The sequence below is a fragment of the Cupriavidus pampae genome, assembly GCF_914271485.1.
GTDB lineage: Bacteria > Pseudomonadota > Gammaproteobacteria > Burkholderiales > Burkholderiaceae > Cupriavidus > Cupriavidus pampae.
This window is the reverse complement of record NZ_CAJZAG010000001.1, coordinates 513262-570932: the sequence shown is the minus strand read 5'-3', so window position 1 is coordinate 570932 and position 57671 is coordinate 513262. Positions and strand designations below refer to the sequence as shown.

At 64.8% G+C, this 57671-nt stretch carries 49 protein-coding genes and 2 tRNA genes (2 of these 51 only partly in view); 14 read left to right on the top strand and 37 right to left on the bottom strand.

Annotated features, from left to right (window positions below; all coding sequences use genetic code 11):
• Positions 1 to 494, bottom strand: the 5' portion of a protein-coding gene (locus LDO41_RS02500; RefSeq protein ID WP_223981414.1) for a lysophospholipid acyltransferase family protein. Its footprint begins 442 nt before the window's first position; 494 of the gene's 936 nt are visible here — the first part of the coding sequence; its start codon is at positions 492 to 494; its stop codon lies off the left edge, out of view.
• A gap of 168 nt (positions 495 to 662) precedes the next feature.
• Positions 663 to 818, bottom strand: a complete 156-nt coding sequence (locus LDO41_RS02495; RefSeq protein WP_223981412.1) for a hypothetical protein — start codon at positions 816 to 818, stop codon at positions 663 to 665.
• A gap of 383 nt (positions 819 to 1201) precedes the next feature.
• Here LDO41_RS02495 and folD point away from each other — a divergent pair, with 383 nt between their 5' ends.
• The 5 genes from folD to LDO41_RS02470 all read left to right on the top strand — a co-directional run bounded on the left by folD (position 1202) and on the right by LDO41_RS02470 (position 7432).
• Positions 1202 to 2059, top strand: a complete 858-nt coding sequence (gene folD / locus LDO41_RS02490; protein ID WP_223981410.1) for a bifunctional methylenetetrahydrofolate dehydrogenase/methenyltetrahydrofolate cyclohydrolase FolD — start codon at positions 1202 to 1204, stop codon at positions 2057 to 2059.
• A 131-nt stretch (positions 2060 to 2190) separates the two neighbouring features.
• On the top strand, positions 2191 to 4293 hold the full coding sequence (locus tag LDO41_RS02485) for a M3 family metallopeptidase (RefSeq protein WP_223981408.1): 2103 nt from the start codon (positions 2191 to 2193) through the stop codon (positions 4291 to 4293).
• Positions 4294 to 4311: 18 nt separating this feature from the next.
• Entirely contained in the window at positions 4312 to 4740 is a 429-nt protein-coding gene (locus LDO41_RS02480; RefSeq protein WP_223981406.1) for a hypothetical protein, read from the top strand.
• 74 nt (positions 4741 to 4814) lie between these two features.
• Positions 4815 to 5612 (top strand): exodeoxyribonuclease III, encoded by a 798-nt coding sequence (xth, locus tag LDO41_RS02475; RefSeq protein ID WP_223981404.1) that lies wholly within the window; start codon positions 4815 to 4817, stop codon positions 5610 to 5612.
• Positions 5609 to 7432, top strand: a complete 1824-nt coding sequence (locus LDO41_RS02470) for a SulP family inorganic anion transporter (RefSeq protein ID WP_223981402.1) — start codon at positions 5609 to 5611, stop codon at positions 7430 to 7432. Before xth ends, LDO41_RS02470 begins: the two co-directional genes overlap by 4 nt.
• 134 nt (positions 7433 to 7566) lie before the next feature.
• Here the strand turns inward: LDO41_RS02470 and LDO41_RS02465 are convergent, their stop codons facing one another.
• Positions 7567 to 7830 carry a DUF1488 family protein gene (locus tag LDO41_RS02465; protein WP_223982328.1) on the bottom strand — a complete coding sequence of 88 codons (264 nt, stop codon included), beginning with the start codon at positions 7828 to 7830 and terminating at the stop codon, positions 7567 to 7569.
• 225 nt (positions 7831 to 8055) lie between these two features.
• On the opposite strand from LDO41_RS02465, the gene LDO41_RS02460 reads away from it, so the two are divergent.
• A tRNA-Lys gene (locus LDO41_RS02460) sits at positions 8056 to 8131 on the top strand.
• A 67-nt stretch (positions 8132 to 8198) separates the two neighbouring features.
• Here the strand turns inward: LDO41_RS02460 and LDO41_RS02455 are convergent.
• Positions 8199 to 9584: an 8-oxoguanine deaminase gene (locus LDO41_RS02455; RefSeq protein ID WP_223981400.1), complete on the bottom strand. Its 1386-nt coding sequence runs from the start codon at positions 9582 to 9584 to the stop codon at positions 8199 to 8201.
• Positions 9585 to 9695: 111 nt separating this feature from the next.
• The gene (locus tag LDO41_RS02450) at positions 9696 to 10595 is read right to left on the bottom strand and encodes a LysR family transcriptional regulator (RefSeq protein ID WP_223981398.1); all 900 of its coding nucleotides are present in this window, start codon (positions 10593 to 10595) and stop codon (positions 9696 to 9698) included.
• 94 nt (positions 10596 to 10689) lie between these two features.
• Between LDO41_RS02450 and LDO41_RS02445 the strand changes: the two genes are divergently transcribed.
• Positions 10690 to 10765 (top strand) — tRNA-Lys (locus LDO41_RS02445).
• Positions 10766 to 10937: 172 nt separating this feature from the next.
• Here LDO41_RS02445 and typA read toward each other — a convergent pair.
• Complete coding sequence (gene typA / locus LDO41_RS02440) at positions 10938 to 12758, bottom strand: translational GTPase TypA (protein ID WP_223981396.1); 1821 nt, start codon at positions 12756 to 12758, stop codon at positions 10938 to 10940.
• Between the two features lie 217 nt (positions 12759 to 12975).
• Between typA and LDO41_RS02435 the strand changes: the two genes are divergently transcribed.
• From LDO41_RS02435 to LDO41_RS02420, 4 genes are read left to right on the top strand one after another with little or no spacing between them, the layout of a single operon-like run.
• Positions 12976 to 13464, top strand: a complete 489-nt coding sequence (locus LDO41_RS02435; RefSeq protein WP_223981394.1) for a MarR family winged helix-turn-helix transcriptional regulator — start codon at positions 12976 to 12978, stop codon at positions 13462 to 13464.
• Positions 13461 to 14933, top strand: coding sequence for an efflux transporter outer membrane subunit (locus tag LDO41_RS02430; RefSeq protein ID WP_223981392.1), 1473 nt, complete (start codon positions 13461 to 13463; stop codon positions 14931 to 14933). Before LDO41_RS02435 ends, LDO41_RS02430 begins: the two co-directional genes overlap by 4 nt.
• Positions 14934 to 14978: 45 nt before the next feature.
• Positions 14979 to 16280, top strand: a complete 1302-nt coding sequence (locus LDO41_RS02425) for an HlyD family secretion protein (RefSeq protein ID WP_223981390.1) — start codon at positions 14979 to 14981, stop codon at positions 16278 to 16280.
• A gap of 9 nt (positions 16281 to 16289) precedes the next feature.
• Positions 16290 to 17909 carry a DHA2 family efflux MFS transporter permease subunit gene (locus LDO41_RS02420; RefSeq protein WP_223981388.1) on the top strand — a complete coding sequence of 540 codons (1620 nt, stop codon included), beginning with the start codon at positions 16290 to 16292 and terminating at the stop codon, positions 17907 to 17909.
• A gap of 64 nt (positions 17910 to 17973) precedes the next feature.
• On the opposite strand, the gene truB is transcribed toward LDO41_RS02420, so the two are convergent.
• The 8 genes from truB to LDO41_RS02380 all read right to left on the bottom strand — a co-directional run bounded on the left by truB (position 17974) and on the right by LDO41_RS02380 (position 29101).
• Positions 17974 to 18927: a tRNA pseudouridine(55) synthase TruB gene (truB, locus tag LDO41_RS02415; RefSeq protein ID WP_223981386.1), complete on the bottom strand. Its 954-nt coding sequence runs from the start codon at positions 18925 to 18927 to the stop codon at positions 17974 to 17976.
• 66 nt (positions 18928 to 18993) lie between these two features.
• A complete protein-coding gene (gene rbfA, locus LDO41_RS02410) occupies positions 18994 to 19365 on the bottom strand; it encodes a 30S ribosome-binding factor RbfA (protein WP_223981384.1) in 372 nt (123 codons plus the stop codon).
• Positions 19366 to 19442: 77 nt separating this feature from the next.
• Positions 19443 to 22334, bottom strand: a complete 2892-nt coding sequence (gene infB / locus LDO41_RS02405) for a translation initiation factor IF-2 (protein WP_223981383.1) — start codon at positions 22332 to 22334, stop codon at positions 19443 to 19445.
• A gap of 84 nt (positions 22335 to 22418) precedes the next feature.
• On the bottom strand, positions 22419 to 23894 hold the full coding sequence (nusA, locus tag LDO41_RS02400) for a transcription termination factor NusA (protein ID WP_223981380.1): 1476 nt from the start codon (positions 23892 to 23894) through the stop codon (positions 22419 to 22421).
• A complete protein-coding gene (gene rimP, locus LDO41_RS02395) occupies positions 23891 to 24376 on the bottom strand; it encodes a ribosome maturation factor RimP (RefSeq protein WP_223981377.1) in 486 nt (161 codons plus the stop codon). The genes nusA and rimP overlap by 4 nt, the downstream gene beginning before the upstream one ends.
• Before the next feature lie 328 nt (positions 24377 to 24704).
• Positions 24705 to 26825: a 23S rRNA pseudouridine(2605) synthase RluB gene (gene rluB, locus LDO41_RS02390; RefSeq protein WP_223981372.1), complete on the bottom strand. Its 2121-nt coding sequence runs from the start codon at positions 26823 to 26825 to the stop codon at positions 24705 to 24707.
• 30 nt (positions 26826 to 26855) lie between these two features.
• On the bottom strand, positions 26856 to 27818 hold the full coding sequence (gene scpB, locus LDO41_RS02385; RefSeq protein ID WP_223981370.1) for an SMC-Scp complex subunit ScpB: 963 nt from the start codon (positions 27816 to 27818) through the stop codon (positions 26856 to 26858).
• Between the two features lie 482 nt (positions 27819 to 28300).
• Positions 28301 to 29101 carry a sulfite exporter TauE/SafE family protein gene (locus LDO41_RS02380; protein WP_223981367.1) on the bottom strand — a complete coding sequence of 267 codons (801 nt, stop codon included), beginning with the start codon at positions 29099 to 29101 and terminating at the stop codon, positions 28301 to 28303.
• Positions 29102 to 29183: 82 nt separating this feature from the next.
• Here LDO41_RS02380 and fnr point away from each other — a divergent pair, with 82 nt between their 5' ends.
• Positions 29184 to 29909 carry a fumarate/nitrate reduction transcriptional regulator Fnr gene (gene fnr, locus LDO41_RS02375; protein WP_223981364.1) on the top strand — a complete coding sequence of 242 codons (726 nt, stop codon included), beginning with the start codon at positions 29184 to 29186 and terminating at the stop codon, positions 29907 to 29909.
• 33 nt (positions 29910 to 29942) lie between these two features.
• On the opposite strand, the gene LDO41_RS02370 is transcribed toward fnr, so the two are convergent.
• The 18 genes from LDO41_RS02370 to ugpB all read right to left on the bottom strand — a co-directional run bounded on the left by LDO41_RS02370 (position 29943) and on the right by ugpB (position 50325).
• Positions 29943 to 30188, bottom strand: a complete 246-nt coding sequence (locus LDO41_RS02370; RefSeq protein WP_223981361.1) for a hypothetical protein — start codon at positions 30186 to 30188, stop codon at positions 29943 to 29945.
• Positions 30185 to 30403 carry a hypothetical protein gene (locus LDO41_RS02365; protein WP_223981358.1) on the bottom strand — a complete coding sequence of 73 codons (219 nt, stop codon included), beginning with the start codon at positions 30401 to 30403 and terminating at the stop codon, positions 30185 to 30187. The genes LDO41_RS02370 and LDO41_RS02365 overlap by 4 nt, the downstream gene beginning before the upstream one ends.
• Positions 30404 to 30412: 9 nt before the next feature.
• Complete coding sequence (ccoG, locus tag LDO41_RS02360) at positions 30413 to 31858, bottom strand: cytochrome c oxidase accessory protein CcoG (RefSeq protein WP_223981355.1); 1446 nt, start codon at positions 31856 to 31858, stop codon at positions 30413 to 30415.
• A complete protein-coding gene (gene ccoP, locus LDO41_RS02355; protein ID WP_223981352.1) occupies positions 31855 to 32778 on the bottom strand; it encodes a cytochrome-c oxidase, cbb3-type subunit III in 924 nt (307 codons plus the stop codon). The genes ccoG and ccoP overlap by 4 nt, the downstream gene beginning before the upstream one ends.
• Entirely contained in the window at positions 32775 to 32945 is a 171-nt protein-coding gene (locus LDO41_RS02350) for a cbb3-type cytochrome oxidase subunit 3 (protein ID WP_223981349.1), read from the bottom strand. Before LDO41_RS02350 ends, ccoP begins: the two co-directional genes overlap by 4 nt.
• Before the next feature lie 4 nt (positions 32946 to 32949).
• Entirely contained in the window at positions 32950 to 33621 is a 672-nt protein-coding gene (gene ccoO, locus LDO41_RS02345; RefSeq protein ID WP_223981346.1) for a cytochrome-c oxidase, cbb3-type subunit II, read from the bottom strand.
• 18 nt (positions 33622 to 33639) lie between these two features.
• Positions 33640 to 35130 (bottom strand): cytochrome-c oxidase, cbb3-type subunit I, encoded by a 1491-nt coding sequence (ccoN, locus tag LDO41_RS02340; RefSeq protein ID WP_223981343.1) that lies wholly within the window; start codon positions 35128 to 35130, stop codon positions 33640 to 33642.
• Positions 35131 to 35215: 85 nt separating this feature from the next.
• Positions 35216 to 35434: a cbb3-type cytochrome oxidase assembly protein CcoS gene (gene ccoS, locus LDO41_RS02335; protein WP_223981339.1), complete on the bottom strand. Its 219-nt coding sequence runs from the start codon at positions 35432 to 35434 to the stop codon at positions 35216 to 35218.
• Between the two features lie 2 nt (positions 35435 to 35436).
• Positions 35437 to 37986 (bottom strand): heavy metal translocating P-type ATPase, encoded by a 2550-nt coding sequence (locus LDO41_RS02330; protein WP_223981336.1) that lies wholly within the window; start codon positions 37984 to 37986, stop codon positions 35437 to 35439.
• Positions 37987 to 38070: 84 nt separating this feature from the next.
• Positions 38071 to 39168, bottom strand: a complete 1098-nt coding sequence (gene zapE / locus LDO41_RS02325; protein ID WP_223981333.1) for a cell division protein ZapE — start codon at positions 39166 to 39168, stop codon at positions 38071 to 38073.
• 115 nt (positions 39169 to 39283) lie between these two features.
• Positions 39284 to 40708, bottom strand: a complete 1425-nt coding sequence (gene lpdA / locus LDO41_RS02320; protein ID WP_223981331.1) for a dihydrolipoyl dehydrogenase — start codon at positions 40706 to 40708, stop codon at positions 39284 to 39286.
• Between the two features lie 94 nt (positions 40709 to 40802).
• On the bottom strand, positions 40803 to 42062 hold the full coding sequence (odhB, locus tag LDO41_RS02315) for a 2-oxoglutarate dehydrogenase complex dihydrolipoyllysine-residue succinyltransferase (RefSeq protein WP_223981329.1): 1260 nt from the start codon (positions 42060 to 42062) through the stop codon (positions 40803 to 40805).
• Positions 42063 to 42153: 91 nt separating this feature from the next.
• Positions 42154 to 45006 (bottom strand): 2-oxoglutarate dehydrogenase E1 component, encoded by a 2853-nt coding sequence (locus LDO41_RS02310; protein ID WP_223981327.1) that lies wholly within the window; start codon positions 45004 to 45006, stop codon positions 42154 to 42156.
• Between the two features lie 228 nt (positions 45007 to 45234).
• Complete coding sequence (gene ugpQ / locus LDO41_RS02305; protein WP_223981325.1) at positions 45235 to 46005, bottom strand: glycerophosphodiester phosphodiesterase; 771 nt, start codon at positions 46003 to 46005, stop codon at positions 45235 to 45237.
• A complete protein-coding gene (locus LDO41_RS02300; protein ID WP_223981323.1) occupies positions 46002 to 47123 on the bottom strand; it encodes a sn-glycerol-3-phosphate import ATP-binding protein UgpC in 1122 nt (373 codons plus the stop codon). The genes ugpQ and LDO41_RS02300 overlap by 4 nt, the downstream gene beginning before the upstream one ends.
• A 22-nt stretch (positions 47124 to 47145) precedes the next feature.
• Positions 47146 to 47994, bottom strand: a complete 849-nt coding sequence (ugpE, locus tag LDO41_RS02295; RefSeq protein ID WP_223981321.1) for a sn-glycerol-3-phosphate ABC transporter permease UgpE — start codon at positions 47992 to 47994, stop codon at positions 47146 to 47148.
• A 7-nt stretch (positions 47995 to 48001) separates the two neighbouring features.
• A complete protein-coding gene (gene ugpA / locus LDO41_RS02290; RefSeq protein ID WP_223981319.1) occupies positions 48002 to 48883 on the bottom strand; it encodes a sn-glycerol-3-phosphate ABC transporter permease UgpA in 882 nt (293 codons plus the stop codon).
• Positions 48884 to 49014: 131 nt separating this feature from the next.
• Entirely contained in the window at positions 49015 to 50325 is a 1311-nt protein-coding gene (ugpB, locus tag LDO41_RS02285) for a sn-glycerol-3-phosphate ABC transporter substrate-binding protein UgpB (protein ID WP_223981315.1), read from the bottom strand.
• A gap of 227 nt (positions 50326 to 50552) precedes the next feature.
• Here ugpB and LDO41_RS02280 point away from each other — a divergent pair, with 227 nt between their 5' ends.
• Positions 50553 to 51350, top strand: coding sequence for an HAD-IIB family hydrolase (locus tag LDO41_RS02280; protein WP_223981313.1), 798 nt, complete (start codon positions 50553 to 50555; stop codon positions 51348 to 51350).
• Between the two features lie 202 nt (positions 51351 to 51552).
• Here LDO41_RS02280 and ntrC read toward each other — a convergent pair whose 3' ends face one another.
• The 4 genes from ntrC to LDO41_RS02260 all read right to left on the bottom strand — a co-directional run bounded on the left by ntrC (position 51553) and on the right by LDO41_RS02260 (position 56545).
• Positions 51553 to 53115, bottom strand: coding sequence for a nitrogen regulation protein NR(I) (gene ntrC / locus LDO41_RS02275; protein WP_223982326.1), 1563 nt, complete (start codon positions 53113 to 53115; stop codon positions 51553 to 51555).
• A gap of 90 nt (positions 53116 to 53205) precedes the next feature.
• On the bottom strand, positions 53206 to 54384 hold the full coding sequence (glnL, locus tag LDO41_RS02270) for a nitrogen regulation protein NR(II) (RefSeq protein WP_223981311.1): 1179 nt from the start codon (positions 54382 to 54384) through the stop codon (positions 53206 to 53208).
• A 4-nt stretch (positions 54385 to 54388) separates the two neighbouring features.
• Positions 54389 to 54910, bottom strand: coding sequence for a DUF4124 domain-containing protein (locus LDO41_RS02265; protein WP_223982324.1), 522 nt, complete (start codon positions 54908 to 54910; stop codon positions 54389 to 54391).
• A gap of 219 nt (positions 54911 to 55129) precedes the next feature.
• Positions 55130 to 56545, bottom strand: a complete 1416-nt coding sequence (locus LDO41_RS02260) for a 3-hydroxylaminophenol mutase (RefSeq protein ID WP_223981309.1) — start codon at positions 56543 to 56545, stop codon at positions 55130 to 55132.
• Between the two features lie 286 nt (positions 56546 to 56831).
• On the opposite strand from LDO41_RS02260, the gene LDO41_RS02255 reads away from it, so the two are divergent.
• Entirely contained in the window at positions 56832 to 57296 is a 465-nt protein-coding gene (locus LDO41_RS02255; RefSeq protein ID WP_223981307.1) for a rhodanese-like domain-containing protein, read from the top strand.
• A gap of 52 nt (positions 57297 to 57348) precedes the next feature.
• Here the strand turns inward: LDO41_RS02255 and LDO41_RS02250 are convergent, their stop codons facing one another.
• Positions 57349 to 57671 carry the 3' portion of a competence/damage-inducible protein A gene (locus tag LDO41_RS02250; protein ID WP_223981305.1) on the bottom strand. 481 nt of this gene lie beyond the right edge of the window, so 323 of the gene's 804 nt are visible here — the last part of the coding sequence; its start codon lies beyond the right edge, outside the window — the gene reads right to left on this strand; the stop codon is at positions 57349 to 57351.

Sequence of the window (57671 nt, the reverse complement as noted above, 5' to 3'; positions counted from 1 at the left end):
CCGATCCGCTCCTGCCCGTAGATCGAGAACACGTGCGTGCGCCGCGGCGTGGTCAGCGCGGCCACGACCGTGGCGGTGATATCGGAACACACGTGGAGCGGCGCGAGGACCGGCGGGACGCCACGCCGGGACGCGCGCAACATGGCCTCGTCGAGCTGCGCGGCACACGCCTCGAGCATCGGCATGACGCTGGGCGCGGCGCTGCAGACCGCCGCATCAAGCATCGTGCGGCGCCGCATCGCTACCGGATAGCCGATACCGTCCGGCATGTCCACCAGTTCCCGACGCAGGCGCTCGCACGTGACCCCACGCAAGCGGTCGCGCAAGGCCCGTACGCCGGGTGTTACGGGCAGGCGGCAAAGCCGCATCATGAGGCCGATGTCGGCACACTGCCAGAAACGCGCCTGCGCCCACGCGGCGCCGCGTCGAAACCGGTTCCGCACCGCCTCCCCGGTCACCCCCATGCCAAGCGATATCGCTAGAGCTATCTGCATCACTTTCCAATGGCAATGACAGGGATCCCGCGTAGACGCCGCGATCCCTTCAGGACCGCCATCCCCCTCGCCACGCGGGAGGGATGGCCCGGCCAGGCCATCGCGGCAGACAAGCACTAGCATGTCCGTGGCTGCCACGGCTGGCCCGGCGTCAAGACGCGTGGCGCATCAACCCCACTTGCCGCGGCGAACGTAGACGTTCACGATCGTCGTGTTGCGCGCAGTGGCGCGGTTGGCAGCAGCCGGCGCCGAAGCCGGAGCGCCGCCCACCACACGGTGCGCCTGCTCGAGGCTCATCTTGCGAATCTGATTGACGTTATTCATCATTAATCCTCAGTAGTTTCAGAGTGAAACTGAATGGCAACATAAGAAGGAATGCAAACCGCCGTTCCCTCCGTTCCTACGCGCCTGCCACGGTTGGCGCGTCGAGGCCATTGTCCATTCAATCCCGCCGTCCTCGGGATTCTTCACAGAAATTTGCAGGCGCATATCGGAAATATTTTTAAGAAAATCACATTCAAATATTTCCAATTGTTTTCAACCAACCCCGCGCCGGCGAGGGTCGGCCGCCGCCATGGCCACGGACCGCCGGGCGAACCCTTATAATTCGCCTATCTCGCCGGTCGTGCCCATCCCGGCCCGCGCCGGCCCGCGCCTCGTCGCTATCGACGACGCCCCGACTTACCATTTGCAGCCTAGCCCACCCTATGTCCGCTCAACTGATCGACGGCAACGCCCTTGCCAAGCACATCCGTACCGAAGCCGCCCAGCGCGCCGCCCGCCTGACCGAACGCGGTCATCAGCCCGGCCTGGCCGTGGTGCTGGTGGGCGAGGACTCCGCCAGCCAGGTCTACGTGCGCAACAAGGTCAAGGCCTGCGAGGACAACGGTTTCTATTCGTCGCTGGACCGCTATCCGGCCGACCTGACGGAAGCCGATCTGCTGGCGCGCATCGACGCCCTGAACAGCGATCCGAAAATCCACGGCATCCTCGTTCAATTGCCGTTGCCGAAGCACATCGACAGCCACAAGGTGCTGGAGGCGATCGCGCCCGAAAAGGACGTCGATGGTTTCCACGTCGCCAACGCGGGCGCGCTGATGACCGGCGCGCCGATTTTCCGGCCGTGCACGCCGTACGGCTGCATGAAGATGCTCGAGTCGATCCAATATCCGCTGCGCGGCGCGCGCGCGGTCGTGATCGGCGCTTCGAATATCGTCGGCAAGCCGATGGCGATGCTGCTGCTGCAGGCCGGCGCCACCGTTACCATCTGCAATAGCAAGACGCGTGACCTGAGCGTGCACACGCGCGACGCCGACGTGATCGTCGCCGCCGTGGGCCGCCGCAACATCCTGACTGCCGATATGGTCAAGCCGGGCGCGGTGGTGATCGACGTGGGCATGAACCGCGACGACGCCGGCAAGCTGTGCGGCGACGTCGATTTCGCGGGTGTGCGCGAGGTGGCCGGCCATATCACGCCGGTGCCGGGCGGCGTGGGCCCGATGACCATCACGATGCTGCTCGTCAATACGCTGGAAGCCGCCGAGCGCGCCGCCGCCGGCGCCTGACCGGCCGACTAACGGCGCGATTGAAAACACATACTGGAAATTTCGCCGCGCAGGCCTCATCTTGCACATATGCGCTGCGCCCGAGGGCGCGGCCAAGGTCCTGACCCTCATCGATCATCGCGAGAACCGCCATGGAAAAAGCCGTCACCTCCCTGCAAGACAATCCCCTGGCCGACTTTACCGACCTGCCGCGTTTCGCCGAGATCCGGCCCGAGCACATCGGGCCCGCGCTGGACGTGCTGCTGAGCCAGGCCCAGGCCGCGGTCGATCGCGCCGAAGATCCCGCCACCCCGTCCACCTGGCGTGACGCCGTGGAAGCGTTGGAAGCCGCGACCGAGCCGCTCGGCCGCGCCTGGGGCGTGGTCGGCCACCTGAGCGCCGTGGCGGATACGCCGGAACTGCGCAAGGCCCATACCGAGAACCTGCCGCGCATGACCGAGTTCTGGTCGTCGCTGGGCCAGAGCCTCGCGCTGTACGACAAGTACAAGGCCGTGGCCGCCGGCCCCGAATTCGCGGGCCTGAGCCCCGCGCGCAAGCAACTGCTCGAGAACGAGCTGCGCGGTTTCCGTCTGGGCGGTGCCGAACTGGCCGAAGACCGCAAGCCGCGCTTCGCGCAGATTCAGGAAGAACAGGCGCAGCTGTCGAAGGCATTCTCCGACCACGTGCTCGACGCGACCAACCTGTACGCCCTGTTCATCGAGGACGAATCGCGCCTCGCCGGCGTTCCCGAGGATGCCAAGGAAGCGGCCGCACTGGCCGCGCAGAAGGACGGCAAATCCGGCTGGAAATTCACGCTGCATTTCCCGTCGTACTTCCCGGTGCTCCAGTACGCGGACGACCGCACGCTGCGCCAGACCATGTATGAAGCGAGCGTGACGCGTGCGTCCGAACTCGGCACAAAGTTCGGTGGCGGCCAGGCCGACTGGGACAACACCACGAACATGCGCGACCAGCTCGCGCTGCGCCGTGAAGAAGCGCTGATGCTGGGGTACAACAACTACGGCGAAGTCTCGCTGGTACCCAAGATGGCCGACAAGCCGGCCGACGTGCTGCGCTTCCTCGACGAGCTCGGGGTCAAGGCGCGCCCGTACGCGGAAAAGGACTGGGCCGAACTGCGCGCGTTTGCCGCCAGCGAACTCGGTCTGAACACGCTGGATCCGTGGGACGTGGCCTATGCATCCGAGAAGCTGCGCCAGCAGCGCTATGCGTTCTCGGAACACGAGGTCAAGCAGTACTTCCCGGAGGGCAAGGTGCTCGAGGGCCTGTTCGGCGTGATCGAGAAGCTGTTCACGGTACGTATCGAACCGGATCAGGCGCAGACGTGGCACAAGGACGTGCGCTTCTTCCGCGTGGTCAATCCGCAGGGCGCGCTGCTCGCGCAGTTCTACATCGATCTGTATGCGCGCGAAGGCAAGCGTGGCGGTGCCTGGATGGACGACGCCCGCGGCCGCAAGGAGCGCGACAACGGTACCGTGCAGACGCCGGTGGCATATCTGACCTGCAACTTCTCGGCGCCCGTCGGCGACAAGCCCGCGGTGTTCACGCACGATGAAGTCATCACGCTGTTCCACGAGTTCGGCCATGGCCTGCACCACATGCTCACGCAGGTGGGCGACCTCGGCGTATCGGGCATCAATGGCGTGGAATGGGATGCCGTGGAACTGCCGTCGCAGTTCATGGAAAACTTCTGCTGGGAGTACGAGGTGCTGTCCGGCATGACGCAACAGGTCGAGACCGGCGCGCCGCTGCCGCGCGCGCTGTTCGACCGCATGCTCGCGGCCAAGAACTTCCAGAACGGCATGATGACGCTGCGCCAGATCGTGCTGTCGTCGTTCGACATGCATCTGCACACCGACTTCGACCCGCAGGGTGGCAAGTCCGTGCTCGAGCTGTCGCGCGAGATCAACGACCGCGTGCACGTGGTGCCGCAGCATCCGCTGTCGCGCTGGCCGAACACGTTCAGCCATATCTTCGCGGGCGGCTATGCCGCGGGCTACTACAGCTACAAGTGGGCCGAGGTGTTGTCCGCGGACGTCTACGCGGCGTTCGAGGAAGCGGCGCAACTGTCCGGCAGCGTGCTCGATGGTGAGACTGGCCGTCGCTACCACCGCGAGATCCTGTCGGTCGGTGGCAGCCGTCCGGCCATGGAGTCGTTCGTCGCGTTCCGCGGCCGCGCGCCGCAGATCGACGCGTTGCTGCGTCACGGCGGCATGGCTGAAGGCGTGTCGGCATAACGCCTTCATGCCCCGCGCATGAACCTGCCCTTCCCGATCCGCACCGAGTGTCCTCCGGGCGCATGCGTGTGCGATCGGGAGGCGCTGCTCGCGGATCCGAGCGCGGACCTCCGCATCCTGCGGCTCACGCGCGAAGAAGAGAAACGCCTCGTCGACAGGCTCGAGAATCTCTCGAGCCTGGCCGACCTGCGCAAGATGGAAGAGCGCATGCACGCCCAGCTGGGCATTACGGTCACGATCACGCCCAGCGCGCGCGAGGTCCGTACCACGCGCGGCATCCATATCCAGTTAGCGGACCAGCCCGGCCTGTGCCGCAAGACCAAGCAGAATATTCCGGCCGCGATCCGCCGTTGCATGGAACGCCATCCGGAAATCGCCTACGCCATCCTCGACGGCTACGACCTGATGGGCCAGGGCGGCCTCGACCTGTCCGGCGCGGAAGAATAGTCGGATGAATTGTCGCTGGAGGGGCGCGACGGTTCTTATACAATCGCGTCATATCCTCCGCACTCCCCCCACACATGCGAATCGCCAGCTGGAACGTCAACTCCCTCAAGGTCCGCCTGCCTCAGGTACTGCAATGGCTCGCCGCGCAGGATGCGGCCGGCACGCCCATCGACGCGCTGTGCCTGCAGGAACTGAAACTGCCCGACGACAAGTACCCGCTGGCCGAGCTCGAGAACGCCGGCTTCCATAGCGTCTACACCGGCCAGAAGACCTACAACGGCGTGGCGATCGTCGCGCGCGACGGCGCCATGCCCGGGCCCATCGATGTCGTGCGCAACATCCCCGGTTTCGAGGATGCGCAGCAACGGGTGGTGGCCGCGACCTACGGCGACGTGCGGCTGATCAGCGCGTACTTCCCCAACGGCCAGGCCCTCGACTCCGACAAATTCGTCTACAAGCTCGACTGGCTGCGCGCGCTTACGCCGTGGATCCAGGGTGAGCTGGCGCGCTACCCGAAGCTCGCGCTGCTCGGCGATTTCAATATCGCGCCGGAAGACCGCGATGTGCACGACCCCGCCAAATGGGAAGGCCAGAACCTGGTCTCCCCGCCCGAGCGCGACGCGTTCAAGGCGCTGGTGACGCTCGGCCTCGTCGATGCGTTCCGCATGTTCGAGCAGCCCGAGAAAATGTTCTCGTGGTGGGACTACCGCATGATGGGTTTCCGTCGTAACGCGGGCCTGCGCATCGACCATATCCTGCTGTCGCCCGCGCTCGCGCAGCGTTGCACCGAATGCGCCATCGACAAGGAGCCGCGCCGGTGGGAGCAGCCCTCCGACCATACACCGGTGGTAGCCACGCTCGACCTCGCATGATCCCCGCGGCTGGCGAGCACGGATTGCGCCGTCTGTTCCCGTGGACGCGGCGGGTCACGTCCGCGACCTTGCGCGCGGACCTGATCGCCGGCCTGCTCGGCGCGGTGCTCGTGCTACCGCAGGGGGTCGCCTTCGCGACGCTGGCCGGCCTGCCGCCGCAGTACGGCATCTACACCGCTGTGGTGCCCTGCATCGTGGCCGCGTTGTTCGGCTCCAGCTGGCACGTGATGTCCGGCCCGACCAATGCCAACTCGCTCGCGCTGTTCGCGATGCTGAGTCCGGTCGCGTTCGCGGGCAGTCCCAGCTATATCGCCCTGGCGCTCGCCGTCACGATGCTGGTCGGCGTGCTGCAATTGGGCGTCGGCGTGCTGCGGCTGGGCTCGCTGGCCAACTTCATCTCGCCTTCGGTTCTGCTCGGATTTACCTGCGGCGCCGCGACACTTATTGCGCTCTATGCGCTCAAGGACCTGTTCGGCCTGGCCGTGCCTACCGGCACCAGCGCCTTCGGCGTGGTGCGCTTCCTGTTCGAGAACCTCGACACCATCAACTGGAATGCGGTGGCGGTCGGCGCGGTCACGCTCGGTGTGACGCTCGTCGTGCGGCGCGTGGCGCGCCGGCTGCCGTTTATGCTGATTGGCCTGCTCGCGGGCTACGCTACCGCGCTCGTGCTCAACGCGAGCGGATGGGGCGACGCACGCCATGTCAACGTGATTGGTCCGATCCCCTCGGCGTTTCCGCCGTTCCAGGTGCCCGACCTTAGCTGGAGCGCCCTGCCCGATCTGCTCGGCATCGCCGCCGCACTGACGATCGTCGCGCTCGGCCAGTCGATCTCGATCGCCAAGGCCGTGGCATTGCGTTCGGGCCAGCATATCGACGCCAATCGCGAATTTATCGGCCAGGGCCTGGCCAATATCGCGGGCGGCCTGTTCTCGAGCTACATCGCCTGCGGTTCGCTCAATCGCTCGATGCCGAACTACGATGCGGGCGCGCGCACACCGCTCGCGAGCGTGTTCTCGGCGTTGTTGCTCGTGGTGCTCGTGCTGGTCAGCGCGCCCGTGCTCGCGCAGATCCCGCATGCCGCCATCGCCGCGATGCTGTTGCTCGTCGCGTGGGGCCTGCTCGACCTCACGCGGCTGCGCCGTATCGCGCAACTCTCGCGCACCGAGTTTGCGATTGCGATCGGCACCTTCGCCGCCACGCTGGTCATTCGGCTGGAGATGGCGGTACTGCTCGGCACGATCCTGTCGCTGGTCGCGTATCTCTATCGCACCTCGCGTCCCGCCGTGCGCAGCCTTGTGCCGGACGCCGACGATCCGGGCCGGCGCTTTACGCCGCTCGACGAACTGCATCGTCCGCAACCCGAGTGCCCGCAGCTCAAGCTGCTGCGCATGGAAGGCGCGATCTACTTCGGCGCGGTGCAGTACGTGACCGACCGCCTGCACTGGTTGCGCACGGTCAATGCCGATCAGACGCATCTGCTGGCGATGACGAAGAGCATGAACTTCATCGATCTGGCCGGTGCCGAGATGTGGGAATCTGAATTGTCCGAGCGCCGTGCCGCCGGGGGCGATCTCTATTTCCACCGTCCGCGCACGCAGGTGCTGGACACGTGGGCACAGACGGGCTTCACCGACAAGCTCGGACCCGACCATATCTTTCCGACCAAGCGGCAAGCGCTGCACACGATTATCGCGCAGCTATCGCCCGAGATCTGTGCGCAATGCCACGTCCGCATTTTCGAGGAATGCGCGGGCCGTCCCGGCGGGCCAGATTATCGCGCGCAGGAAGATGCCAACGCTTGCAACGCGAAAACGCCGTAAGGAAAACGTAGGGGAAGCGCAGGGGAAGCAGATCTACAAGGTACGCCGGCTGGCCCGATGTGAATACGGAGCCGATGCCGGCGCAGGAGGGTCGCGTCGTTGCCGTAACCGGCAGCGGCGCAAGACTGCGCGTCTTACACCGGCGCCACGTGTGCGCGTTTCACGACGATCGGCTGGGGCACGCCCTGCTCGATCAGCACTACCGCCGCGCGTTCGATGGTCTCGCGACCCGCGCGGAATGCTTCTTCCAATGACAGCACCTGGTCGGCACTGAAGCCTTCCCACAGCGCTTCGCGCGTCACCACGCACGTCACTTGTGCGCCATCGACCAGCGCGTGGAACAGCAGTCCCTCGTTGTTGATGTCGTAGCGCTCTTGCTCCTGGAATTTGATTTCCATCATCACAGCCCTCCATATGCAAGTGGAGAAGCATCCTAACATGGCTCGCCCCAAGTCGTGTGCGATGACCCGCAACTCACGCGGAGAAAGCATGATGCGCGGGCGTGCGATAACGCTACCGCAGGTCAACCATGCACGCGCATGTGTCGATGTCATGGTCATGCGCGCAATTTTTGCGCGAGATTTGACAAGTGCGAAATTGATGATAGAATCTCGTTCTTCGTTGGGGCGTTAGCTCAGTTGGTAGAGCAGCGGACTCTTAATCCGTAGGTCGAGTGTTCGAGTCACTCACGCCCCACCACCGAATTCAAAACGCCGAAATCCCAAGGATTTCGGCGTTTTTGTTTATACCGCCCGCTCATCAATCGTCATGAGACTTGGGCACGCTCGAACAGCGTACGCGCGAGCCGCCGATGATCGGCAAGCACATGCGGCAGATCCACCGTATTCAATCGCCCGTCGCGCACCACCACGCGCCCATTGATCACGCTGGTCGACACGTTGCCCGGCGTGCAGAACACCAGCGCCGCCACCAGGTCGTGCCCCGCGCCCGCATAGCCCACGCCGGACATATCGAAGGCCACCACATCGGCCGACATGCCGGGCGCGAGCGCACCGATATCATCGCGATTCAGCACGCGCGCACCGCCAAGCGTCGCGATCTCCAGCGCCTCGCGCGCGCTCATCGCCGCGGGGCCATACCCCACGCGCTGCAGCAGCATCGCCTGCCGCGCCTCTCCCAGCATATGCGCGCCATCGTTCGACGCGCTGCCATCGACGCCGAGCCCCACCGGCACGCCGGCATCGCGCATCGTACGAATCGGCGCGATGCCTGAAGCCAGCCGCATATTCGAGCACGGGCAATGCGCGACGCCGGTACCGGTGCGCGCGAACAAGGCAATGCCCGCCTCGTCGAGCTTTACGCAGTGCGCGTGCCACACGTCGCGCCCCACCCAGCCGAGATCCTCCGCATATTCAGCCGGCGTCATGCCGAAGCGCTCGCGCGAGTACGCCACGTCGTTGTCGTTCTCGGCCAGATGCGTGTGGAGAGAAACGCCATAGTGCCGCGCCATCGCGGCGGACTCGCGCATCAGGTCGCGCGACACCGAAAACGGCGAGCACGGCGCCAGCACCACGCGCAGCATCGCGTGGCGCGAGGCATCGTGATACTGCTCGACCAGCCGCTGACTGTCGCGCAGGATCGCGGCCTCTGACTCCACCACGACGTCGGGCGGCAAGCCACCCTGACTGCGGCCGACGCTCATCGAGCCGCGCGCCGCATGAAAGCGCATACCCATCTCGCGCGCCGCGCCAATCGCGTCATCGAGCCGCGCGCCGTTCGGATACAGGTACAGGTGGTCGCTCGTGGTGGTGCAGCCCGACAGCATCAACTCGGCCATCGCGGTGCGTGTCGACGCCGCGATCATCTCTGGCGTCAGATGCGACCAGATCATGTAGAGATTCGTCAGCCACGAGAACAGCTCCGCATCCTGCGCGGCCGGTACCGCGCGCGTCAGGCTCTGGTACATGTGGTGATGCGTATTGACGAGGCCCGGCATCACCACGTGGCCCGCCATGTCGATCACCTCGGTGTCGCCCGCGTCGGCACGCTCGCGCCATTCACGCGGCAGTTCGTCGGTCGGGCCAACCCATGCGATAGACGGGCCGTCCGCGACGAGCGCGCCGCGCGGAATCTCGCGGCGCTGCGCATCCATGGTGACAAGCACGTCGGCGTTCTGCAGGATCAGGGGCATGGAGGAACTCACTGGGCAATGATGTCAACAGTCTAGGCCCACGCACGCCAGCGAAGGAAGCGCCGATTTCCGCGCTAGGTGTCCACAAAATGCGCACACCCTGCTCGATGCTTAACGTTCCAACGCGCCCATGGCCGCCGCCATGGCATCGGCCATCAGCTGCGCCGCCGGACTCGCCTCGCCGCGCGTGCGCGTCACCAGCCGCAGCGTCTGTCGCGGCAACCCTGTATCGCGCAGCGGCACGAACGCGACCGCGCCACGCGCACGCGCCTCCATCACGTCGAGCGGATTGAGCAGCGCCACCCCGCCGCCACTGGCGGCCAGCCGCTGCAGCAGCTCGATCGATGTCGACTCCACCACCGGCACCACCTCCAGCGCGGCTGCGGCAAGCGCGCCATCGATCAGCGCGCGAATCGACAGCGACGGCGCGGGCAACAGCAGCGGATAGCCCACGCACTCGGTCAGCGTCGTGACCGTCTGCGCCGCAAGCGGATGCCCCGGCGCCACGACCGCGCCGATCTGCCAGTGACTCCCCGCGACCACGCGCAACGCAGGCAGCGCCGGCAGGTCGTAACCGAGTCCGAGATCGGCATCGCCGTGCTCTACCGCCCGCAGGATGCCCTCGACGGGCAGATCGGCCACGCGCACCGCGATGCCCGGATGACGTTGACGGAAGTCGTGCACCAGCGATGGCATCCACGCGCCCGCGAGACCCGCGGTTGCCGCAACGGTGACCACGCCGCGCCGCGCATGCCGGAAGTCCGCGATGCGCGCGCGCAGCGCCTCGTGTTCGCGCAGCGTCTGGCGCGCGTGCGTCACCACCATTTCGCCAAGCGGAGTCAGCACCAGCCGTCGCTGAATGCGCTCAAACAGCGGCGCACCGAGGTCGGCCTCGAGATCGAGGATCTGCCGGTTGACCGCAGTCGGTGCAACGTGCAGATGCAATGCCGCCTGGCGGATCGATCCGCGGCGAACGACTTCATCGAGATAGCGCAGGACACGTGCGTGCATGCCGCGCATTGTAATGAATGTCCGCGCCTATAAAAATGTTGGCGAGGTGGGCTTGCAACGTTCGCAGGTGCTTGCTAGAATCTCGTTCTTCGTTGGGGCGTTAGCTCAGTTGGTAGAGCAGCGGACTCTTAATCCGTAGGTCGAGTGTTCGAGTCACTCACGCCCCACCACCGAATTTGAAAAGCCGGAATCCGCAAGGATCTCCGGCTTTTTGCTTTGCGCGGCTTCTTGCTTTGCGGCCGGCTTTTGGTTTGGCACGCCCAACAAAAAAAGGCGAGGTGCCGAAGCACCCCGCCCTTTCCATCCCGCCCCAACCGGAGCAGGACGTCAGCGTCCAAACGCTTATGCGCCTTCGCGCGAAGCACGCTTGCGCTCGTGCTCCTTCAGATGGCGCTTGCGCAGACGAATGCTCTTCGGCGTGATCTCGACGAGCTCGTCGTCGGCGATGAATTCCACCGCGTACTCGAGCGACATCTGGATCGGCGGCACCAGACGCACCGCTTCGTCGGTACCCGACGCGCGCACGTTGGTCAGCTGCTTGCCCTTGATCGGGTTGACCACGAGGTCGTTGTCGCGGCTGTGGATACCGATGATCATGCCTTCGTACAGCGCATCGCCCGGCTTCACGAACATGCGGCCGCGATCCTGCAGCTTCCACAGTGCGTAGGCCACGGCATCGCCGTCGTCCTGCGAGATCAGCACGCCGTTGTGGCGATCGCCCAGACCGCCTTCGCGCACCGGCGCGTAGTCGTCGAAGATATGGCTGATCAGGCCGGTACCGCGCGTCAGCGTCAGGAACTCACCCTGGAAGCCGATCAGGCCACGTGCCGGAATCCGGTACTCCAGACGCGTACGACCCTTGCCGTCGGAAGCCATGTCGAGCAGTTCGCCCTTGCGGCGGCCCAGCTCTTCCATCACCGAACCCTGGTGGCCGTCTTCCACGTCCACGGTCAGCAGTTCGTACGGCTCGTTCTTGACGCCGTCGATTTCCTTGAACACCACGCGCGGGCGCGACACGGCCAGCTCGTAGCCTTCGCGGCGCATGTTTTCCAGCAGAATCGTCAGGTGCAGTTCGCCGCGACCCGACACTTCGAAGATCGTGTCGTCGCCGGTTTCGGCAACACGCAGCGCGACGTTCGACTTGAGCTCGCGGTCCAGACGCTCGCGCAGCTGACGGCTCGTCACGAACTTGCCTTCACGGCCGGCCAGCGGCGACGTGTTGACGCAGAAGTTCATGGTCAGCGTGGGCTCGTCCACCTTCAGCATCGGCAGCGCGTCCTGCGCGTCCGGTGCCATCACGGTGCAGCCAATACCGAGCTCTTCAATACCGTTGATCAGCACGATGTCGCCGGCTTCGGCCTCGGCCACGATCTCGCGCTCCAGGCCCACGAACTTCAGCACCTGATTGATACGGCCCTTGATCGGATTGCCTTCGGGACCGAACTTGACCACCACATCCTGCAGCGGGCGCGCACGGCCGCGCGAGATACGACCCACGCCGATCTTGCCGACGTAGCTCGAGTAGTCGAGCGAGATGATCTGCAGTTGCAGCGGACCGTCCGGATCGTCATCACGCACCGGCACCTTGTTCAGCACCGTCTCGAACAGCGGCTTCATGTCGCCATCGCGCACGGCGTCGGTCAGACCGGCATAGCCGTTCAGGCCCGAGGCGTAGATCACCGGGAAGTCGAGCTGCTCGTCGCTGGCGCCCAGCTTGTCGAACAGATCGAAGGTCTGGTTGATCACCCACTCCGGACGCGCGCCCGGACGGTCGATCTTGTTGATCACGACGATCGGCTTGAGGCCGAGCGCGAGCGCCTTGCGCGTGACGAAACGCGTCTGCGGCATCGGGCCTTCGACGGCATCGACCAGCAGCAGCACGCCGTCGACCATCGACAGCACGCGCTCCACTTCACCGCCGAAGTCCGCGTGTCCCGGGGTATCGACGATGTTGATGTGCGTGCCGTTGTATTCCACGGCACAGTTCTTCGCGAGGATCGTGATCCCGCGTTCCTTTTCCAGGTCGTTCGAATCCATCACGCGTTCCGCGATCTGTTGATTCTCGCGGAAGGTGCCTGCCTGGCGCAGGAGTTGGTCGACCAGGGTGGTCTTGCCATGATCGACGTGAGCGATGATGGCGATATTGCGGATAGCGCGGGTCATTGAGGCGTCCCCCGAATTCGGAGCATTCGAAAAATAACCCAACATTCTAGCATGCTGCAGCGCACGAAGCGATCTATCTGCGCATACAGATGCTGTCTGGGAGCGGCCGGGCAAATCCGTGCCTTTTATTGCTAATCGTGCAATGTCGCATTGTGGGCATTGCAGCGCCCAGATCACATGCCTACCCTTGCCCCGGCAACCTTTGCAGTGGCAAGCAATGACTTCTCCGGCACCTCCTTCCTCCTCCAGTGATCTGTTCGATCCCGAGCCCTATGAAATGGGCGGCAGCATCGGCTATGTGCTCGCGCGCGCCAAGAGCCGGCTCGCCTACGGCGTGGAACAGCACGTCAGCGATCTGGGCGTCACGCATGCGCAGGCCAGCTGTCTGATGATGCTCGCGAAAGGCGAGGCACATACGGTGACCGACCTTGGCCGCGAACTCGGCACCGATGTGGGCTCCATTACGCGCCTGCTGAGCCGTCTGGAACGCCGCGGCCTGATCGCGCGCACGCGTCGCGACGACGACCGCCGCGTGGTCGATCTGTCGCTGACCGTCGAGGGCGAGGCGCTCGTCGGCAAGCTGCCGGCGATCTACTGCGACGTGCTCCGGCGCCATTTCGATGGATTCACCACGGCGGAAATCGAGACGCTGCGCGGCCTGCTCCAGCGCGTGATCGACAACCATCAGGACCACTACAAATCATGAATCCAAGCCCTACTTCCGCGCTGAAGTCGCTGCCCGTGCTGGTGCTGTCGGTGCTGACGCTGTCGATACTGGCCGGCTGCGCCGCGTTCGGCGATGCGCAGAGCACGCAGACCCCAACCACGCCGGACACACTGGCACAGGGCAGCGCCCAGGTATTGCCGGCCGGCCACGGCGAATGGCCATCGCAGGACTGGGTCGATCAGTTCCGCGACCCGCAACTGCACGCGCTCGTCGAAGAAGCCACGCAAGACAACCCGAACCTGCAGGCCGCGTTCGCGCGCGTGCAGGCCACACGCGCGATGGCACTGGCCACGCGCGCCGCGCTGTACCCGGGCATCGACTTCGAAGGCAGCGTGGTGCGTCAGCGGTTCTCCTCGACGGACCTGTTCGCGGGCACACCGTTGGCCGGATCATGGCAGAACGCATCGCGCATGCAGTTCGGGCTCGACTACGACTTCGACTTCTGGGGCAAGAATCGCGCGGCGCTGGAAGCCGCGCTATCGGAAGACCACGCCGCCGAGGCCGAGAGCCAGGCATCGCGACTGCTGCTGTCCACCGCCATCGCGCGCAACTACAACCGTCTGGCCGCGCTATACGCGCAGCGCGACGTGGCCGAGCGCGCGATCGCGCAGCGCCGCACCCTGACTGACCTGTCGCAACAGCGCCTTGCCGCTGGGCTCGACACCCAGGTGGAGACCACGCAGGCACGCGGCACCGTCGCCGCGGCGCAGACCGATCTGCAACGCATCGATGAAGACATCGCGCTCGCCCGCAACCAGCTTGCGGCACTGCTTGGCAAGGGGCCCGATCGCGGCCTGCGGATCACCAAGCCGACGCTGCTGGCCCATGCCACGCCGACGCTGCCCGACGACCTCGCCATCGGTCTACTCGGCCGCCGCCCCGATATCGTCGCCGCGCGCTGGCGCGTGGAAGCGGCTGCCGGCGATGTGAGTGTGGCGCGCAAGGAATTTCTGCCGGATATCACGTTCAGCGCCTACGCGGGCGTGGCCTCGCTCGATCCGTCCAACCTGCTGATGGGCATCAGCCGCACGTTCGGCTTCGGCCCCGCGGTGCAGTTGCCGATCTTCGCGGGTGGGCGTCTGCGCGCGAACCTCAAGGGCCGCTACGCGCAATACGACATCGCCGTGGCCAGCTACAACCAGACGCTCGTCGATGCGCTGCGCGAGACCGCCGATACGGTGACCAGCATTCGCAGCGTCGATCAGCAGCTCGTTACGCAGCGCGAAGCACTGGACCTCGCCGAGCACGCCTACTCACTGGCCATCACGCGCTATCGGGCCGGACTTGGCACGCAGCTCACCGTGCTCAATGCCGAGAGCACGGTGCTGCAGCAGCGCCGGCTCTCCACCGACCTGCAGGCGCGCCGGCTCGATCTGCAGATCGGCCTGATGAAGGCGCTCGGCGGCGGCTACACCGCACCGGAGCAGCCACGGCCCACACAGGGCTGAGCCACGCCCTCCCCGCACATACGAACGCCTACGCAAGAGACCAATATGAGCAACGACGCGCAAGCCGCACCCGCCCCGACCGCAGCCGGCAATGACAATGGCAACGGGAACAACCACAAGCGCAAGCGCCTGCTGATCGCGCTGACCGCCGTGGTAGTGGTGGCCGGCATCGGCTACGGCCTGTACTGGGGTCTCTACGCCCGCCACTTCGAGAACACCGACGATGCGTACGTCGCCGGCAACGTCGTGCAGGTGACTCCGCTCGCGGGCGGCACCGTGGTGTCGATCGCCGCCGACGACACGCAGCTCGTCACCGCGGGCCAGGCGCTGATCCAGCTCGATCGCGCCGACTCGCAGGTCTCGCTCGAACAGGCGGAAGCGCAGCTCGCGCAGGCCGTGCGCGAGGTTCGCACGCTGTACGTCAACAATGGCTCGCTCGCGGCCACCGTCGCGATGCGGCAGGCCGATGTGGCCAAGGCGCGTGACGACCTTACGCGCCGCCAGGCCATCGCCAACTCGGGCGCGGTCTCCACCGAGGAGATCGCTCATGCGCGCACCGCGCTGCAGGCCGCCGAGTCCGCGCTGCTCGCCGCGCAAGAGCAACTCGCCTCGAACAAGGTGCTGACCGACCAGACCACCGTGGAGAAGCATCCGAACGTGCAGCGCGCGGCCGCCAATCTGCGCGCAGCCTATCTCGCGTTCGCACGTTCCACGCTGCCCGCCCCCGTCACCGGCTACGTCGCCAAGCGCTCGGTGCAGGTGGGTCAGCGCGTGGCGCCGGGCACGCCGTTGATGGCCGTGGTGCCGCTCGATCAGGTCTGGGTCGACGCCAACTTCAAGGAAGTCCAGATCACGCATATGCGTGTGGGCCAGCCGGTCGAACTCGAGGCCGACGTGTACGGCTCCAAGGTGACCTATCGCGGCAAGGTGGAAGGTTTCTCGGCGGGCACCGGCGCCGCGTTCTCGCTGTTGCCCGCGCAGAACGCGACCGGCAACTGGATCAAGGTGGTGCAGCGTCTGCCCGTGCGGATCGCGCTCGATGCGCGGCAGCTCAAGGACCATCCGCTGCGCGTGGGCCTGTCGATGACCGTCAGCGTCGACGTGCGCAACGAAAATGGCGCGGCGATGGTGTCCGCTATCACGCGTGGACCGATGGAAACCGCGGTCTACGACAAGGTGGCGCAGGATGCCGACACGCTGATCGCGCGCATCGTCGCACTCAACAATGGCGGACGCGTGGCCGCCGCTCCCGCGGGGGCGCCCGTGGTACCGCCGTCTCCGGCAACCGGCCCGGCACGCGGGCCCTCACCGGCTGACGCCTCGCGTCCGTCGGCCAAGCACGCCTGATCGCGCGCCATGGCCGATACCCTCATCGCCAACGCCGACGGCGACCGTAGCGGTGCCCCGCCATCGCCGCCGGCGAGCGCCAATGCAGCGGCCGCGCCGCCGGCTCCCTTGTCCGGCGGCAAGCTCGTCATCGGCACCATCGCGCTGTCGCTGGCCACGTTCATGAACGTGCTGGACTCGTCCATCGCCAACGTATCGATTCCCGCGATCTCTGGCGATCTCGGCGTAGCGCCCAATCAGGGCACCTGGGTCATCACGTCGTTCGCGGTGGCCAACGCCATCTCGGTGCCACTCACGGGCTGGCTGACCACGCGCTTCGGCGCGGTGCGGCTGTTCGTCACGTCGATCCTGTTGTTCGTGTTGTCGTCCTGGCTGTGCGGCGTGGCGCCCAATCTGGAGACGCTGCTCGCCGCGCGCATCCTGCAAGGCGCCGTGGCCGGCCCGATGATTCCGCTGTCGCAGTCACTGCTGCTGGCAAGCTATCCGCCCGCCAAGAGTTCGATGGCGCTCGCGCTATGGGGCATGACCACGCTGGTCGCGCCGATCATGGGGCCGCTGCTCGGCGGCTGGATCTCGGACAACATGACGTGGCCGTGGATCTTCTACATCAATATCCCGGTGGGTCTCGGTGCCGCGTATGCGACGTGGGCGATCTACCGCGAGCGCGAGACGCCCACGCGCATCCTGCCGATCGACCGCATCGGCCTGGCATTGCTTGTGATCTGGGTCGGGTCCATGCAGCTGATGCTTGACAAGGGCAAGGAGCTCGACTGGTTCCACTCGATGTTTATCGTCGCGCTCACGATCACCGCGGTGGTCGGCTTCCTGTTCTTCGTCGTGTGGGAGTGGTATGAGAAGCATCCGATCGTCGATATTCACCTGTTCGGCGGACGCAATTTCGCCGCGGGCGTGGTGGCAATCTCGGTTGCATACGGGCTGTTTTTTGGGAACCTGGTCATCCTGCCGCTGTGGCTGCAGACCATCGTCGGCTACACCGCCACCGACGCCGGCATCGTGATGGCGCCGGTCGGGATCTTCGCGATCATCCTGTCGCCAATCATCGGTCGCGCGCTGCCGAAGGTCGATGCGCGCTGGGTCGCCACCGCGGCGTTTATCACGTTCGGCATCGTCAGCCTGATGCGTTCGGGCTTCACCACTGGTGTCGATACCCGCACGTTGATGATCCCCACGCTGATCCAGGGCGCCGCGATGGCGATGTTCTTTATTCCGCTGACGTCGATCATCCTCTCCGGACAGCCGCCCGCAAGAATCCCGGCCGCGTCGGGGCTGTCGAACTTCGTGCGTATCACGTTCGGCGCAATCGGCGCGTCGATCTCCACGACCATCTGGGAAAACCGCGCCGCGCTGCATCACGCGCAGTTGATCGAACAGGTCAACCCGTACAACCCGACCTACGTGGCGCAACTCGACCAGCTGATGCAGATGGGCATGAGCCGCGCCCAGGCCATGGGCGTGATCGAGCGCAACATCTCGCTACAAGCCTCGATGCTGGGCGCCAACGACATCTTCTGGATCTCGGGCGTACTGTTCTTCGTGCTGATCGTGTTCGTCTGGCTGACGAAACGCGCCAAAGGCGCGGGCAGCGCCGACGCCGCCGGCGCGCATTGAATGGTGTGCTCCCCTCTCCCTCAGGGAGAGGGGCCGGGGGTGAGGGCACACGGCGCATCGACAACTACAGCTTCACCAACCGCTCGGGGCGCAGGGCGCCCTCGCGCATCCGCGCGACGCCCAGCAGGCGCGCAGGCTGCCCGCCATATACGCGCACCAGCGCCTCCTCGACAAGCTCTGCCTCGGCTGGCAAATCGCGGCGCGCGATGCGTTGGCCCTGCAAGAACCGCCCCATCGCCGCCTCGTCGAGCATCACCGGTGCACACCGCTGCAACAACGCGTCCACCGGCGCCAACAGAGCGGGCCGCGCGTCGTCGGCCACCGCATCGATCTGCTCGAGCGTCACAGCGCCATCCAGCGTCAGATCGCCGACGGCCGTCCGCCGCAATGCCGTCAAATGCGCGCCACACCCCAGCGCCTCGCCGATATCCTCGGCCAGCGTGCGGATATACGTCCCCTTGCTGCACGTCACGCGCATCGTAAATGCCGGCGCCGCAGCGTCATCCAACGCCACTGCCAGCACCCCCAACGCATGAATCGTCACGGTACGCGCCGCGCGCTCGACGGTCTCGCCAGCCCGCGCGTACTCATACAACGGCTTGCCATCCCGCTTGAGCGCCGAATACATCGGCGGCACCTGCTCGATCACGCCCGTGAAACGCGCAACCGCCGCATCGAGCGCGGCGCGGTCGACACGCACCTCGCGCTCGATCACCACCTCGCCCTCGGCATCGCCAGTGGTCGTGGTCCGCCCCAGACGCACCACCGCCTCGTAGGTCTTGTCCGCCTCGAGCAAATCCTGCGAGAACTTGGTCGCTTCGCCAAAGCACAGCGGCAGCAACCCGGTCGCAAGCGGATCGAGCGTGCCGGTATGCCCGGCCTTGTTCGCACGCAGCAAACGCTTCGCGCGCACGAGCGCATCGTTCGACGACAGCCCTAACGGCTTGTCGAGCAACAGCACGCCATGCACGTCGCGGCGCGGCAGCCTGGGCGGACGGGTGGCTTGGGAATCGGTCATCGGAGGTGGGGCGTACCGCACGGCACACGCCGGATGCGACAGTAAAGCAAGGCGCCAGTGGCAGCCTTACTCGTCGTCCTTCGCGCGCGTGGCGTTGGCTTCGTTGATCAGCTTCGACATCTCGATCGCATGTTCGACCGACGTGTCGTGATGGAAATGGAGCGTGGGAACGGTATGAATGTGCAAACGCTTGAACAACAGCGAATGCAGATAGCCAGCCTTCTCTCTGAGAATGGCGCTGGCAACTTCGGGCTCGGCGCCCAATACCGTGAAGTAAACCTTGGCGTGCGCGTAATCGGGCGTCAGCGCCACCGACTGGAGCGTTACCAGCCCCAGGCGCGGATCGCGAAGCTCGCGCTGGATCATCGCGGCCAGTTCCTTCTGGATCTGGTCGGAGAGCCGGATATTGCGGGAAGAAATCGTGCCTTTCTTGGCCATCGAAACCTGTTAGTTCTACTTGTATCGCTACTACAAAAACACAGTGGCGGGACATGCCCGCCACTGCCTTGCCGCTGTTACAGCGTACGTGCCACTTCCGTGATCTCGTACACCTCGAGCTGGTCGCCTTCCTGAACGTCGTTGAAGTTCTTGATCGACAGACCGCACTCGAAGCCCTGCTTCACTTCGCGGACATCGTCCTTGAAGCGCTTCAGCGAATCGAGCTCGCCGCTGTGGATCACAACGTTGTTGCGCAGCACGCGCACCAGCGAGTTCCGCTTGACCAGACCGTCGGTGACCATACAACCGGCCACTGCACCGATCTTCGGCACGCGGAAGACTTGACGCACTTCCACCTGACCGATCGTGGTCTCGCGCTTTTCCGGTGCCAGCATGCCCGACATCGCTGCCTTGATCTCGTCCACCGCATCGTAAATGATGTTGTAGTAACGGAGATCGATGCCGTTGTGCTCGGCCAGCTTGCGCGCGCCGGCATCAGCCCGCACGTTGAAGCCGATGATGACCGCCTTCGATGCCACCGCCAGGTTGACGTCGGACTCGGAGATGCCACCCACGCCACCGTGCACGATCTGCACGCGGACTTCATCCGTGGACAGCTTCTGCAGCGATTGCACCAGTGCTTCCTGCGAACCCTGCACGTCGGCCTTCACGATCAGCGGCAGCGACTGAACTTCGCCTTCGCTCATCTGCTCCAGCATCGTCTCCAGCTTGGCCGCCTGCTGCTTGGCCAGCTTCACGTCGCGGAACTTGCCCTGACGGAACAGCGCGATTTCGCGCGCCTTGCGCTCGTCCGGCAGCACCAGCACTTCCTCACCGGCGGCAGGCACTTCCGACAGACCCTGGATTTCCACCGGGATCGACGGACCTGCTTCCTTGGTCGGCTTGCTGTTTTCGTCCAGCATGGCGCGCACACGGCCATAAGCACTGCCCGCCAGCACGACATCGCCGCGCTTGAGCGTGCCGCTCGTCACCAGAATCGTCGCGATCGGACCCTTGCCCTTGTCGAGCTGGGCTTCCACCACGAGACCCTTGGCCGGTGCATTGACCGGTGCCTTCAGTTCCAGCACTTCGGCCTGCAGCAGCACCTGCTCCAGCAGTTCGTCGATACCGGTACCGGCCTTGGCGGACACGGGCACGAACGGCGAATCGCCACCGTACTCTTCCGGCAACACCTGCTCCGCCACCAGCTCCTGCTTCACGCGGTCCGGGTTCGCCTCGGGCTTGTCGATCTTGTTGATCGCCACCACGATGGGCACGCCGGCCGCCTTCGCGTGAGCGATGGCTTCCTTGGTCTGCGGCATCACGCCGTCATCGGCGGCCACCACCAGAATCACGATATCCGTTGCCTTGGCACCGCGTGCACGCATGGCCGTGAAGGCCTCGTGACCCGGGGTGTCCAGGAACGTGATCACGCCACGCTCGGTTTCCACATGGTAGGCACCGATATGCTGCGTAATCCCGCCCGCTTCGCCCGCAGCCACCTTGGTACGGCGGATGTAATCGAGCAGCGACGTCTTGCCGTGGTCAACGTGACCCATCACGGTCACCACCGGCGGACGCGGCAGCAGTTCGGCTGTGACCTGTTCCTCTCCACCGATGTCGAGCAGCGCTTCCGGATCGTCCAGCTTGGCGGCGAACGCCTTGTGGCCCATTTCTTCCACCACGATCATGGCGGTTTCCTGGTCCAGCACCTGGTTGATCGTCACCATCTGGCCGAGCTTCATCATCTGCTTGATGACCTCGGACGCCTTCACCGCCATCTTGTGGGCGAGGTCGGCAACCGAAACCGTCTCGGGCACGTGCACCTCACGCACCACCGGTTCGGTCGGCGCCTGGAAGTTGCTGCGGTCGTCAGCATGATGCTTGCCACCACGGCCGCGCGGACCACCGCGCCAGCCGCCCACGCCACCCGACGAATCGCCGCGCGTCTTCAGGCCGGTGCCCTTCTTGCGCTGATCGTCCTGCCACGTCGACGAAGTGCCGGCCTTGACGACCTTGCCCTTCTTGTCAGCGGTAGTGGTGGTGGTCGTGGTGGCGCCCGCCGTGGCCGGCGCCTTCTTGTCGTCCTTCTTGACTTCCGTGCCCGGCGCCTTCACAGGCTTGTGCAGCGTGCCGGTCTGCTCGGCCTTCTTTTCCTCGGCCTTGCGTTCCGACGGTGCCTTCAGCACGCGCGGCGGCGCATTGAGCATCTGCTGGATCGCGCGCGCTTCCGCTTCCGCGGCTTCGCGGCGGCGACGTGCGGCGTCCTGTTGCTCGATACGCGCGGTGTCCGCGGCGGCCTTCGCATTGTCGACAGCCTTCTGCGCTTCCACGCGTTCGGCGGCCAGACGAGTCTTGTCCTCTTCGGCCTTCGTGCGAGCGGCTTCCTCGGCGGCGTCCGCCACGGCACGCGCGGCTTCGGCTTCTTCCTCGGCCTTGCGGGCCAGCAGTTCGGCCTGGCGGCGTTGTTCGGCCTCCAGCGCTTCCTGCTTGGCGCGGCGTTCAACTTCGTCGCGTTCGGCTTCCTCGCGGCGTGCCTTGAGTTCGGCTTCCTGACGCGCCATCTGCTCTTCCTGCTGACGGCGATCCTCTTCCTCGAGGCGCGCCTGTTCGGCAGTGAGCTCATGTGCATCGGCACCATCCCCATGCGAATCGCCGCCAGCCTCGTCACGCTTGATCAGGACGCGCTTCTTGCGCACCTCGACCTGCACGGTACGAGTCTTGCCGGTGGAGTCGGCTTGGCGGATCTCGGAAGTTTCACGCTTCGTCAGCGTGATTTTTTTCCGAGCGCTGTCATCAGCCTGACCATGCGAGCGCTTGAGGTAATCGAGCAGCCGGGTCTTGTCCGATTCAGTGATGATGTCTTCAGGCGTCGCCTTGCCCACCCCAGCTGCCTGCAATTGTTCCAGCAGGGCAGCTGCGCTGCGGCTCAGTTCTGCGGCCAGTTGGGCAACTGTTGTGCTTGCCATTCAAACCCTTTCAATACTTGGTTTCTACGTCGGGACAGTTTGTTGCGGAAAGCGCGCGACCGGAAAACTCTCCGGCCGTGTCCCTCAGTTGAACCAATGTTCCCGTGCCTTCATGATCAGTGCGCGGGCGTCATCCTCGCTAACACCAATCATCTCGACCAGCTCGTCGACGGCCAGTTCGGCCAGATCGTCGCGCGTGTGGATACTGCCTTCGGCCAGCTTGCCGATCAGCTCGGGAGTCAGGCCTTCGAGGGAACGCAGATCCTGCGACACCTCTTCCACCTTTTCTTCCCGGGCCAGTTCCATCGTCAGCAGCGCATCGCGTGCGCGGTTGCGCAGCTCGTTGACGGTGTCCTCATCGAATGCATCGATCTCCATCATTTCATTGATGGGGACGTAAGCGACTTCCTCTAGTGTCGAGAAGCCTTCTTCGATCAGGATGTCCGCCACTTCCTCGTCCACGTCCAGCTTGGCCATGAACAGCTTGCGTACGACTTCGCTTTCCTCAGCCTGCTTAAGCGCCGATTCTTCCTGCGTCATGATGTTGATCTGCCAGCCAGTCAGCTCCGACGCCAGGCGTACGTTCTGACCACTGCGACCGATGGAGACGGCGAGGTTTTCCTCGTCGACCACCACATCCATGCTGTGTTTTTCCTCATCGACCACGATCGACTGGACCTGTGCCGGCGCCAGCGCGCCGATCACGAACTGCGCCGGATCTTCCGACCACAGCACGATGTCCACCGCCTCGCCACCGATCTCGTTCCGAACGGCCGTCACACGCGTGCCACGCACGCCCACGCAGGTACCGATCGGATCGATGCGCTTGTCGTGCGCCACCACCGCGATCTTCGCGCGAACACCAGGATCACGCGCAGCCGCCTTGATCTCGAGCAGGCCCTGTTCCATCTCGGGCACTTCGTTCTCGAACAGCTTGATCAGGAACTCGGGCGCGGTGCGCGAGAGTTCGATCTGCGGGCCGCGCGCGGCGCGGTCCACATTCAGGATATACGCGCGGACGCGGTCGCCGGTGCGCAGATTTTCCTTCGGAATGATCTGATCCCGTGCCAGCAGCGCCTCGACGCGTCCGGACTCCACGATCAAACCCTTCTTGTCGGCGCGCTTGACCGTACCGGTCATCACCTTCTCGCCACGATCAAGATAGTCGTTCAGGATCTGCTCACGCTCGGCATCGCGAATGCGTTGCAGAATGACCTGCTTGGCAGCCTGCGCGCCGATCCGGCCAAATTCCACCGACTCGATCTGCTCTTCGACGAAATCCTCGAGCTGGGCATCCGCATTCTGCTCAAGTGCTTCGAACAGCAGAATCTGCTTGTCCGGCTCCTGCAGGCCCTGCTCATCGGGAACCACCAGCCAGCGGCGGAACGTCTCGTGCTCGCCCGATTCACGGTCGATCGCCACGCGGATATCGACATCTTCCTCGAACCGCTTCTTGGTCGCGGAAGCGAGTGCCGCCTCCAGCGCGCCAAATACCACATCCTTGTCGACGTTCTTTTCACGCGCGAGCGCATCGACGAGCAACAGAACTTCGCGGCTCATTGCTTGTTCCCTTTTCTTTGATTTCCTTTGAAGTCGATGACGGGCACGAGCCGTGCGCGGTCGACGTCGGATATGGCGAATTCCAGCAATGCCGGGCCGTCCTTGCCTTCGAATTCCAGGCCGATCTTCTCGGCCCCGTCCTCACCTGTGGGCTGCTGCAGGATGCCGACGAAATTCTTCTGGCCATTGACCGGAAGGCGCAGCGTGACGCGAACTTCGGTACCGGCGAAGCGGACGTAGTCAGCCAGCTTCTTCAGCGGCCGGTCGAGACCAGGCGACGATACTTCCAGTCGGTCGTAGTCGACGTTCTCGACGGTAAGCACGTGCGTCAGCTGACGGCTGACCTTCTCGCAATCCTCGATGACGATTCCATCAGGCTGATCGATAAAAACACGCAACAGGCCCTGCGGGGCACGCTCAAGCTCAACCAACTCGTAGCCCATGCCGTTAAGGGTGGTTTCGATCAAATCTGCCAGATGCACTGTAATCCCGAGTAAGAACCTTCAAATTCGTAGCCAGCTGCAAGTTCGTACCAGCTGCAAATTCGTACCAGCTGGATGCCGGCGGACCGGCGACATTGCTGCCCAACGGTGTCTGCATCCCCCGTGTAGCGCGACGGACAACTAAAAACGGGCGACCAAAAAAAAATGGGCGCAATGCCCATCATTCGCCCATCCCCGTCTGGAGGATGACACTTTGAATAGACTTTGATTATACGCGGATTATGTCCAAAAGGCAAAAGCCTGCTGGACGCCGCGTGCAGTGCGGCGGACCGCGACGCCCTGACGGGCGCCGCGTGCGGCAGGCTGCTCAGCGATTACCGCCATGGCCGCCACCGCCGCCGTGACCGCCCCGGCCACGCTGCCGGCGGGCACCGCCAGCACCGCCACCACCGGCGCCGCCACCACTACCACCGCCGCCCTTGGCGGCTTTAGGCATCACATTGCCGTTGACGTCGCCACCGCCGCTACCACGACGGGGCGATTGCGAACGACCGCCGCGACCACCACCGAGGCCGCCCGCGCCACCCATGCCGCCGCCCATACCACCCATACCGCCCATGCCACCGCTTCGCATAGGACCCTGGCCGCCACGCATGCCGCCCTGGCCACCGCGCATGCCACCCTGGCCGCCGCCAAGCTTCGTCGTATGCGACGTCAGCGGTGCCGGACCGGTCGGGATGTAACCCATCGAGGTCTGCATCGGATCCGGCTGACCGCGGCCAGCGCCGCTGCCGCCACCACGCGGACCGCTCTTCTCGAAGCGCGGCAGCCCGTCCATGCCCGTGACCATCGGCATGCCCGCGATGGCGGCTTCGGTACGCGCCTTGCGGCCGCCCACCTTGGTGGCGCCGCCCTTCGGTGCCTGCTCACCCTTGCCCGGCGCCTTCAGACCGATACCGGCCATCAGCGTGCGCACGTCAGCGGCTTCGAGCTCTTGCCAGCGGCCGCGCTTGAGGCCGCGCGGCAGTAGGAATTGACCGTAGCGCGTACGAATCAGGCGCGACACCGTCAGGCCCACCGCCTCGAACATGCGGCGCACTTCACGGTTGCGGCCTTCGGTCAGCGCCACGTGATACCACTGGTTCACGCCCTCGCCACCGCCATCCGCGATACGCAGGAAATTGGCCTCGCCGTCATCGAGCTCGATGCCGTGCAGCAGACGCTGACGATCGATCTCGGCGAGTTCGCCCAGCGTGCGCACCGCGTACTCGCGTTCCACGCCATAGCGCGGATGCATAAAGCGGTTGGCGATATCGCCGGACGTCGTGAAGATCAACAGACCTTCGGTGTTGAAGTCGAGACGACCCACCGCGACCCACTTGCCGGTCTTGATGCGCGGCAGGCTGTCGAACACGGTCGGACGGCCTTCCGGATCGGACTGGCTCACGATCTCGCCCGACGGCTTGTGATACAGCAGCACGCGCGGCGGCTTGCTCGAGATCTTGCGGTGAATCAGCTTGCCATTCACACGCACCTGATCGGTCGGGAGAATGCGCTGGCCGATATGTGCGGGCAGTCCATTGACGGACACGCGGCCCTGCAGAATCAGCTCTTCCATCTCGCGGCGCGAGCCGAGGCCACCTTCGGCCAGCACCTTGTGCAGCTTGGGCGCATCGTCGTCGGCCGACAGTTCGCGCACGGGCTTGGCCTTGGTGCGCGGCACGACCGTGTCTTCGCTGTCGTACTGCTCCGAGATGACGAAACGGAACAGATCCTCGGCGCCGGCCACGGGCTTGTTCGGCTTGACGAGCAGCTTGTCCTCGCCCTGACCACCCTGCGCGCCCTGCCCCGCCTGGCCGCCCCTGGCACCCTTGCCTGCTGGCCGGTCACCGCGACGCTCACCACGCTCACCACGTTCGGCGCGCTCGCCACGCTCACCGCGTCCACCGGTCTTCTGGCCGGACGGCGTCCCTTGCGGGTTGCCCTGACCGCGGTTGTTGCCACCCCTGCCGCGCTTGCCCTGGGCATTGCCACCGGCGGGACGTGCTGCCTCGCCATCGACCAATGCGGCCTTGCGCTGGGGTTGCTGGCGGCGCTTGCGATTGCCGCTGCCACCGGCAGGCTGCGCCTGCGCGCCACCTTCGTCACCGGCACCACCCTGACCCGCCGCGGCCTGATTGCCGTCGGCACCTTCGCCAGTGGCCGCGACCGCGGCACCAGCAGGCTTGCGACGTCCGCGGGCACGTGGCTCGCGGGGCACGGCGGCGGGATCGCCGCTCACGTTGCCCGTGGCGCCCGCATCGCCTTCGCTACCGGCGGCTTCCGCACGGCCGGGCTCGCGATCCTGTGCGGACTGCCGGCGCGAAGCCACCAGATTGCGCAGGCCACGGCGCAGCCCCTTGCGGCGCGGCGCACCGTCCGAGCCGGCGGCATCCGGCGCACCGGCGTCGTCCGGCTGGCGGACGTCTTGATCAACGGAATCAGACAAAATATTTCACTATCGGATGTTGCATGTTGTTCAGTTGGACACGCGCTCATCGTCCTCGGCCAGATGCGGCGTGGTGCCGTCTGGCGACGCCGGGGATGCCTCCCCGGCAGACGCGTCGATGTCCAGAGGAATGTCGCTCGCCTGTTCCACAGGCGCCTCGTCATCCTGACCGTTGTGAAGCGTGGGCGTCCCTGATTCGTCAGCCCCGGCTTCGTCAGCTTTGGCTTCGTCAGCCGAGGCTTCAGTTGCCGCTTCGGTTTCCGCTGCGGTTTCCGCTTCGGCTACCCCATCGCTTCCCGCTTGTTGATTGGTTTGCACGCTTGCCTGCGAGTCCGCCTGCGTGTCTGTCGGTAAATCTGCCTGTGAGTCCGCGAACGCTTCTTCGTCGGCACTCACCGCCACGCCCACCTGAGGATTGGCCGTCGCAATGTCTTCGAAATCGATCGGCTGCTGGTCCAGCAGCGCTGCCTGCACCTGCGCCTGGGCATCTTCCAGCGGCGGCAACTCATCGAGCGTGCGCAGGCCCAGGTCGTCGAGGAACGCCTTGGTCGTGGCGTATAACGCCGGACGGCCCGGCACGTCGCGATGGCCGATGACCTCGATCCAGCCACGATCCTCGAGCTTCTTGACCACTTCGGTGCTCACCGTCACGCCGCGAATCTCTTCGATATCGCCACGCGTCACGGGCTGCCGGTACGAGATGATCGCCAGCGTCTCCATCACCGCGCGCGAATACTTGGGCGGCTTTTCCGGATTCAGGCGGTCGAGATACTCGCGCATCTCGGGACGGCTCTGGAACCGCCACCCGCTTGCCAGCGCAACCAGTTCCACACCGCGCTGCAACCAATCCTGGCGCAGCTCCTCGAGCAGTACACGAATGGTGTCGGCACCGACATCGTCGGCAAACAGCTTGCGCAGATCGTTCACGCGCAGCGGCTCCTGCGCGCAGATCAGCGCGGTCTCGAGGACGATCTTCGCCTCTTGGGTATTCATGTGATTGCGTGCAGCCTGTATTGCACCTGCTTCCGGACAAAGTCCCGAAGCACGGGAGATTTCGGATTCAGCGGCCGATTACCACCGCCATCTCGTCGCGCAGCCAACTCGCATGCCTGTCGCACCAGAGCCGTGCACTTCGTTTGATGCATCGATTTGCCGAGTCGATCCGGCAGAAGATTGTCCGGCGCCCGGCGTGGCCGGCCGATGGACCACTCCACGGCGTTGCCCGGTCTTTTGAACCAGATCTTGTGAACCGGAAGTACCGTGGGGGTGGATCCGGCAGGCCTTCGCCTGGATCCCTGGATATCCCCCCGGATGAGGGGCATCACACTGACGATGCCGCGGACGCCACAAAAGACTACGTGCGCGATACCGTGGTTCCGGCGATTGTATGGCATATCCGGGGGCTACCGCAACCCGCCCCCCGTGCAAGCCCTAACAACCGGCATGAAATATCCCCCCGACGACGATGCCGGGGCTCAGAACACCAGACAGAAACCGTGCCGCGCCAGCATCTCCGGCAGCAGCGCCGCGCGGGCCACCCCGGCCAGCCCGAAACCCGCCACCGCCAGCCCGGCCAGCATCCGCACCGCCGGGCGGCGTGCCTGCCGGCGCAGCCAACCCGCAAATCCGGACAGCACCACGAGGTTAGGCAACGTGCCGAGACCGAACGCGGTCATCACCAGCGCCCCCGATGCCGCGTTGCCCGCCAGCAACGCCAACCCGAGCGCGGCGTAGACCATGCCGCACGGCACCAGCCCCCACGCGAGCCCGATCATATAGCGTCGAGGCAGCGCGCCGATGCCGGCCCACACCCCACGCAACCCCCCACGCAGGCCTCCACGCAATCGCCCACTGCCTCCGACGTTGTCACCGAAGGCAGCCGCCACGCGCGCGATCACCCGTTCGAGCCATGGCATGCGCACCGCGCCGCCGATCATCAACCAGAGGCCTGTACCGATCAGCATGGCGCTGCCCAGCGCAAACAGCGATCGCTGCAATGGCAGCACGTCATGCTTCCACGCGAGCGTGCCGATCGCACCCATCAGCGCACCAAGCAACGCGTACGTCGATACACGTCCCGCGTGCAACGCGAGTGTGTCGCGCCACCACGCGCGTCGCCATGCGTGCATGCGTTGCCGCGCGATGAGATGCACCGGCGTGGCCGTCTCGGTGCTCGCGCTCGACACGACAAGCGCAATGCCACCACACATCGCCGCGCAATGGATGCCGCCCAGCAACGCTAATAGGAATACGCTGAAAAGTACCTCAAATATCAACTGTTCCTCGCTTTCGTCTAGGCGCGCACGCTAGAATGCATTCATCGTGCCCCCGCGAGCGCGCTTCACCGACAGGTCTCAATTGCTCACGCCCATCCCGATCACCGAGATGTCTCCCCGTTGCTCCACGTGTGCGATGGGGCAACTCTGTCTGCCTGTTGGCATGAACAAGCAGGACCTCGAAAAGATCGATACGCTCGTGCAGGAACGCTTTCGCGTGCACAAGGGCGAGACGCTCTATCGCATGGGCGACCCGCTGACCGCGGTCTACGCGGTGCGCTTCGGCACGTTGAAGACGCATATCACGATGGAAGACGGCCGCTCGCAGATCACGGGCTTTCATCTGCCCGGCGAGATCGTCGGCCTCGACGGTCTCAGCGAGATGCAGCACGCCTCCGATGCGTCCGCACTCGAGGACACCGAAGTCTGCGTGGTCCGCTTCAATGACCTGACCTCGCTCTCGAGCGAACTCCCCTCGCTGCAGCAACAGTTCCTGCGCCTGATGAGCCGCGAGATCTCGCAGGACCAAATGATGCTGATGACGCTCGGCTCCATGCGAGCGGAAGAACGTCTGGCTGCGTTCCTGATCAACCTTTCGACGCGCCTGTCCGTGCGCGGCTACTCGTCCACCGAATTCGTGCTGCGCATGAGCCGCGAAGAAATCGGCAGCTATCTCGGCCTCAAGCTCGAGACCGTGAGCCGACTGTTCTCGCGCTTCGCCGAGGCCGGACTGATCCAGATCCGCCAGCGTCATGTAAAGCTCGTCGATGTCGACGGACTCCGGCAGATCTACAGTCGCACCTGCTGACGGCCCGTTCGCGCGCATTCAGCTCACCTCGGCCTATTCCATCTCATCGGTCTCCGCCAGCGGAGCCGGCAGCGTGTAGAGCGTCAACCCGCTCGACACCGCGCACAACGCCCACGCCAGCAGAAAACCGACCGTGTAGACCGCCTCGCGCGATGCCTCGAGCGGATGACCGAACAGCGTCAGGTCGCTCGGATCGATCAGCGAGAATACCGCGGCCGTCGCGACGCCGGCCACCATGAACGCGGGCCATAGCACCCACATCAGCCAGCGCAGCTTCATGGCTGCCTCGCGTTGCCAGCGTCGGCGGCGGCCTTGACCGCATTGACCGCATTGACCACCAGGCCCCGATGCACGGCCTCCTCGACGGGCCGGTCCGCATGCTGCGCGGCCAGCCAGATCGTTACGCCGCAGCCGATCATCGCAAGCAGCGGCCCACTCATCAGCAGCCAGGGCCATGGCTCCTTCCACCACGGCCTGCCTTGTTGCGTCTGCATGGAATCTCCTTAAAGTTCTCGCGGCACGATAAAGCTGGTGGACTGATCGATCTCGGCCACCTGGTGGCCGTTCTGTTCGCTGGTCACTACCACGTCAATCTTGTGCGTCCCCTGCCGCGCGGCCTCGATCGGCACGCGGATGCGCACCGGCACGAGCCGGTTCGACGCGGGCGCCAGAATCTCCGCCGCGCGGTCATACTCGATGATGATGCCCGCAAGGTCGTGGCCGTTCGCCTGCACGCGCACCTGCATCGGCGCCTCGGTGGTGTTGATCAGCTGCAGCCGGTAGACGTTCTCGATCCAGCGGCCGTCGACCTCGCGGGCCAGCGCGCCGCGATCGCGCAGGATATCCACCTTGAGCGGCGCGCGCAGCGCCAGCGATACCGCCAGCCCCGCCACGAGCGCAAGCCAGATGCCGGCATACACGAACACGCGTGGCCGCAGCAGACGCCGGCGCGCCGCGGCCGGCGACAGCCCCTGCCGCATCGCGTTCTCCGACGTGTAGCGGATGAGTCCGCGCGGATAGCTCATCTTGTCCATGACCTGATTGCACGCGTCGATACATGCGCCACAACCGATGCATTCGTATTGCAGCCCTTCGCGAATGTCGATGCCGGTCGGGCACACCTGCACACAGATGCTGCAATTCACGCAGTCGCCGAGGCCCGCCGCGCGATGATCGCTCTTGCGGCCACGGCTGCCGCGCGGCTCGCCACGACCGACGTCGTACGTGACCACGAAGGTATCGCGATCGACCATCACGCTCTGGAAACGCGCATATGGACACATGTACTTGCAGACCTGCTCGCGCATAAAGCCTGCATTGCCCCACGTTGCAAACGCGTAGAACAACATCCAGAACGTCTGCCACGGCCCCAGCCCGGCACTCGCCACCTGTCCGCCCAGCGCGCGAATGGGCGTGAAGAAGCCAACAAACGTGAAACCGGTCCATAGCGCGATGACGATCCACAGCGCATGCTTGGTCGCCTTGAGGCGCAGCTTGCGCAGCGACCACGGGTCGCTATCGAGCCGGATGCGCGCAAAGCGGTCGCCTTCGATCCGGCGTTCGATCCAGAGAAAGATCTCGGTGTAGACCGTCTGCGGACACGCATAGCCGCAAAACAACCGGCCAGCCATCGCCGTGAACAGAAACAATGCGAGCGCCGAAATAACGAGTAGCACCGACAGGTAGATCACGTCCTGCGGCCACAGCACCAGCCCGAAGATATAGAACTTGCGGGCGCCGAGATCGAACAACACGGCCTGCCGGTCGTTCCACTGCAGCCACGGCGTGCCGTAGAAAATCAGCTGCGTGAACACCACGAGCCAGACGCGCCAGCGATCGAAGGCACCGGTGACCGAACGCGGATAGATCTTGCGCCGGACCTCGTAGAGCGCCTCGTCGGAACTCTCCGATCCGGGCATCGCCATCGGCCGCCAGCTGTTGTCATTCATTTCGATGCCCCATCCGTATTGGACAGGCCCCACACGTACGCGGTCAGCATCTGGATGCGCTCCGGCGTCAGGATCTCCTCGTGCGCGGGCATATGGCCCTCATGACCCTTGAGAATCGCTTCGACGATGGTCCCCTCCGAGCTGCCGTAGAGCCAGACGTTGTCCGAGAGATTCGGCGCGCCGAGCGCCTGGTTACCCTTGCCCGAAGCACCATGGCAGGCCGCGCACGTGGTCTTGAACGTGTTCTCGCCACGTGATGCGCGAATCGGATCGTAGGACAGCCCTGACAGCGAGCGCACGTACTGTGCGACGTCGCCAGCGAGCTTGCCATCGACGGCTGCCGCGAACGACGGCATCATGCCGTTACGGCCTTTGGTGATGGTCTGCCGAATGGTGTCCGGATCGCCGCCGTACAGCCAGTCCGTATCGGTCAGGTTCGGAAAGCCGCGGCTGCCACGCGCATCGGAGCCATGGCATTGCGCGCAGTAGTTGAGGAACAGGCGCTGGCCGATCTCGCGTGCTTCGGGATCGGCGGCAACGCCCTTCACGTCCATCTTCATGTACTTCGCGTAGATCGCATGCTGCCTGGCTTCGGCGGCCTGCCGCTGCGCGGCCAGCTCGCCCTGCGAGGAGAAGCCGAGCACGCCACCGTAGGTGCCGAGACCGGGATACAGCACGAGGTACGCCAGCGCGAACACGCACGACAGCAGGAACATCCACATCCACCAGCGTGGCAGCGGATTGTTGAGTTCGCGCAGGTCGCCGTCCCAGACGTGACCGGTATCGTCGACGGCCGCGCCCGCCGCGGGCGGCTTGGCGATGCGACGTTGCGACAGCAGCAGCCATGCGCACCACACGATACCGACCAGTGCGATGGCGGAGATGTAGTAGCTCCAGAATCCGGAAGTGAAATCGCTCATGTTCGGGGTTCCCCCGCTGGGGAGGTTGTCGTTTCGTCCGGCAGTGCAAAAGGCAGCAATGCCGATTCGAGATTGGCGGACTGGCGCGGCCTGGACCACGCCCAGCAGCAGATGCCGAGAAACACCAGCATCGAGATCGCGGTAACGATGGCGGTCAGCATGGCCATGGCGTTACTCCTTGCGCGGCGCGCTGCCATCAACGCCGTTATCGATACGCACGTTGCGGCGATTAATGCCGAGGCCCTGCAGATACGCGACCATCGCGTCCTCCTCGGTCTTGCTCGCGAGCGCATCCGGCGCCTTCGCAATCTCTTCCTCGGTGTACGGCACCCCGAGTCGCTTGAGCGCATGCATGCGCGCCTGGATGCTGTCGGTGGCGAGCGGCGTCTTCTCCAGCCACGCATAGGAGGGCATCACGGACTCGGGCACCACGTCGCGCGGATTACGCAGGTGCAGGCGCTGCCAGTCGTCTGAATAGCGGCCGCCCACGCGCGCGAGATCCGGGCCGGTGCGCTTGGATCCCCACAGGAACGGATGATCGAACACCGACTCGCCGGCCGTGGAGAAGTGGCCATAGCGCTCGGTTTCCGCCTGCAGCGTGCGCACCTGCTGCGAGTGGCAGCCCACGCAGCCTTCGCGGATATAGATATCGCGGCCCATCAGCCGCAACGGTGAGTACGGCGTAATGCCGGGGTCGGGCTGCGTCGTCGAATGCTGGAAGAACAGCGGCACGATCTGCACGAGACCGGCGATGCTGACCACGAGGATCGTTGCCAGGATCAGCCAGCCGACGTTCTTCTCGAGCGTTTCGTGGGACCAGAATCGTTGTTGTTGTGAGGACATCTTCAGGCTCCTTCCCGGTCAGTGCGCGGTGACTTGCGCGGCCAGCGCGGTGGGGATGGGTGCGTTCACGACGCGTCGGCCGGCGGTTGTGCGGTACACGTTCCAGGCCATGATCAGCATGCCCGACAGGAAGCACAGGCCGCCGAGCAGGCGAATCAGATAGAACGGATACTTGGCCTTGACCGCCTCGACGAACGCATAGGTGAGCGTGCCGTCGGGCTGCGTGGCACGCCACATCAGGCCTTCCATCACGCCCGCGATCCACATCGAGGCGATGTACAGCACCACGCCGATCGTGGCGATCCAGAAGTGCCATTCGATCAGCCGCACGCTGTACATCTGCTTCTCGCCGAACAGGCGTGGAATCATGTAATAGAGCGAGCCCACCGAGATCATCGCGACCCAGCCCAGCGCGCCCGAGTGGACGTGGCCGATGGTCCAGTCCGTGTAGTGCGAGAGCGCGTTCACGGTCTTGATCGACATCATCGAGCCCTCGAACGTGGCCATGCCGTAGAACGACAGCGCGACGACCAGGAACTTGAGGATCGGGTCCGTGCGCAGCTTGTGCCAGGCCCCCGACAGCGTCATGATGCCGTTGATCATGCCGCCCCACGACGGCGCGAGCAGGATCAGCGAGAACACCATGCCGAGCGATTGTGCCCAGTCGGGCAGCGCCGTGTATTGCAGGTGGTGGGGACCGGCCCACATGTAGGTGAAGTTGAGCGCCCAGAAGTGGACGATCGACAGCCGGTACGAGTAGATCGGGCGTTCGGCCTGCTTGGGGATGAAGTAGTACATCATCCCGAGGAAGCTCGTGGTGAGGAAGAAGCCCACCGCGTTGTGGCCGTACCACCATTGCACCATGGCGTCCTGCACGCCCGCGTACGCGGAGTAGGACTTCCACATCGAGGCCGGCATCTCGATGTTGTTGACGATGTGCAGCAGCGCGATGGTCAGGATGTACGCGCCGAAGAACCAGTTGGCCACGTAGATATGGCGCGTCTTGCGGCGGATGATCGTGCCGAAGAACACGATGGCGTAGGCCACCCACACAAGCGTGATCAGGATGTCGATCGGCCATTCGAGCTCGGCGTACTCCTTCGAACTCGTGATGCCCAGCGGCAGCGTGATGACGGCCGCGACGATGACGGCCTGCCAGCCCCAGAACGTGAACGCGGCCAGCGGGCCGCAGAACAGCCGCGCCTGGCACGTGCGCTGCACCACGTAGTACGACGTCGCGAACAGCGCGCTACCGCCAAACGCGAAGATCACCGCGTTGGTATGGAGCGGGCGCAGCCGGCCGAACGACAGCCAGGGCGTGTTGAAGTTGAGATCCGGCCAGATCAGCTGCGCTGCCAGCAGCACGCCGACGGCCATGCCGACGATCCCCCAGACCACGGTCATGATCGCGAACTGCCGCACCACGCCGTAGTTGAAGGTATCCGCGCGCGCGTCCGGGCGCGCGTTTGCCCGCAGCTCTGTGCGCGGCACAGCGGTGGTGACTTCCATGCAGACCCCCAAAAGCGAAATATGAGAAAAACCCCGATGACGAAGTGACTTTAGTAAAACGTCACTGCCCCGACGTTGACCTCGGTCAACTTTGAGGAAATTGCGATGAACTTTTTTGGGGGGTGTTGTGTGAAGTCATGCTTTGGCGGGGACGATCGTCAGGGCGATCGTTATCGAGCAGGATCGCCTCGGCGGGGCGGTCGAGGTCGTCGTATTGGCCGGCGTGCAGCGCCCACCAGAGCGAGCCGCCGATCAGCAGCACCAGCACGAGGCTCAGCGGCACGAGCAGGTAGAGCATTTCCATCGTCAGTCCTCGTGTGGGACGCGCAGCAGGCGCCATGCGTTGAGCACCACCAGCAGCGATGACGCCGACATGCCGATGCCGGCCATCCAGGCGGTGACGTGACCGGTGGCCGCCAGCGGAATGGCGACCATGTTGTAGGCGAAGGCCCACGCGAGGTTCTGCCGCATGACGCGGCGCGTACGGCGGGCCACCGTTATCGCGGTGGCGATGGTGGCGATATGGTCGTGCATCAGCACCGCGTCCGCGCCGGCCTGCGCGAGCGGCGCGCCGCTGCCGAGCGCGATCGAGACATGAGCCTGCGCGAGAACCGGGGCGTCGTTGATGCCATCGCCGACGGCCAGCACCACGGCGCCCTTGCGCTGCAGCGCCGCTACATCGTCGCGCTTGGCTTCGGGCGTGCGCGCGCCCGCCGCACTGGCGATGCCGAAGCGTTGCGCCCACCCGCGCACCGCGTCGACGTGGTCGCCCGATAGCAGGTGCACCTGCACCCCCAGCCGACGCAACCCGCGGAGCAGCGCATCCGCCTGCGGTCGTGCCACGTCCGCGAGCTGGAAGCGCGCGAGCAGCCCTTGCTCGTCACCGAGCCAGATGGGGGTGGCTTCGGTGAGTTGGGGCGACGGCGCGTCCTGCGTAGCTTGCGTGGTCCGCATGGCCGGCGCGGCGTTGATTGCCGCGGTGACAAACGTGTGGTTGCCGAGCCGCAGGCGCCGTTTGCCCAGCGTGGCCTCGATGCCCTGCCCCGGTACGTTGCGCCGCGCATCGAGCGGCATCGCATCGATATCGCCCGTGCCGGCCGCCCGCAGCGCGCGGCCGATCGGGTGCTCGCTGTCGCGTTCCATGGCGGCGGCCAGCGCGTGGCACCGCGTCGCGTCGAGCGCGCCGAATACCTCCGTCGCCACCAGCGAGAAGCGCCCTTCCGTCAGCGTGCCGGTCTTGTCGAGCACGACGTCGGTCACGCGCGCGAGCGTCTCGATGGCATGGCCACGCACCATCAGCAGCCCCCGCCTCGACAGCGCGGCGCCGGCGGCGGCCAGCGCGGCGGGCGCGGCCAGGGAAAGTGCGCACGGACAGCTCACGACCAGCACCGCCACCGTGACCGGCAACGCGCGCGCGGGATCGATCCACAGCGCCCAGACCGCGCCGGTGAGCGCGGCGAGCAATAGCAGCGTGGCGACGAACCACGCGGCCACTCGGTCGGCCAGCGCGGCGATACGTGGCTTGTCGGTCAGCGCGCGGTCCAGCACCGCCACGATCTCCGCCAGCCGCGTCGCCGCGCCGATGCGCGTCACCGCGAACTCCACCGGACTGGTGCTGTTGTAGCTGCCTGCCAGCACCGTTGCGCCAACGCCACGCGGCACCGGGCGCGACTCGCCGGTCAACAGCGCCTCGTCGAACTCGCTCGCGCCCGCGACGATGGTGCCGTCCGCGGGTACCACGTCTCCCGCTTTCACGCGCACGCGATCGCCCACGCGCAGCCGCGCCACCGGAATGCGCTCACCGGTGCCGCTGGGTTCCAACCCGCGCGCGTCCGCGCCGCCGGCGTCCGCCACGCCATCTGTCACGTCCTCTCGCATTGCCACCCGCTCGCAGGTAGCCGGCAACTGGCGCGCGAGCATTTCGGCGCCGCTGCGCGAGGCCTGGCGTACGCGTAGTTCCAGATATCGTGCCAGCAACAGAAAGGCCACGAACATCGTGACCGAGTCGAAGTAGACCTCGCCCCCACCCTTCCCACCATCGCGCAGCATCGCCACGGTGCTGGCGATAAAGCCCGCCGCCACGCCGATCGCCACCGGCACGTCCATGCCCGCGCGGTGGCGGCGCAGATCGCGCCATGCGCCTGTGAAAATCGGCCATGCGGAGTAGGTCACCACCGGCAGCGTCAGCGCGAAGCTGGCCCAGCGCATCAGCGTCAGCAGGCCCGTGTCGATGGTGGCTTCGTAGGTATAGACCGGCCACGCGTACATCATGACCTGCATCATCGCGAGCATGGCCACGGCCACGCGCATCAGCAGCGCGCGGCGTTCGCGGCGGTCCTCGCGGTCGCCACGGCCCAGTTCGAATGGCCACGCGAGATAGCCGATGTCGGCCAGCGCGGCCAGCAGGTCGGCAACCGAATGCGCGGCCACGCGCCACCGCACCACCACGCGCCGTGTGGCCACGTTGGCCACCGCGGAGACCACGCCCGGCAACTGCTGCAGGTGCTGCTCGATCAGCCATGCGCACGCCGCGCAGCGAATGTTCTCGGGCGCCAGCGTGATCTCGGCCTCGTCATTGCCGACCGGCCGTACGAATTGCGCGCGCAGTTCGGGCGCGTCGTAAGCCGCCCACACCAGCGCCGCCTCGTCCCGTGCAGAGCCCTCGAGTGGCCGCGCGAAGCGCGCGGCGTCGCCATAGAAGTGACCGAATCCGGCCGCATGCAGGGTGCGGGCAAGCGTCAGGCAGCCGCCGCAGCAGAATGCTCTGGGCGTGCCATCGAGCGGAATGGACAGGGGGGGAGAGAGCGGCCCGCCGGAGCCGACTGGCTGGCCGCAATGGAAGCATGCAAGGGACATGGGGCGCTCTTTTTACCTACGGCATAGTAGGTAGCGCCCTGCTGTCACGCTTTGATGCAGATCAACGGAGAGTCAAGCGTACCCTCAGGTCAGCGACGTATCCGCCGTGCGGCGCGCGGACTCGAGGTATTCGCGGGACTGCATCTCGATGATGCGCGAGACCGTGCGGTGGAATTCGCCGGCCATCTGGCCCTCGGTGTAGAGCTCGTCCGCCGGCACCTCGGCCGACATCAGCAGCTTGACCTTGTGATCGTAGAACACGTCGATCACCCACGTGAACCGGCGCGCTTCCGACGACATGCGTGGCGTCATCCTGGGCACATCCGACAGAATCACCGTGTGGAACTGCGAAGCCAGCTCCAGATAGTCGTTCTGCGAACGCGGACCGCCGCACAACGTTGCGAAATCGAACCACACCACGCCATTGGCACGGCGCAGCGCCTTGATCTCGCGATGTTCGATATGCAGGATCGGCGATTCGTCCGCCACGCCCGCGATCGACACGAACGCATCGCGCAGCGCCGCGCTGGCCTCGCGGTTCAGCGGCGTGTGGTAGGCCTCCACCTGCTCGAGCGCGCGCTTGCGGTAGTCGATACCGGCATCGACGTTCAGCACATCGAGCTTCGTCTCCAGCAACGCGATCGCCGGCAACACGCGATCGCGATGCAGCCCGTCCGGATACAGCAGGTCCGGCCGATAGTTCGACGTCATCACAAACTGCACGCCGTTGGCGAACATCTGGTCCAGCAGACGGTGCAGCATCATCGCATCGGCCACATCGCTGACGTGGAACTCGTCGAAGCAGATCAGCCGGTACTTGCGCGCGATGCGCTTGGCCAGTTCGTCGAGCGGATCCGCGCGGCCGCGCAGTTCCTCGAGCTGGCGATGCACCTCGCGCATGAATTCGTGGAAATGGAGCCGCGTCTTGCGCACCACGGGCACGCACGTATAGAAGCTGTCCATCAGGAACGACTTGCCACGCCCCACCCCGCCCCACAGATAGACGCCCTTGGGCACCTCGGGGTGCACGAGCAGCTTTTTCAGTGCGTTGCCGCGGCGCGCCTTGTAGGCGACCCATTCGTCGTAGCACTGCTGCAGCCGCGCGACCGCGCGCAGTTGCGCCTCGTCCGACTGGTAGCCACGCTGCTTCAGTTCCTGCTCGTAATACTCGGTGACGTTCATGCTGTTCGGGGCGCGCTCCGCACAGGGTGCCGGCGCTGCAAGTGAAAACGGCGCGCCGCCCTGGGAACTCCCAGATACGGCGCGCCGGAACGGCTTGGCATGAAAGGCGTGAGCCTTACATGTTCAGCTGACGCTTGTCGACCGCCAGCGCGGCTTCGCGCATGACTTCCGACATCGACGGGTGCGGATGGCAGACGCGACCGATATCTTCGCTCGCAGCCTTGAATTCCATCGCGGCCACGGCTTCGGCAATCAGATCCGATGCGTTGGCGGCGATGATATGCACACCCAGGATCTCGTCGGTCTTGGCATCGGCCAGCATCTTCACGAAGCCTTCCGAATGACCCATGCCCAGCGCACGGCCGTTGGCCATGAACGGGAACTGACCCGACTTGTACTCGCGGCCTTCGGCCTTGAGTTGCTGCTCGGTCTTGCCGACCCACGCGATTTCCGGGAACGTGTAGATGACCCACGGTACCGTGTTGAAATCGATATGCGGCTTCTGGCCGACGATACGCTCGGCCACGGCCACGCCTTCGTCTTCCGCCTTGTGCGCGAGCATCGGGCCACGCACCACGTCACCGATGGCCCACAGGCCCGGCACCTTGGTCTGGCAGTGGTCGTCCACCTCGATGAAGCCACGCTGATCCACGCCCAGGCCCACGGCTTCCAGGCCGAGGTTGTCGGTATTCGGCACGCGGCCCACCGACACGATCAGGCGATCGACTTCCAGCGTCTGCGCCGCGCCGTCCTTGTCGGTGTAGCGCACCGTGACATTGTCCTTGCCCGGCTTGACTTCCTCGACCTTGACGCCGAAGTTGAACTTCAGGCCCTGCTTGGTCAGCAGCTTCTGCGCTTCCTTGGCCACGCCTTCATCGGCGGCGCCCAGGAACGTCGGCAGCGCTTCCAGCACGGTCACTTCGGCACCAAGGCGGCGCCATACCGAACCGAGCTCCAGGCCAATCACGCCCGCGCCGATCACGCCCAGCTTCTTCGGCACCGCGCCGAACTTGAGCGCGCCTTCGTTGTCGCTGATCAGGTTGTTGTCGACGGGGATGCCCGGCAGATGACGCGCCTTCGAACCCGTGGCGATGATCACCTGCTTGGCCGTCACGACCTCGCCAGCGATCTCCACCTGAAAGCCCTCGGCGGTCTTGCCGACGAACTTGCCATAACCCTTGAGCAGCGCGACCTTGTTCTTGCGGAACAGGAACTCGATGCCCTTCGTCATCTTGCCAACGATGTCATCCTTGCGCTTGAGCATCTTGGCCACGTCCACCTTGACGTCGCCCACGGTAATGCCGTGGTCGGCCAGATGATGCTGGGCGTTGTCGAATTCTTCCGACGAGGCCAGCAGTGCCTTCGAGGGAATGCAGCCCACGTTCAGGCAGGTGCCGCCCAGGCGCGCTTCGCCCTTGGGATCGTCGTAGGCGTTGCCTTCGCAGCACGCCACGTTCAGACCGAGCTGGCCGGCACGAATCGCGGCGATATAGCCGCCAGGGCCGGCGCCGATGACCAGCACGTCAAATTGTTTGCTCATGGAAATTCCTTTTGCGCGCCGCGTCCGGCCGTCCGATCAGGGACGGCCGGCTTCCACGCGGGCGCTTTAGACAGAGACTACAGAGACGATCGTCTTACAGATCGAGCAGCAGGCGTGCCGGATCTTCCAGCGCTTCCTTCATGGCCACGAGGCCCAGCACCGCTTCGCGGCCGTCGATGATCCGGTGGTCATAGGACATGGCCAGGTAGTTCATCGGGCGGATCACGATCTGACCGTCTTCCACCACGGCGCGATCCTTGGTGGCGTGCACGCCCAGGATGGCCGATTGCGGCGGGTTGATGATCGGGGTGGACAGCATCGAGCCGAACGTACCGCCGTTCGAGATCGAGAACGTACCGCCGGTCAGTTCTTCCAGCGACAGCTTGCCGTCACGGGCCTTGGCGCCGTACTCGGCGATCTTCTTCTCGATGTCGGCCAGGCTCATCTGGTCTGCATTGCGCAGGATGGGCACCACCAGACCGCGCGGCGAACCCACAGCGATACCGATGTCGAAGTAGCCGTGATAGAGGATGTCGTTGCCGTCGACCGAAGCGTTGATGATCGGGTACTTCTTCAGCGCGTGCACGGCGGCCTTCACGAAGAACGACATGAAGCCGAGCTTCACGCCGTGTTCCTTCTCGAAGCGATCCTTGTACTTGTTGCGCAGATCCATCACCGGCTTCATGTTCACTTCATTGAACGTGGTGAGGATGGCGTTGGTCGATTGCGATTGCAGCAGACGCTCGGCGATACGGGCGCGCAGGCGGCTCATCGGCACGCGCTCTTCCGGGCGGTCGCCCAGCGCGGCGAAGTCAACCTGTGCCGACACTTGTGCCAGCGCGGGCTTGGCCGGTGCCGGTGCGGGCGCGGCCTTGGCGGCAGGCGCCGGAGCCGACGTCGCGGCGAGCGCGTCGCCCTTGGTGATACGGCCATCCTTGCCGGTGCCGGTCACTTGGCTGGCCGACAGGCCACCTTCGGCCAGCAGCTTGGCGGCGGAAGGCATGGCGACGGCGCCAGCGGCAGCAGCGGGAGCCGGTGCGGCGGCAGCCGGGGCCGGGGCGGCAGCGGCCGGAGCTGGTGCGGCTGCGGCGGGCGCGGCGGCGCCAGCGGTGGCTGCGGTGTCGATCTTGGCGATGATTTCATCGGCCACGACGGTGTCGCCATCGTTCTTGATGATTTGCGACAGCACGCCAGCGGACGGTGCCGGCACTTCGAGCACGACCTTGTCGGTCTCGATTTCGATCAGGATCTCGTCCTGAGCGACAGCTTCGCCAGGCTTCTTCTTCCAGTTCAGCATGGTCGCTTCGGCGACCGATTCGGACAGCTGCGGAACCTTGACGTCAACAATAGCCATGGTTGGGAAATTCCTCGATGTATGCGTGTGGGGTTAAGCAGACGGCGGTCGTGGCGGCGCTTCTTGCGCCACCGCGATCCGCCGTCGCCGATTACTTGGACAGAACAAAGCCCTTGAGCTTGGAGAAGGCTGCTTCGAGCAGTGCCTTCTGTTGCTCGTTGTGCTTTGCGTAGTAGCCCACCGCCGGCGATGCCGACGCGGGACGACCCGCATAACCGAGCTTCTGGCCTTCCGTCATGTTTTCCATGATGTAGTGCTGCACGAAGAACCAGGCACCCTGGTTCTGCGGCTCATCCTGGCACCACACGATTTCGGTCGCGCCGGGGTACTTCTTGAGTTCCGCGGCCACAGCCTTGTGCGGGAACGGATACAGCTGTTCCAGACGAATGATCGCCGTGTCCGTGGCGCCGCGCTCCTTGCGGGTCGCGGTCAGGTCATAGTAGACCTTGCCCGAGCACATGATGACGCGCTTGACCTTGCTGGCGTTGAGTTCTTCGTGATCCGGGATGACCGTCTCGAAGTGACCCTTGGCAAGGTCGGACAGCGGTGACACCGCTTCCTTGTTACGCAGCAGCGACTTCGGCGTCATGATCACCAGCGGCTTGCGGAACAGACGGATCATCTGACGGCGCAGCAGGTGGAAGATCTGAGCCGGCGTGGTCGGCTGGCAGACCTGCATGTTGTGGTCCGCGCAAAGCTGCAGGAAACGCTCGATACGGGCCGAGCTGTGTTCCGGACCCTGACCTTCGTAGCCGTGCGGCAGCATCAGCGTCAGGCCCGAGGCGCGACCCCACTTCACTTCGCCCGACGAGATGAACTGGTCGATCACGACCTGTGCGCCGTTGACGAAGTCGCCGAACTGGGCTTCCCAGATCACGAGCGCGTTCGGTTCGGCGGTCGAGTAGCCGTACTCGAAACCGAGCACTGCTTCTTCCGACAGCACCGAATCGATCACCGTGAACGGCGCCTGGTTTTCCGACACGTTCTGCAGCGGCACGTAGCTGCCGGCATCCCAACGCTCACGACCTTGATCGTGCAGCACCGAGTGACGGTGCGTGAAGGTGCCGCGGCCTGCGTCCTGACCCGTGATACGGACCGGGTAGCCCGAGGCCACCAGCGACGCGAAGGCCAGGTGTTCGCCCATGCCCCAGTCCAGCGACTGGTCGCCACGGCCCATGTTGGCGCGGTCCTTGACCACCTTTTCCACCAGCGGGTGGAGCTTCAGGTGTTCAGGCACCGTGGTGATGCGTTCAGCCAGGCGCTTCAGTTCGGTCACCGGCACGGCGGTGTCGGCGGCGTCGGTCCACTTGCGGTTCAGGAACGGCATCCAGTCCACTGCGAACTTGTTCTTGAAGTTCGACAGGACCGGGTCGGCCGTGTGCTTGCCCGCATCCATCGCGGCGCGGTATTCCTTGACCTTCTCGTCGCCGAAATCGGCGGGCACGAGGTTCTGAGCAGCCAGCTTGTCGGCGTACAGCTTGCGCGTACCCGGATGCTGACCGATCTTCTTGTACATCAGCGGCTGCGTGACAGCCGGGGTGTCCTGCTCGTTGTGACCCAGCTTGCGGAAGCAGATGATGTCGACGACGACGTCCTTCTTGAACTCCATGCGGAAGTCCACGGCCAGCTGCATCGCGTACACGACCGCTTCAGGATCGTCACCGTTCACGTGCAGCACCGGTGCCTCGATCATCTTGACCACGTCCGTGCAATACAGCGTCGAGCGTGCATCGCGCGGATCGGAGGTGGTGAAGCCGATCTGGTTGTTGATCACGATGTGCATCGTGCCGCCCGTGCCGTAGCCGCGGGTCTGCGCGAGGTTCAGCGTTTCCATCACCACGCCCTGGCCCGCGAAGGCTGCATCGCCGTGCACCTGCACCGGCAGCACTTCCTTGTGGCCGGCTTCGCCGCGGCGTTCCTGGCGCGCCTTGGACGAACCCTCGACCACCGGGTTGACGATTTCCAGGTGCGACGGGTTGAACGCGAGCGACAGGTGAACCGGGCCGCCTTCGGTCGAGACATCGCTCGAGAAGCCCTTGTGGTACTTGACGTCGCCGGCGGGCAGATCGTCAACGTGCTTGCCTTCGAATTCGGCAAACAGATCCGCGGGCATCTTGCCCAGCGTGTTGACCAGCACGTTCAGACGGCCACGGTGGGCCATGCCGATCACGATTTCCTGCACGCCCTTGCTGCCGGAGTGCTGGATCATCTCGTCCATCGCCGCGATGAAGCTCTCGCCGCCTTCGAGCGAGAAGCGCTTCTGGCCGACGTACTTCGTATGGAGGAAGCGCTCGAGGCCCTCGGCTGCGGTCAGGCGGTCCAGGATGTGCTTCTTCTTTTCCAGCGTGAACACGGGCTTGGAACGCGTCGTTTCCAGACGCTCCTGCCACCAGCGCTTCTGCGCCTGATCGCTCACGTACATGAACTCGGCACCGATCGTGCCGCAGTACGTCTCTTTCAGGTTATTGAGCAGCTCGCGCAGGCTCATCGACTCCTTGCCGAAGTACGTGTTGCTGGCGTTGAAGACGATGTCGAGGTCGGCTTCGGAGAAACCGTAGAAAGCAGGATCCAGATCCGGCAGAGGCGGACGTTCCTGGCGCTTGAGCGGATCGAGGTCCGCCCAGTACGTACCGATGTTGCGGTAAGCGGCGATCAGCTGCGTGGCAGCGACGCGCTTGCGACCCATATCGGAGTCGGCAGAGGCAACGATGGTTTTGATAGGGCCCTGCTTCGCGCGCTCGGCAAACGAGGCGACGATCGGCGCATGGGGGATATCACGGGAATTGGAACCGTCGACCGCGGGGACATTCTGCATCGCGTCGAAATACGCGCGCCAGTTGTCGGGGACGGAGCTGGGATTCTGGAGGTAGGCCTCGTACAGCTCTTCCACGTATGGGGCGTTGCCACCGAAGAGGTACGAATTGCTCTGATACTGCTGCATCATGGGGCGCTCACTATTCTCCGGGTACCCCGGAGTTAAGCGGGTTCATCAACCTTCCGCGACACGGCTTGACCGGTTAGCGGATTGCAAACAACTGTACAAGTTGTGCGGGGAAGGACCTAAGTCTTCACTCGCGAAAGAATAGCACGTTCTCCTACATACAGTGCGTACTTTTCGTTATGCAAAATTCCAACGGTCCGCACTGTGACATTGGGCCAACGTGCCCTTCCCTCATGCCGGGACAATGAGGTCCACGGCGTCGGTAATCAAGGTATCGAGCCCCCAGCCGAACAGTTCGGCGGCACGTGCCGGGTCGTTGACCGTGTAGCAAAGCACCTTGTAGCCAGCGGCATGGGCCTGCGCGATGATGCTGGCGCTCAGTTCGTTGTGGTTGGCGTCCAGGCCGACGCAGCCCAGGCGCGCCAGGCGGTCGAGCCAGTCGGCTGGCAGTTTCTTGACCAGCAGCGCGCGCGGCAGCTCGGGCGCGGCCTCGCGCGCGGCTTCCAGCGCCGCCTCCGAGAACGAGGACAGCAACGGTGGTACCGCCGCCCCTTCCCACAGGGACAGCGCGTCCAGCGCGACGGCCGCGCCAGTCCGGTACTCGTCGCCGGGCACCGGCTTGATCTCGATGTTCACCAGCAGGCCGTTGGCGCGCGTGTAACGCGCGATGGCCGCCAGCGTGGGCACCGGCTCGCCCGCGAACGCGGGGCTGTGCCAGCTACCGGCGTCCAGCGCGGCGATCTCGCCGAGCGTCAGCGCATCCACGCGGCCGTGGCCGGAGGTGGTGCGGTCCAGCGTGGCGTCGTGCATCAGCACGGGCTTGCCGTCGCCGGACAGCTTGACGTCGAACTCGAACATCCGATAACCGAACGACGCGCCATGGCGAAACGCCGCCAGCGTGTTCTCCGGCGCCAGCTTGCCGGCACCACGATGGGCCACATGGCTCGGATACGGCCAATTGGCGAAATCGACACGTGCTGGGGTGGTCGAGGGGGTGGTCATGCCAGTGCCTCGATGCGCTTGCCCGACGAAATATCGAAGAAGTGCAGGTGCTCGGCCGAAGTGGTGATCGGCAGCTTGTCGCCGGCACGCACGTTTTTGTGGCTTTCGAGGCGCACTACCACCGGCTGACCGCCCAGCGAGCCGTAAGCGTAGGAATCCGCGCCGAGCGCTTCCACCACGCGTACGTCCACCTCGGCAATCGCCTCCGACGCGGCGCAGGTTTCGATATGCTCGGGACGCAAGCCCATCAGCGCCTGCTCGGGCAGATGCAGCCCCATCGGCAGATGGCCCAGCGTGGCGGTGCTCTGCGCGGATGCGTCCTTGGGCGTGACGCGCATCTGCGCTTCACCGCCGTTGCTGCCGCCACCGTTGCCATTACGCGTCACCGGCACCAGATTCATCGGCGGCGAGCCGATAAAGCCGGCGACGAACGTGCTGGCGGGCTTGGCATACACCTCGAGCGGCGTGCCGATCTGCTCCACGCGGCCACCGCTCAACACCATCATGCGATCGGCCAGCGTCATGGCCTCCACCTGATCGTGCGTCACGTACATGCTCGTGGTACCCAGGCGACGATGCAGGTCCTTGAGTTCCAGGCGCATCTGCACGCGCAGCTTGGCGTCGAGGTTCGAGAGCGGCTCGTCGAACAGGAATACCGCCGGTTCGCGCACGATCGCGCGGCCCATCGCCACGCGCTGGCGCTGGCCGCCCGAAAGCTGGCGCGGCTTGCGTTCGAGCAGCGGCGCGAGTTCGAGAATGCCGGCGGCGTGCTTCACGCGCTGGTCGATCTCGGCCTGGCTCATCTTGCGGATGCGCAGGCCGTAGGCCATGTTCTCGTACACGCTCATATGCGGATAGAGCGCGTAGTTCTGGAACACCATCGCGATATCGCGTTCGGCCGGTTCCAGCTCGTTGACCACCTTGCTGCCGATGTGGATCTCGCCACCGGTGACGGTTTCCAGCCCCGCCACCATGCGCAGGAGCGTGGACTTGCCGCAGCCCGATGGGCCGACGATCACGATGAACTCGCCGTCGGCGATGTCCATGTCGATGCCGTGCACGACCTGCGTGCCGCCGGGATAGGTTTTCTGAACGTTACGAAGGGTCAGACTTGCCATGAGTAGTTTCCTGCCGCGTATTTTATTTCTCGGTTTCCACGAGACCCTTGACGAACCAGCGCTGCATCAGCAGCACCACGAGTGCCGGCGGCACCATGGCCAGCATCACGGTCGCCATCACGAGATTCCAGTCGGTAGCCGCATCGCCCGATCGCGAGATCATCTGCGTGACGCCCACCACTACCGGCGTCATCGATTTCTGCGTCGTAATCAGCAGCGGCCACAGGTATTGATTCCAGCCGTAGATGAACTGGATCACGAACAACGCCGCCACGCTCGTGCGCGACAGCGGCAGCACCACGTCCCAGAAGAAGCGCAGCGGGCCCGCGCCGTCGATGCGCGCGGCCTCGGCCAGCTCGTCCGGAATGGTCAGGAAGAACTGGCGGAACAGGAACGTTGCCGTCGCCGAGGCGATGATCGGAATCGTCAGGCCGAAATAGCTGTCGAGCATGCCGAGGTCCGACACGACCTTGTAGGTCGGCAGGATCCGCACTTCCACCGGCAGCATCAGCGTGATGAAGATCAGCCAGAAGAACAGCTTGCGCATCGGAAAGCGGAAATACACGATCGCGAACGCCGAGATGATCGAGATCGCGATCTTGCCGAGCGCGATGCCGAGCGCCATGATCAGGCTGTTCTTCATCATGGTCGTAACCGGCGAGGCCGATTCGCCCACGCCGGAGAACAGGACCGTGCGATAGTTTTCGAAGAAGTGGCCACCCGGTAGCAACGTCATCGGTGCGTCCAGCACCTGCTCGGCCGTGAGCGTCGACGCGACGAACGTCACGTAGACCGGGAAGGCGACCACCGCGATGCCGAGGATCAGCACCACGTGGGTCAGGATATCGAGAATGGGGCGTCTTTCTACCATGGCGACCTCAGTACTGAACCTTGCGCTCGACGTAGCGGAACTGCACTACTGTCAGCGCGATCACGATCACCATCAGCACCACCGACTGCGCGGCCGAGCCACCGATGTCCATGCCGCGGAAGCCGTCGTGGAACACCTTGTACACGAGCGTGTTGGTGGAGTTGAACGGACCACCGTGCGTTACCGCGTCGATGATCGCGAACGTGTCGAAGAACGCGTACACGATGTTGATCACGAGCAGGAAGAACGTGGTCGGCGACAGCAGCGGGAAGATGATCGACCAGAAGCGCTTCCACGGGCCGGCGCCGTCGATGGCGGCGGCCTCGATCAGCGAGCGCGGAATACTCTGCAGCCCGGCCAGGAAGAACAGGAAGTTGTAGCTCACCTGCTTCCACGCGGCGGCCAGCACCACGAGCAGCAGCGCCTGGTTGCCATCGAGCAGGAAGTTCCAGTTCACGCCGAGCGCGCGCAGACCGTACGAGACGATACCGAGCGTCGGGTTGAACATGAACATCCACAGCACGCCGGCCACCGCGGGAGCTACCGCGTACGGCCAGATCAGCAGCGTCTTGTAGGCCGTGGCGCCGCGCAGCACGCGGTCGGCAAAGTACGCGAGCAGCAGCGCGGTGGAAAGGCCCACCAGCGTCACGCCGATCGCGAACACGGCGGTGATGCGGAACGACTCGATATAGAGCGGGTCGTTCCAGAGCACCATGAAATTGTCGAGCCCGACGAATTCCAGGTTGATGCCGAAGGCATCCTGCTGCAGCAGCGATTGCCACAACGCCTGGCCGGCGGGAAGGAAGAAGAAGATCAGCGTGATGGCGATCTGCGGCAACACCAGCAGATACGGCAACCACGGTGAGCGGAAAACAACGCGTTTTTCCATTGGAATCTGATTCTGAAACCGAAACTATCAGGGCGAATCGGGCCGCGCGAGGCGGCCCGACCGGTGCTGCTGGTACTGCGGGTATGACGACGACTACAAGGGATCGATGCTGGCGCGATACGCGCCGGCGATCATTCCTTGACGGTCTTCTGGAAGCGCTCGAGCAGTTCGTTGCCGCGCTTGACGGCGTTGTCCAGCGCTGCCTGCGGTTCCTTCTTGCCGGCCCACACGGATTCCAGCTCCTCGTCCACCACGGTGCGGATCTGCACGAGGTTGCCGAGGCGCACGCCGCGCGACTTGTCGGTGGTCTTCACGACCATCTGCTGCACCGACACGTCGGCACCCGGGTTCTTGTCATAGAAGCCCGACTTCTTGGTCAGTTCGTACGCGGCCATCGTCACCGGCAGGTAGCCGGTGGCCTGGTGCCAGTCCGACTGAATTTCCGGACGCGACAGGTACGTGAAGAACTTGGCCACGCCCTTGTACTCTTCCGCCTTCTTGCCGCCCATCACCCACAGCGAAGCGCCGCCGATGATCGTGTTCTGCGGCGCGCCCTGGACGTCCGGGTAGTACGGCAGCGTCGAGACGCCAAACTGGAACTTCGCGTTGCGGCGGATGTTGGCCAGCGAGGCCGACGAACCCGTGAACATCGCGCATTCGCCGTTATAGAACTTGGCCTGCGACTCCGCCTTGCGGCCGCCGTAGCTGAAGTAGCCCTTCTTGACCATGTCCTGCAGGTTCGTGATGTGCTTCACGTGCAGCGGGCTGTTGAAGGCCAGGCGCGCATCGGTGCCACCGAAACCGTTGTTCTTGGTCGCGTACAGCGTGTTGTGCCAGGCCGAGAACGACTCGAGGTGCACCCAGCCCTGCCAGTCGGTCGTGTACGCGCAGTTCACGCCCGAAGCCTTGAGCTTGGCCGAGTACTGCATGACTTCCGGCCACGTCTTGGGCGGCTGGTCGAGGCCCGCCTTCTTGAAGGCGTCCTTGTTGTAATAGAACACCGTCGTCGAGCTGTTGAACGGGAACGACAGCATCTCGCCCTTCGAGGACGTGTAGTAACCCGCCACGGCCGGGATGTAGGCCGACTGGTCGAACTTCTCGCCCGCGTCCTTCATCACCGTCGAGACCGGCTTGATCGCGCCCTTGGCGCTCATCATCGTGGCCGTGCCCACTTCGAACACCTGCAGAATCGCCGGCGGGCTGCCGGCACGGAACGCGGCGATACCTGCGGCCATGGTCTCGTCGTAGTTGCCCTTGTTTACCGGGACAACTTTGTAGTCGGACTGGCTAGCGTTGAACTTGTTGGCGATGTCGTTGACTTTTTCATTCAGGGCGCCCTCCATGGCATGCCACCACTGAATCTCGACGGCGGCATGGGCGGTGCCCGCCACGGCCAGCATGGCCACGGCAGCGAACTTCAACATATTGCGCGGGAAGGACATCTGCGACTCTCCTGAGGCTGTCATCAATCGGCGAAAAGCGACTGAATCTATGCATTTTTTGTGTCAGCGGGATGTTACGCCGGTCGACTCGCGCAGGAAACCGGACAAACCCGGTTTGTGACAGAAATCTTGCAGCTTTTTTACGACACAAAGCGCTTGACGGCGCAGGAAAGCCGGTTCGCCCATGTGCGCGCAGTTTCCAATCCGTTTGCGTACAATGCGCGGCCATGCAACCCATCGCCTCCCTCCCTGCCGCGGCCCTGCGCCGCGTTCGTGGCGTGCTGACCGATATCGACGGCACGCTGACTACCAACGGTGCCCTGCCCGCCGCCACCTATGTTGCGCTCGACCGCCTGAAACGCGCCGGTCTGCATGTGATTCCGGTCACCGGACGCTGCATTGCCTGGGCCGAGATCCTGACGCGGCTGTGGCCCGTGGACGCGATCATTGGCGAGAACGGCGCGTTCTATTGCCACCTGCGCGAGGGCAAGCTTGTGACGCGATACCTCGACGACGCGGAGACGCGCGCGCGCAATCTCGCGCGCATCCACGCGCTCGGCGACGAGATCGTGCGGGCCGTGCCTGGCTGCGCGCTGGCGTCGGATCAGGCGTGGCATGCGGCCGACCTCGCGATCGACCATGCCGAGGATGTGCCGAAGCTGCCCGCGGAGGCGGTGGCGCGCATTGCCGCGATGATGCGCGCGGCAGGCATGACCGCGACGGTCAGCTCGATCCATGTGAACGGCTGGTTCGGCGCGCACGACAAGCTGTCGATGAGCCGGCTGTGTGTGGAGGAGTTGCTTGGCGGGGAGATCGACGAGGTGAACGCCGGGCGCGATCAGTGGCTGTTCATTGGCGACTCGGCCAACGATGCGGCGATGTTCGGGCACTTTCCGCTGTCGGTGGGTGTGGCGAACGTGCGCGAGGTGCTGCCATTGCTGCCGGTGGCACCCGCGTACGTCACGGAGGCCGCCGGCGGCGAGGGATTCGCGGAGATGGTGGAATTGCTGCTGGCGGCGCGCTGACGCGCCGTGTGCCCTCACCCCCGGCCCCTCTCCCCGAGGGAGAAGGGAGAAAACAATTGGTTACTTATGCTTTCACCCTCTCCCCCGACCCCTCTCCCAAGGGAGAGGGGAGCAAACCGAGAGTGGCTCAGTCGCGACCGCTCGCCCACGAGGCCGAGGGAGCAAACCGGGCGTGCCCCGGTCGCAGCCGCCGGGGCCCCGATCAATCGAAGCCCAGTTCCTGCAGCTTGCGCGTGATCGTGTTGCGGCCGATGCCGAGGCGGGTGGCGGCCTCGACGCGGCGGCCGCGGGTGACGCCGAGCGCGGCTTCGAGGACGGCTTTTTCGAAGCGTCGCGTCAGCGCGTCCATCACGTCGGGCTGCCCGGCCTCGAGCATTGCCTTGGCCTCCGTGGCCAGCAGCATTTCCCAGCTCGCGGAGACCGCGGCGGCGGACGCCGGCACGGCCAGACCCGGCATGACATTGACCGGGCTCAGAGGACGAGCAGCCACCATCGTGTCGCCGTCGCTGCCCATCGCATAGTCGCCGGACTCGATCGCTTCGTAGTCGGCACTACCCGCGCCACCACTCGAACGCTCGGGCGCGCGCGTCGGCGCCCCGCTATCCGGCACGCCGCCACCGATCATCTCGCGCGGCATATCCTTGACCTCGATGGTCTGCGCGGGCGCCATCACGGTCAGCCAGTTGCAGAGGTTCTCGAGTTGCCGCACGTTGCCCGGGAACGGCAGCGTGCTGACATAAGCCAGCGCTTCGTCGGACATGCGCTTCGGTTCCACGCCAAGTTCCTTGGCACTCTTCTGCAGGAAATGACGCGCCAGCAGCGTGATGTCTTCTGGCCGTTCGCGCAGCGGCGGCAGACGCAGCCGGATCACGTTGAGGCGGTGGAACAAATCCTCGCGGAACAGCCCTTCCTTGACGCGCGTCTCGAGGTTCTGGTGGGTGGCCGCAATCACGCGCACGTTGGCGCGCAGCGGATTGTGGCCGCCCACGCGATAGAAATTGCCATCCGACAGCACGCGCAGCAGACGCGTCTGCAGATCGAACGGCATGTCGCCGATTTCATCGAGGAACAGCGTACCGCCCTCGGCCTGTTCGAAACGGCCGCGCCGCATGGTCTGCGCGCCAGTGAACGCGCCGCGCTCATGGCCGAACAGTTCGGACTCGAGCAGGTCCTTCGGAATCGCGGCCGTGTTCAGCGCGATAAACGGACCGTTCGCGCGCGGGCTGTGCTTGTGCAGCGCGCGCGCGACGAGTTCCTTGCCGGTACCCGACTCGCCGGTGATCATCACCGTGACGTTCGATTGCGAAAGACGACCGATCGCGCGGAACACATCCTGCATCGCCGGCGCCTGACCGAGAATCTCGGGCGCATCGACCAGGCGGTCTTCCAGTTCTTCCTCGCGCAGGCTCTCCTCGAGCGCGCGGCGAATCAGCTCCACCGCCTTGTCCACGTCGAACGGCTTGGCGAGGTATTCGAAGGCCCCGCCCTGGAACGCGGCCACCGCGCTGTCGAGGTCCGAGTACGCGGTCATCACGATCACGGGCAGACCCGGATGACGCGCCTTGAGCGCCTGCAGCAGATCGAGGCCGGAGCCGCCCGGCATGCGGATATCGGAGATGAGGACCTGCGGCTCGTCGTCCTCCAGCGCCGCGAGCACGTCGCGTACGTTGGTAAAACTGCGGGAGAGCAGGCTTTCACGTGCGAGGGCCTTCTCGAGGACCCAGCGGATTGATTGATCGTCGTCGACTATCCAGATCGGCTTCATGTGCGTCGCTTGTCTGCTCGGTGTCATGTGGTCTCCCGTCATCCCGCTGGTGGCGGGCCCGCTTCGCTCGCACGACACGCCGGCAGGCGACTAGTGGAGCGGCAGCAGAATACGGAAGTCGGTAAAGCCCGGCCGGCTCTCGCATTCGATCAAGCCCTCGTGCTGCTGCACGAAGGTTTGAGCGAGTGTGAGACCGAGTCCGCTACCGCCATCCCGTCCCGATACCAGCGGATAGAAGATGCGTTCGCGTATGTCCTCGGGGATGCCCGGGCCGTTGTCAGTCACATGCAAGTCCAATGCCAGCTTGTACAAACGCTTCGCAATCGTGACCTGACGCGCCACGCGCGTCCGCAATACGATCTGCGCATCGCCGCGCGCGATGCGCTCGTGCAGCGCCTGCGCGGCGTTATGAACGATGTTGAGCACGGCCTGGATCAGCTGCTCCATGTCACCGCGCAGGTCCGGCAGGCTCGCGTCGTAGTCGCGCACTATCTCGAGCCCATTCGGGAATTCCGCCAGCACCACCGAGCGCACGCGCTCGAGCACCTCGTGGATATTGAGCTCCGACACGATATGCGGATGGCGATGCGGCTCAAGCAGCCGGTCCACCAGCGTCTGCAGCCGGTCCGACTCCTTGATGATCACCTGCGTGTACTCGCGCAGCGCGCGTTCCGGCAGCTCGAACTCGAGCAACTGCGCCGCGCCGCGGATGCCGCCGAGCGGGTTCTTGATCTCGTGCGCCAGATTGCGGATCAGCTCCTTGTTGGCCGACGTCAGGTCGATCAGGCGCTCCTCGCGATCGCTGCGCAGCTTCTGCTCGTTGTGCATGAGCTCGACCAGCACGGTGGAGGGATGGCCCTCGATCGCGCCGATCACCACGTGCGCGTGCAGCGGCTCCTGCAACGGCGGCTTCAACAGCAGGTCCTGCCGCCGCACGTCGACCTGCCGCGCGGTCACGCTCTCGATCATGCTGCGCACTTCTTCCAGCTCGCCGAACAAATCCGGCAGCGTCAGCTCCACCATCGCGCGCCGCGACATCGCGAACGCGGCCTCGGAAGCCGGGTTCGCGTACACCACGTTGAGCCCTGGGCCGCGCACCAGCAGCACCGGGTTGGCAATCACGTCGAGGCCCGGGTGAAACGCCACGTCCCCGAGGGGCACGACGTTGGCGGGCTGCTCACCCTGCGTCGCGGGATCGTCCTGGGCGCGGTCGGACCCACGATCCACTCCGATTACCTTACGTGAAACCCCGCGAATCAGGCGACGCATGAGATCAGTCCTTCAAGTTGGATAGCTCGCGCCGCAGCGATGCCAGATTGGCTTCGCTACGTGCGATGTCGTCGCGCAGCGAGGCCGTGCGATCGAGATATTTCTGATAGTTGCGCTCGTTGCCCTGCCGCTCCGGCTCGCCGTTGTTGTACTCGGCGCGCAACGCGGACAGCTTGGCCTCTTCGCTCTGCAACTCCTGCTCCAGCACGCCACGGCGCTCGCCGTCGCGGCTCTTCTGCGTGGCACCGTCCACACGCGGGAACGACGTTGACGACGCGGAAGTACCCGCACCACCCGTGCCACGGTTAGCCTGCGGACGCGCCCCGCCCGGCACCGTCACCACATCGGGCAGGCTCAGCTTCTTGCAGTTCTTGCCCGCGTTGCCGTTGCGATATTCGGGCACGCCGTTCGGCCCAGCGCAGACATACACGTCGGAAGACTGCGCGGCGGCCGGCAAGTTCCACGCCGCCAGCACCAGCGCAAGCCCCACAATGGGGAAAACGACACGAAACTGGTGCGCGAGCATTCGCCCGGGCCGCGCCGGCACCCGATGCGCGATCTCACCTCCAGCGGCATCCCAAAAAGCGTTCATGGACATTGACCCCGTTATTATGAAAAGAGCCCCATTCTAGCGAGCATCCTGCGCTTCCAAACAAAAAGGGACAGCCGAGGCCGCCCCTTTCTGGTGCTACTGTTGCCCGATCACAACCCGGTCACCCAGGTCACAATCCGGCACGATCTCGCTTTACAGCGAGTAGTACATGTCGAACTCGATCGGGTGCGTCGTCATGCGGAAACGCGTGACTTCTTCCATCTTGAGGTCGATGTAGGCGTCCAGCATCGAATTCGAGAACACACCACCGCGCGTCAGGAACTCGCGATCGTTGTCGAGGTGTTCCAGCGCCTGATCCAGGCTCGAGCAGACGGTCGGGATCTTCGCGTCTTCTTCCGGCGGCAGGTCATACAGGTTCTTGTCGGCAGCTTCGCCCGGATGGATCTTGTTCTGAACGCCGTCCAGACCAGCCATCAGCAGTGCCGAGAAGCCCAGGTACGGGTTGCACAGCGGATCCGGGAAACGGGTCTCGATGCGACGGCCCTTCGGGTTGGCCACGTACGGAATACGGATCGAAGCCGAACGGTTGCGAGCCGAGTAGGCCAGCTTGACCGGAGCCTCGAAGCCCGGCACCAGACGCTTGTACGAGTTGGTACCCGGGTTCGTGATGGCGTTCAGCGCGCGAGCGTGCTTGATGATGCCCCCGATGTAGTACAGCGCGAATTCCGACAGGCCGGCGTAGCCGTTGCCCGCGAACAGGTTCTGGCCATCCTTCCACACGGACTGGTGCACGTGCATGCCCGAACCGTTGTCGCCAACGATCGGCTTCGGCATGAACGTGGCGGTCTTGCCGTAGGTGTGCGCGACGTTCTGGATCACGTACTTCTGCAGCTGCGTCCAGTCGGCGCGTTGCACCAGCGTGCTGAAGCGCGTGCCGATTTCGTTCTGGCCCTGACCAGCCACTTCGTGGTGGTGCACTTCAACGGGAATGCCCAGCGATTCGAGAATCAGGCACATTTCCGAACGCATGTCCTGGAACGTGTCGATCGGGGCAACCGGGAAGTAGCCGCCCTTCTTGCCCGGACGGTGACCGCTGTTGCCGTGCTCGAAGGTCTTGGCCGACGACCACGGGGCTTCTTCGGATTCGATCTTCACGAAGCAGCCTTGCATGTCGACGTTCCAGGTCACGCCGTCGAAGATGAAGAATTCGGGTTCCGGACCGAAGTAGGCGGCATCGCCCAGGCCGGAGCTCTTCAGGTAGGCTTCCGCGCGGCGGGCGATCGAACGCGGGTCGCGGTCGTAGCCCTTGCCGTCGGACGGCTCCACCACGTCGCAGGTCAGCACCAGCGTCGGCTCTTCATAGAACGGATCGATGTGAGCGGTGTTCGAATCCGGCATCAGCAGCATGTCCGAAGCTTCGATACCCTTCCAGCCAGCGATGGACGAGCCGTCGAATGCATGGCCGCTTTCGAACTTGTCTTCGTCGAAATGCGACGTCGGCACCGAGACGTGCTGTTCCTTGCCTTTGGTATCCGTGAAGCGGAAATCGACGAACTTGACGTCGTTTTCCTTCACAAGCTTCATTACATCTGCAACGCTTTGGGCCATGCCTATCTCCTGGAAATTCGGCTGAATCTGAGCTGTGGGAACCACCCCAAAAGGGACGAGGAATGTTAGCAGAAAGCATGCCAACAGAAACCAACTACGCAAGCGCGAATCCCGCTAAAAGTGCACTGAGCCATCTCACCATTATGGTGCATGACCAGTGTAATAGCACTTATTTGGTGCTTATGCACCGCAACGAGGCGCTTGCGAATATCGGGGTGCCCGGAGCGCTAGAATAGCGCCGAAACCGTGCCCCGGGCACACTCTTTCTACCTGACTCGCTCTCACCATGACTACCCGCGACGAACTTCTTCAGGCCGCCAAGGCGCGCCAGCAGCAGAACCAGCTTGCGTACTACGGCGCCCTCACCCCGCAGGAATCCTATGCGCTGCTGCAGGCCGATCCGTCGGCGGTGCTGGTGGACGTGCGCACGCAGGCGGAACTCGACTGGGTCGGTGGTGTGGATGTGCCGGACAGCCAGTTCGCGCATGTCGAATGGTCCACTTACCCGGGCGGCGTGCAGAATCCGAACTTTGTGGCCGAACTGCGCGCCCGGGTGGGCGTCGACACACCGGTGCTGTTCCTGTGCCGTAGCGCCGCGCGCTCGAAGCATGCCGCGCGCGTGGCCACGGAAGCCGGTTTCAAGCTGGCGATGGATGTCCTGGAAGGGTTCGAGGGCCCGCGCGACACGGACTACCATCGCAAGGCCGTGGAAGGCTGGTGCTTCCGCGGCCTGCCGTGGCACGGCGCCTGAGGCACCCTGCCCCGCGCCGACCGACCTGGCTGGACGCTGGCTAGCCCCGCGTCTAGCCTTGTTCCACGATCTCGAAGCCCATGGCCCGCACGCCGTTCAGCAGCATCGCGTAGGCGGGGGCCACGAGTTCCTCGGGGCCTTTGACCCCGAGGTCGATATGGCGTCGCGCAAAGCGGTCGCCACGGCTGACGTCACCGACGGACGGCAGGCTGAACACGCGGATGCCGTCGAAGGTCGATTCCACCTGCTCCATCAGCGGCGTCAGCGTCGACTCCGGTGCTTCGAACACGTAGAACGCGCGCGACTGCTCGCGCGCGAGGTGGAATAGGTCCGAGTAGTGATGATCGAGCACCCACTCCATCATCGGCCACGCCA

What these genes read in the sequence shown, in the direction of transcription:
- LDO41_RS02495 (WP_223981412.1), bottom strand. Translation starts at nt 818, where the DNA reads ATGAATAACGTCAATCAGATTCGCAAGATGAGCCTCGAGCAGGCGCAC.
- folD (WP_223981410.1), top strand. Translation starts at nt 1,202, where the DNA reads ATGTCCGCTCAACTGATCGACGGCAACGCCCTTGCCAAGCACATCCGT.
- LDO41_RS02485 (WP_223981408.1), top strand. Translation starts at nt 2,191, where the DNA reads ATGGAAAAAGCCGTCACCTCCCTGCAAGACAATCCCCTGGCCGACTTT.
- LDO41_RS02480 (WP_223981406.1), top strand. Translation starts at nt 4,312, where the DNA reads ATGAACCTGCCCTTCCCGATCCGCACCGAGTGTCCTCCGGGCGCATGC.
- xth (WP_223981404.1), top strand. Translation starts at nt 4,815, where the DNA reads ATGCGAATCGCCAGCTGGAACGTCAACTCCCTCAAGGTCCGCCTGCCT.
- LDO41_RS02470 (WP_223981402.1), top strand. Translation starts at nt 5,609, where the DNA reads ATGATCCCCGCGGCTGGCGAGCACGGATTGCGCCGTCTGTTCCCGTGG.
- LDO41_RS02465 (WP_223982328.1), bottom strand. Translation starts at nt 7,830, where the DNA reads ATGGAAATCAAATTCCAGGAGCAAGAGCGCTACGACATCAACAACGAG.
- LDO41_RS02455 (WP_223981400.1), bottom strand. Translation starts at nt 9,584, where the DNA reads ATGCCCCTGATCCTGCAGAACGCCGACGTGCTTGTCACCATGGATGCG.
- LDO41_RS02450 (WP_223981398.1), bottom strand. Translation starts at nt 10,595, where the DNA reads ATGCACGCACGTGTCCTGCGCTATCTCGATGAAGTCGTTCGCCGCGGA.
- typA (WP_223981396.1), bottom strand. Translation starts at nt 12,758, where the DNA reads ATGACCCGCGCTATCCGCAATATCGCCATCATCGCTCACGTCGATCAT.
- LDO41_RS02435 (WP_223981394.1), top strand. Translation starts at nt 12,976, where the DNA reads ATGACTTCTCCGGCACCTCCTTCCTCCTCCAGTGATCTGTTCGATCCC.
- LDO41_RS02430 (WP_223981392.1), top strand. Translation starts at nt 13,461, where the DNA reads ATGAATCCAAGCCCTACTTCCGCGCTGAAGTCGCTGCCCGTGCTGGTG.
- LDO41_RS02425 (WP_223981390.1), top strand. Translation starts at nt 14,979, where the DNA reads ATGAGCAACGACGCGCAAGCCGCACCCGCCCCGACCGCAGCCGGCAAT.
- LDO41_RS02420 (WP_223981388.1), top strand. Translation starts at nt 16,290, where the DNA reads ATGGCCGATACCCTCATCGCCAACGCCGACGGCGACCGTAGCGGTGCC.
- truB (WP_223981386.1), bottom strand. Translation starts at nt 18,927, where the DNA reads ATGACCGATTCCCAAGCCACCCGTCCGCCCAGGCTGCCGCGCCGCGAC.
- rbfA (WP_223981384.1), bottom strand. Translation starts at nt 19,365, where the DNA reads ATGGCCAAGAAAGGCACGATTTCTTCCCGCAATATCCGGCTCTCCGAC.
- infB (WP_223981383.1), bottom strand. Translation starts at nt 22,334, where the DNA reads ATGGCAAGCACAACAGTTGCCCAACTGGCCGCAGAACTGAGCCGCAGC.
- nusA (WP_223981380.1), bottom strand. Translation starts at nt 23,894, where the DNA reads ATGAGCCGCGAAGTTCTGTTGCTCGTCGATGCGCTCGCGCGTGAAAAG.
- scpB (WP_223981370.1), bottom strand. Translation starts at nt 27,818, where the DNA reads ATGAATACCCAAGAGGCGAAGATCGTCCTCGAGACCGCGCTGATCTGC.
- LDO41_RS02370 (WP_223981361.1), bottom strand. Translation starts at nt 30,188, where the DNA reads ATGAAGCTGCGCTGGCTGATGTGGGTGCTATGGCCCGCGTTCATGGTG.
- LDO41_RS02365 (WP_223981358.1), bottom strand. Translation starts at nt 30,403, where the DNA reads ATGCAGACGCAACAAGGCAGGCCGTGGTGGAAGGAGCCATGGCCCTGG.
- ccoG (WP_223981355.1), bottom strand. Translation starts at nt 31,858, where the DNA reads ATGAATGACAACAGCTGGCGGCCGATGGCGATGCCCGGATCGGAGAGT.
- ccoP (WP_223981352.1), bottom strand. Translation starts at nt 32,778, where the DNA reads ATGAGCGATTTCACTTCCGGATTCTGGAGCTACTACATCTCCGCCATC.
- LDO41_RS02350 (WP_223981349.1), bottom strand. Translation starts at nt 32,945, where the DNA reads ATGGCCATGCTGACCGCCATCGTTACCGCGATCTCGATGCTGGTGTTT.
- ccoO (WP_223981346.1), bottom strand. Translation starts at nt 33,621, where the DNA reads ATGTCCTCACAACAACAACGATTCTGGTCCCACGAAACGCTCGAGAAG.
- ccoN (WP_223981343.1), bottom strand. Translation starts at nt 35,130, where the DNA reads ATGGAAGTCACCACCGCTGTGCCGCGCACAGAGCTGCGGGCAAACGCG.
- ccoS (WP_223981339.1), bottom strand. Translation starts at nt 35,434, where the DNA reads ATGGAAATGCTCTACCTGCTCGTGCCGCTGAGCCTCGTGCTGGTGCTG.
- LDO41_RS02330 (WP_223981336.1), bottom strand. Translation starts at nt 37,986, where the DNA reads ATGTCCCTTGCATGCTTCCATTGCGGCCAGCCAGTCGGCTCCGGCGGG.
- zapE (WP_223981333.1), bottom strand. Translation starts at nt 39,168, where the DNA reads ATGAACGTCACCGAGTATTACGAGCAGGAACTGAAGCAGCGTGGCTAC.
- lpdA (WP_223981331.1), bottom strand. Translation starts at nt 40,708, where the DNA reads ATGAGCAAACAATTTGACGTGCTGGTCATCGGCGCCGGCCCTGGCGGC.
- odhB (WP_223981329.1), bottom strand. Translation starts at nt 42,062, where the DNA reads ATGGCTATTGTTGACGTCAAGGTTCCGCAGCTGTCCGAATCGGTCGCC.
- LDO41_RS02310 (WP_223981327.1), bottom strand. Translation starts at nt 45,006, where the DNA reads ATGATGCAGCAGTATCAGAGCAATTCGTACCTCTTCGGTGGCAACGCC.
- ugpQ (WP_223981325.1), bottom strand. Translation starts at nt 46,005, where the DNA reads ATGACCACCCCCTCGACCACCCCAGCACGTGTCGATTTCGCCAATTGG.
- LDO41_RS02300 (WP_223981323.1), bottom strand. Translation starts at nt 47,123, where the DNA reads ATGGCAAGTCTGACCCTTCGTAACGTTCAGAAAACCTATCCCGGCGGC.
- ugpE (WP_223981321.1), bottom strand. Translation starts at nt 47,994, where the DNA reads ATGGTAGAAAGACGCCCCATTCTCGATATCCTGACCCACGTGGTGCTG.
- ugpA (WP_223981319.1), bottom strand. Translation starts at nt 48,883, where the DNA reads ATGGAAAAACGCGTTGTTTTCCGCTCACCGTGGTTGCCGTATCTGCTG.
- ugpB (WP_223981315.1), bottom strand. Translation starts at nt 50,325, where the DNA reads ATGTCCTTCCCGCGCAATATGTTGAAGTTCGCTGCCGTGGCCATGCTG.
- LDO41_RS02280 (WP_223981313.1), top strand. Translation starts at nt 50,553, where the DNA reads ATGCAACCCATCGCCTCCCTCCCTGCCGCGGCCCTGCGCCGCGTTCGT.
- ntrC (WP_223982326.1), bottom strand. Translation starts at nt 53,115, where the DNA reads ATGAAGCCGATCTGGATAGTCGACGACGATCAATCAATCCGCTGGGTC.
- glnL (WP_223981311.1), bottom strand. Translation starts at nt 54,384, where the DNA reads ATGCGTCGCCTGATTCGCGGGGTTTCACGTAAGGTAATCGGAGTGGAT.
- LDO41_RS02265 (WP_223982324.1), bottom strand. Translation starts at nt 54,910, where the DNA reads ATGCTCGCGCACCAGTTTCGTGTCGTTTTCCCCATTGTGGGGCTTGCG.
- LDO41_RS02260 (WP_223981309.1), bottom strand. Translation starts at nt 56,545, where the DNA reads ATGGCCCAAAGCGTTGCAGATGTAATGAAGCTTGTGAAGGAAAACGAC.
- LDO41_RS02255 (WP_223981307.1), top strand. Translation starts at nt 56,832, where the DNA reads ATGACTACCCGCGACGAACTTCTTCAGGCCGCCAAGGCGCGCCAGCAG.